The sequence below is a fragment of the Phaeobacter sp. JH20_34 genome (assembly GCF_048056095.1).
Classification (GTDB): domain Bacteria; phylum Pseudomonadota; class Alphaproteobacteria; order Rhodobacterales; family Rhodobacteraceae; genus Phaeobacter; species Phaeobacter bryozoorum.
Genome location: NZ_JAYMWT010000007.1, coordinates 114,973 through 169,168, shown reverse-complemented (window position 1 = coordinate 169,168; position 54,196 = coordinate 114,973). Strand labels below are relative to the sequence as shown.

At 61.5% G+C, this 54,196-nt stretch carries 58 protein-coding genes and 1 riboswitch (1 of these 59 cut by a window edge); of the genes, 19 read left to right on the top strand and 39 right to left on the bottom strand.

The window, feature by feature from the left end; genetic code table 11:
* The 5 genes in view from VWZ81_RS08565 to VWZ81_RS08545 are tightly spaced (each overlapping or abutting the next) and all read right to left on the bottom strand, a layout consistent with a single transcriptional unit that may run on beyond the window.
* On the bottom strand, window positions 1–149 hold the start of the coding sequence (locus tag VWZ81_RS08565; protein WP_416539997.1) for an MFS transporter. The gene continues 1,075 nt to the left of window position 1, outside the view; the window shows 149 of its 1,224 coding nt (coding positions 1–149); it begins with the start codon at window positions 147–149; its stop codon lies off the left edge, out of view.
* Window positions 149–679: a chalcone isomerase family protein gene (locus tag VWZ81_RS08560; RefSeq protein ID WP_416539996.1), complete on the bottom strand. Its 531-nt coding sequence runs from the start codon at window positions 677–679 to the stop codon at window positions 149–151. Before VWZ81_RS08560 ends, VWZ81_RS08565 begins: the two co-directional genes overlap by 1 nt.
* Entirely contained in the window at window positions 672–1,829 is a 1,158-nt protein-coding gene (locus VWZ81_RS08555; protein WP_416542956.1) for a class I SAM-dependent methyltransferase, read from the bottom strand. The genes VWZ81_RS08560 and VWZ81_RS08555 overlap by 8 nt, the downstream gene beginning before the upstream one ends.
* Window positions 1,829–2,581, bottom strand: a complete 753-nt coding sequence (locus VWZ81_RS08550; protein ID WP_416542955.1) for a DUF1365 domain-containing protein — start codon at window positions 2,579–2,581, stop codon at window positions 1,829–1,831. The genes VWZ81_RS08555 and VWZ81_RS08550 overlap by 1 nt, the downstream gene beginning before the upstream one ends.
* On the bottom strand, window positions 2,578–3,867 hold the full coding sequence (locus VWZ81_RS08545; RefSeq protein ID WP_416542954.1) for an NAD(P)/FAD-dependent oxidoreductase: 1,290 nt from the start codon (window positions 3,865–3,867) through the stop codon (window positions 2,578–2,580). Before VWZ81_RS08545 ends, VWZ81_RS08550 begins: the two co-directional genes overlap by 4 nt.
* Window positions 3,868–4,026: 159 nt before the next feature.
* Between VWZ81_RS08545 and VWZ81_RS08540 the strand changes: the two genes are divergently transcribed.
* Window positions 4,027–4,677 (top strand): sigma-70 family RNA polymerase sigma factor, encoded by a 651-nt coding sequence (locus VWZ81_RS08540; RefSeq protein ID WP_340547532.1) that lies wholly within the window; start codon window positions 4,027–4,029, stop codon window positions 4,675–4,677.
* Entirely contained in the window at window positions 4,674–5,309 is a 636-nt protein-coding gene (locus VWZ81_RS08535; RefSeq protein WP_416542953.1) for a ChrR family anti-sigma-E factor, read from the top strand. The genes VWZ81_RS08540 and VWZ81_RS08535 overlap by 4 nt, the downstream gene beginning before the upstream one ends.
* A 107-nt stretch (window positions 5,310–5,416) precedes the next feature.
* Here the strand turns inward: VWZ81_RS08535 and gap are convergent, their stop codons facing one another.
* Complete coding sequence (gene gap / locus VWZ81_RS08530; RefSeq protein WP_340547398.1) at window positions 5,417–6,424, bottom strand: type I glyceraldehyde-3-phosphate dehydrogenase; 1,008 nt, start codon at window positions 6,422–6,424, stop codon at window positions 5,417–5,419.
* 412 nt (window positions 6,425–6,836) lie between these two features.
* Here gap and VWZ81_RS08525 point away from each other — a divergent pair, with 412 nt between their 5' ends.
* Window positions 6,837–7,814: a nitrate- and nitrite sensing domain-containing protein gene (locus tag VWZ81_RS08525; protein WP_416542952.1), complete on the top strand. Its 978-nt coding sequence runs from the start codon at window positions 6,837–6,839 to the stop codon at window positions 7,812–7,814.
* Window positions 7,815–8,857: 1,043 nt separating this feature from the next.
* On the opposite strand, the gene VWZ81_RS08520 is transcribed toward VWZ81_RS08525, so the two are convergent.
* Both VWZ81_RS08520 and VWZ81_RS08515 read right to left on the bottom strand, forming a co-directional pair.
* Window positions 8,858–9,295 (bottom strand): response regulator, encoded by a 438-nt coding sequence (locus VWZ81_RS08520; RefSeq protein WP_416536630.1) that lies wholly within the window; start codon window positions 9,293–9,295, stop codon window positions 8,858–8,860.
* Window positions 9,292–11,163: a sensor histidine kinase gene (locus tag VWZ81_RS08515; RefSeq protein WP_416542951.1), complete on the bottom strand. Its 1,872-nt coding sequence runs from the start codon at window positions 11,161–11,163 to the stop codon at window positions 9,292–9,294. The genes VWZ81_RS08520 and VWZ81_RS08515 overlap by 4 nt, the downstream gene beginning before the upstream one ends.
* Window positions 11,164–11,273: 110 nt before the next feature.
* On the opposite strand from VWZ81_RS08515, the gene VWZ81_RS08510 reads away from it, so the two are divergent.
* The 3 genes from VWZ81_RS08510 to VWZ81_RS08500 all read left to right on the top strand — a co-directional run bounded on the left by VWZ81_RS08510 (window position 11,274) and on the right by VWZ81_RS08500 (window position 13,391).
* Window positions 11,274–12,674, top strand: coding sequence for a sugar ABC transporter substrate-binding protein (locus tag VWZ81_RS08510; protein ID WP_416542950.1), 1,401 nt, complete (start codon window positions 11,274–11,276; stop codon window positions 12,672–12,674).
* Entirely contained in the window at window positions 12,664–12,831 is a 168-nt protein-coding gene (locus VWZ81_RS08505; RefSeq protein WP_416542949.1) for a hypothetical protein, read from the top strand. The genes VWZ81_RS08510 and VWZ81_RS08505 overlap by 11 nt, the downstream gene beginning before the upstream one ends.
* A gap of 62 nt (window positions 12,832–12,893) precedes the next feature.
* On the top strand, window positions 12,894–13,391 hold the full coding sequence (locus tag VWZ81_RS08500) for a sensor histidine kinase (RefSeq protein ID WP_416542948.1): 498 nt from the start codon (window positions 12,894–12,896) through the stop codon (window positions 13,389–13,391).
* A 20-nt stretch (window positions 13,392–13,411) separates the two neighbouring features.
* On the opposite strand, the gene VWZ81_RS08495 is transcribed toward VWZ81_RS08500, so the two are convergent.
* The 3 genes from VWZ81_RS08495 to VWZ81_RS08485 all read right to left on the bottom strand — a co-directional run bounded on the left by VWZ81_RS08495 (window position 13,412) and on the right by VWZ81_RS08485 (window position 15,782).
* Complete coding sequence (locus VWZ81_RS08495) at window positions 13,412–14,104, bottom strand: response regulator (RefSeq protein WP_416536634.1); 693 nt, start codon at window positions 14,102–14,104, stop codon at window positions 13,412–13,414.
* A 329-nt stretch (window positions 14,105–14,433) separates the two neighbouring features.
* A complete protein-coding gene (locus VWZ81_RS08490; RefSeq protein ID WP_416542947.1) occupies window positions 14,434–14,805 on the bottom strand; it encodes a hypothetical protein in 372 nt (123 codons plus the stop codon).
* A 122-nt stretch (window positions 14,806–14,927) separates the two neighbouring features.
* A complete protein-coding gene (locus tag VWZ81_RS08485; RefSeq protein ID WP_416542946.1) occupies window positions 14,928–15,782 on the bottom strand; it encodes a LysR family transcriptional regulator in 855 nt (284 codons plus the stop codon).
* Between the two features lie 112 nt (window positions 15,783–15,894).
* Here VWZ81_RS08485 and VWZ81_RS08480 point away from each other — a divergent pair, with 112 nt between their 5' ends.
* Both VWZ81_RS08480 and VWZ81_RS08475 read left to right on the top strand, forming a co-directional pair.
* On the top strand, window positions 15,895–17,040 hold the full coding sequence (locus VWZ81_RS08480; RefSeq protein ID WP_416539984.1) for a TauD/TfdA family dioxygenase: 1,146 nt from the start codon (window positions 15,895–15,897) through the stop codon (window positions 17,038–17,040).
* Window positions 17,037–17,657 (top strand): HD domain-containing protein, encoded by a 621-nt coding sequence (locus VWZ81_RS08475; RefSeq protein WP_416536638.1) that lies wholly within the window; start codon window positions 17,037–17,039, stop codon window positions 17,655–17,657. The genes VWZ81_RS08480 and VWZ81_RS08475 overlap by 4 nt, the downstream gene beginning before the upstream one ends.
* Before the next feature lie 131 nt (window positions 17,658–17,788).
* On the opposite strand, the gene VWZ81_RS08470 is transcribed toward VWZ81_RS08475, so the two are convergent.
* From VWZ81_RS08470 to VWZ81_RS08440, 7 genes are all read right to left on the bottom strand, one after another.
* Window positions 17,789–18,934 (bottom strand): iron-containing alcohol dehydrogenase, encoded by a 1,146-nt coding sequence (locus tag VWZ81_RS08470; RefSeq protein WP_416542945.1) that lies wholly within the window; start codon window positions 18,932–18,934, stop codon window positions 17,789–17,791.
* A 93-nt stretch (window positions 18,935–19,027) separates the two neighbouring features.
* The gene (locus tag VWZ81_RS08465; RefSeq protein WP_416542944.1) at window positions 19,028–20,410 is read right to left on the bottom strand and encodes an aldehyde dehydrogenase family protein; all 1,383 of its coding nucleotides are present in this window, start codon (window positions 20,408–20,410) and stop codon (window positions 19,028–19,030) included.
* Between the two features lie 80 nt (window positions 20,411–20,490).
* On the bottom strand, window positions 20,491–21,843 hold the full coding sequence (locus VWZ81_RS08460) for a glutamine synthetase family protein (protein ID WP_340547385.1): 1,353 nt from the start codon (window positions 21,841–21,843) through the stop codon (window positions 20,491–20,493).
* 115 nt (window positions 21,844–21,958) lie between these two features.
* Window positions 21,959–22,993 (bottom strand): TRAP transporter substrate-binding protein, encoded by a 1,035-nt coding sequence (locus tag VWZ81_RS08455; protein WP_340547384.1) that lies wholly within the window; start codon window positions 22,991–22,993, stop codon window positions 21,959–21,961.
* A gap of 51 nt (window positions 22,994–23,044) precedes the next feature.
* Window positions 23,045–24,547, bottom strand: coding sequence for a TRAP transporter large permease (locus tag VWZ81_RS08450; protein ID WP_416542943.1), 1,503 nt, complete (start codon window positions 24,545–24,547; stop codon window positions 23,045–23,047).
* Window positions 24,547–25,143 (bottom strand): TRAP transporter small permease subunit, encoded by a 597-nt coding sequence (locus VWZ81_RS08445; protein ID WP_340547382.1) that lies wholly within the window; start codon window positions 25,141–25,143, stop codon window positions 24,547–24,549. The genes VWZ81_RS08450 and VWZ81_RS08445 overlap by 1 nt, the downstream gene beginning before the upstream one ends.
* A complete protein-coding gene (locus tag VWZ81_RS08440; RefSeq protein WP_340547381.1) occupies window positions 25,136–25,945 on the bottom strand; it encodes an N-formylglutamate amidohydrolase in 810 nt (269 codons plus the stop codon). The genes VWZ81_RS08445 and VWZ81_RS08440 overlap by 8 nt, the downstream gene beginning before the upstream one ends.
* Window positions 25,946–26,095: 150 nt before the next feature.
* Between VWZ81_RS08440 and VWZ81_RS08435 the strand changes: the two genes are divergently transcribed.
* Window positions 26,096–26,968, top strand: a complete 873-nt coding sequence (locus tag VWZ81_RS08435; RefSeq protein WP_340547380.1) for a MurR/RpiR family transcriptional regulator — start codon at window positions 26,096–26,098, stop codon at window positions 26,966–26,968.
* Between the two features lie 105 nt (window positions 26,969–27,073).
* Here VWZ81_RS08435 and VWZ81_RS08430 read toward each other — a convergent pair whose 3' ends face one another.
* Window positions 27,074–27,388, bottom strand: a complete 315-nt coding sequence (locus VWZ81_RS08430; RefSeq protein WP_416542942.1) for a hypothetical protein — start codon at window positions 27,386–27,388, stop codon at window positions 27,074–27,076.
* A 119-nt stretch (window positions 27,389–27,507) separates the two neighbouring features.
* Here VWZ81_RS08430 and VWZ81_RS08425 point away from each other — a divergent pair, with 119 nt between their 5' ends.
* Together VWZ81_RS08425 and VWZ81_RS08420 are read left to right on the top strand one after the other, a co-directional pair.
* A complete protein-coding gene (locus VWZ81_RS08425; protein ID WP_340547378.1) occupies window positions 27,508–27,672 on the top strand; it encodes a DUF1328 domain-containing protein in 165 nt (54 codons plus the stop codon).
* Window positions 27,673–27,864: 192 nt separating this feature from the next.
* Window positions 27,865–28,362, top strand: coding sequence for a Dps family protein (locus VWZ81_RS08420; RefSeq protein WP_416542941.1), 498 nt, complete (start codon window positions 27,865–27,867; stop codon window positions 28,360–28,362).
* Window positions 28,363–28,547: 185 nt separating this feature from the next.
* Here the strand turns inward: VWZ81_RS08420 and VWZ81_RS08415 are convergent, their stop codons facing one another.
* Window positions 28,548–29,363 carry a response regulator gene (locus tag VWZ81_RS08415; RefSeq protein ID WP_340547376.1) on the bottom strand — a complete coding sequence of 272 codons (816 nt, stop codon included), beginning with the start codon at window positions 29,361–29,363 and terminating at the stop codon, window positions 28,548–28,550.
* Between the two features lie 96 nt (window positions 29,364–29,459).
* Here VWZ81_RS08415 and VWZ81_RS08410 point away from each other — a divergent pair, with 96 nt between their 5' ends.
* The 4 genes from VWZ81_RS08410 to VWZ81_RS08395 are packed head-to-tail and all read left to right on the top strand — an operon-like array spanning window position 29,460 to window position 33,501.
* Window positions 29,460–29,651: a NepR family anti-sigma factor gene (locus VWZ81_RS08410; RefSeq protein WP_416536718.1), complete on the top strand. Its 192-nt coding sequence runs from the start codon at window positions 29,460–29,462 to the stop codon at window positions 29,649–29,651.
* Window positions 29,651–30,196 (top strand): RNA polymerase sigma factor, encoded by a 546-nt coding sequence (locus tag VWZ81_RS08405; RefSeq protein WP_340547374.1) that lies wholly within the window; start codon window positions 29,651–29,653, stop codon window positions 30,194–30,196. The genes VWZ81_RS08410 and VWZ81_RS08405 overlap by 1 nt, the downstream gene beginning before the upstream one ends.
* A 1-nt stretch (window position 30,197) precedes the next feature.
* Window positions 30,198–31,976, top strand: a complete 1,779-nt coding sequence (locus VWZ81_RS08400) for a sensor histidine kinase (RefSeq protein WP_416542940.1) — start codon at window positions 30,198–30,200, stop codon at window positions 31,974–31,976.
* Window positions 31,951–33,501, top strand: coding sequence for a phospholipase D family protein (locus tag VWZ81_RS08395; RefSeq protein ID WP_416542939.1), 1,551 nt, complete (start codon window positions 31,951–31,953; stop codon window positions 33,499–33,501). Before VWZ81_RS08400 ends, VWZ81_RS08395 begins: the two co-directional genes overlap by 26 nt.
* 62 nt (window positions 33,502–33,563) lie before the next feature.
* Here VWZ81_RS08395 and VWZ81_RS08390 read toward each other — a convergent pair whose 3' ends face one another.
* The 4 genes from VWZ81_RS08390 to VWZ81_RS08375 form a co-directional block, all read right to left on the bottom strand.
* Window positions 33,564–34,586 carry an AI-2E family transporter gene (locus VWZ81_RS08390; protein WP_340547371.1) on the bottom strand — a complete coding sequence of 341 codons (1,023 nt, stop codon included), beginning with the start codon at window positions 34,584–34,586 and terminating at the stop codon, window positions 33,564–33,566.
* A 62-nt stretch (window positions 34,587–34,648) separates the two neighbouring features.
* Window positions 34,649–35,401, bottom strand: coding sequence for a hypothetical protein (locus tag VWZ81_RS08385; RefSeq protein ID WP_416542938.1), 753 nt, complete (start codon window positions 35,399–35,401; stop codon window positions 34,649–34,651).
* Window positions 35,394–35,804, bottom strand: a complete 411-nt coding sequence (locus tag VWZ81_RS08380; protein WP_340547369.1) for a phage holin family protein — start codon at window positions 35,802–35,804, stop codon at window positions 35,394–35,396. Before VWZ81_RS08380 ends, VWZ81_RS08385 begins: the two co-directional genes overlap by 8 nt.
* Entirely contained in the window at window positions 35,804–36,334 is a 531-nt protein-coding gene (locus VWZ81_RS08375; protein ID WP_416542937.1) for a hypothetical protein, read from the bottom strand. The genes VWZ81_RS08380 and VWZ81_RS08375 overlap by 1 nt, the downstream gene beginning before the upstream one ends.
* Before the next feature lie 263 nt (window positions 36,335–36,597).
* Between VWZ81_RS08375 and VWZ81_RS08370 the strand changes: the two genes are divergently transcribed.
* Together VWZ81_RS08370 and VWZ81_RS08365 are read left to right on the top strand one after the other, a co-directional pair.
* A complete protein-coding gene (locus tag VWZ81_RS08370) occupies window positions 36,598–36,795 on the top strand; it encodes a CsbD family protein (RefSeq protein ID WP_340547367.1) in 198 nt (65 codons plus the stop codon).
* A gap of 107 nt (window positions 36,796–36,902) precedes the next feature.
* Complete coding sequence (locus VWZ81_RS08365) at window positions 36,903–37,412, top strand: pyridoxamine 5'-phosphate oxidase family protein (RefSeq protein WP_416539977.1); 510 nt, start codon at window positions 36,903–36,905, stop codon at window positions 37,410–37,412.
* Between the two features lie 91 nt (window positions 37,413–37,503).
* On the opposite strand, the gene VWZ81_RS08360 is transcribed toward VWZ81_RS08365, so the two are convergent.
* The 4 genes from VWZ81_RS08360 to VWZ81_RS08345 all read right to left on the bottom strand — a co-directional run bounded on the left by VWZ81_RS08360 (window position 37,504) and on the right by VWZ81_RS08345 (window position 39,877).
* Entirely contained in the window at window positions 37,504–37,689 is a 186-nt protein-coding gene (locus VWZ81_RS08360) for a PLD nuclease N-terminal domain-containing protein (RefSeq protein WP_340547365.1), read from the bottom strand.
* A 33-nt stretch (window positions 37,690–37,722) separates the two neighbouring features.
* A complete protein-coding gene (locus tag VWZ81_RS08355) occupies window positions 37,723–37,986 on the bottom strand; it encodes a Rho termination factor (RefSeq protein WP_416542936.1) in 264 nt (87 codons plus the stop codon).
* Window positions 37,987–38,084: 98 nt separating this feature from the next.
* Window positions 38,085–39,539: a mechanosensitive ion channel family protein gene (locus tag VWZ81_RS08350; RefSeq protein ID WP_416542935.1), complete on the bottom strand. Its 1,455-nt coding sequence runs from the start codon at window positions 39,537–39,539 to the stop codon at window positions 38,085–38,087.
* A 212-nt stretch (window positions 39,540–39,751) separates the two neighbouring features.
* Complete coding sequence (locus tag VWZ81_RS08345; RefSeq protein WP_072505423.1) at window positions 39,752–39,877, bottom strand: entericidin A/B family lipoprotein; 126 nt, start codon at window positions 39,875–39,877, stop codon at window positions 39,752–39,754.
* Between the two features lie 415 nt (window positions 39,878–40,292).
* Here VWZ81_RS08345 and VWZ81_RS08340 point away from each other — a divergent pair, with 415 nt between their 5' ends.
* Window positions 40,293–40,874 (top strand): exopolysaccharide biosynthesis protein, encoded by a 582-nt coding sequence (locus VWZ81_RS08340; RefSeq protein WP_416536654.1) that lies wholly within the window; start codon window positions 40,293–40,295, stop codon window positions 40,872–40,874.
* A gap of 6 nt (window positions 40,875–40,880) precedes the next feature.
* On the opposite strand, the gene VWZ81_RS08335 is transcribed toward VWZ81_RS08340, so the two are convergent.
* Genes VWZ81_RS08335 through VWZ81_RS08315 form a run of 5 tightly spaced genes read right to left on the bottom strand, consistent with a single transcriptional unit; the run spans window position 40,881 to window position 46,768 of the window.
* A complete protein-coding gene (locus VWZ81_RS08335; RefSeq protein WP_416543033.1) occupies window positions 40,881–42,161 on the bottom strand; it encodes an amidohydrolase family protein in 1,281 nt (426 codons plus the stop codon).
* Complete coding sequence (locus VWZ81_RS08330; protein WP_416537482.1) at window positions 42,161–43,105, bottom strand: ABC transporter permease; 945 nt, start codon at window positions 43,103–43,105, stop codon at window positions 42,161–42,163. Before VWZ81_RS08330 ends, VWZ81_RS08335 begins: the two co-directional genes overlap by 1 nt.
* Before the next feature lies 1 nt (window position 43,106).
* Window positions 43,107–44,156, bottom strand: coding sequence for an ABC transporter permease (locus VWZ81_RS08325; RefSeq protein ID WP_340547359.1), 1,050 nt, complete (start codon window positions 44,154–44,156; stop codon window positions 43,107–43,109).
* Window positions 44,146–45,726: an ABC transporter ATP-binding protein gene (locus VWZ81_RS08320; protein WP_416542934.1), complete on the bottom strand. Its 1,581-nt coding sequence runs from the start codon at window positions 45,724–45,726 to the stop codon at window positions 44,146–44,148. Before VWZ81_RS08320 ends, VWZ81_RS08325 begins: the two co-directional genes overlap by 11 nt.
* Window positions 45,727–45,736: 10 nt before the next feature.
* Window positions 45,737–46,768 (bottom strand): BMP family protein, encoded by a 1,032-nt coding sequence (locus VWZ81_RS08315; RefSeq protein ID WP_340547357.1) that lies wholly within the window; start codon window positions 46,766–46,768, stop codon window positions 45,737–45,739.
* A 293-nt stretch (window positions 46,769–47,061) separates the two neighbouring features.
* Here VWZ81_RS08315 and VWZ81_RS08310 point away from each other — a divergent pair, with 293 nt between their 5' ends.
* Window positions 47,062–47,409: a RidA family protein gene (locus VWZ81_RS08310; RefSeq protein ID WP_340547356.1), complete on the top strand. Its 348-nt coding sequence runs from the start codon at window positions 47,062–47,064 to the stop codon at window positions 47,407–47,409.
* A gap of 60 nt (window positions 47,410–47,469) precedes the next feature.
* Here the strand turns inward: VWZ81_RS08310 and VWZ81_RS08305 are convergent, their stop codons facing one another.
* From VWZ81_RS08305 to paaZ, 6 genes are all read right to left on the bottom strand, one after another.
* Window positions 47,470–48,549, bottom strand: a complete 1,080-nt coding sequence (locus VWZ81_RS08305; protein WP_416536660.1) for a FecCD family ABC transporter permease — start codon at window positions 48,547–48,549, stop codon at window positions 47,470–47,472.
* Window position 48,550: 1 nt separating this feature from the next.
* Window positions 48,551–49,531 (bottom strand): ABC transporter substrate-binding protein, encoded by a 981-nt coding sequence (locus VWZ81_RS08300; RefSeq protein ID WP_416536661.1) that lies wholly within the window; start codon window positions 49,529–49,531, stop codon window positions 48,551–48,553.
* 15 nt (window positions 49,532–49,546) lie between these two features.
* On the bottom strand, window positions 49,547–50,332 hold the full coding sequence (locus tag VWZ81_RS08295; protein WP_340547353.1) for an ABC transporter ATP-binding protein: 786 nt from the start codon (window positions 50,330–50,332) through the stop codon (window positions 49,547–49,549).
* Window positions 50,329–50,772, bottom strand: a complete 444-nt coding sequence (locus tag VWZ81_RS08290) for a DUF1636 domain-containing protein (RefSeq protein WP_340547352.1) — start codon at window positions 50,770–50,772, stop codon at window positions 50,329–50,331. Before VWZ81_RS08290 ends, VWZ81_RS08295 begins: the two co-directional genes overlap by 4 nt.
* A 103-nt stretch (window positions 50,773–50,875) precedes the next feature.
* Window positions 50,876–51,090: riboswitch (cobalamin riboswitch) on the bottom strand.
* 80 nt (window positions 51,091–51,170) lie between these two features.
* Entirely contained in the window at window positions 51,171–51,992 is an 822-nt protein-coding gene (locus tag VWZ81_RS08285; protein ID WP_340547351.1) for a PaaX family transcriptional regulator C-terminal domain-containing protein, read from the bottom strand.
* Between the two features lie 66 nt (window positions 51,993–52,058).
* Window positions 52,059–54,089 (bottom strand): phenylacetic acid degradation bifunctional protein PaaZ, encoded by a 2,031-nt coding sequence (paaZ, locus tag VWZ81_RS08280; RefSeq protein ID WP_416542933.1) that lies wholly within the window; start codon window positions 54,087–54,089, stop codon window positions 52,059–52,061.
* Window positions 54,090–54,196: the final 107 nt, after the last annotated feature.

Here is a 54,196-nt window from a genome sequence, read left to right as displayed (position 1 = left end):
TCCAGCACCCGTATCGCCGCCAGCACCGCTGCGAGGGTTGCCAGGCTCAGTCCCAGTTCCGCCGTCGCAAAGCGCGGCAGATGGATATAGAGCGGCAGACCGGCGGCGGCCAGCATCAGCGCAAATAGGGAGATACGGGTGGCTTGCATCAGTTGCCCCGCAGCTCGCTGGACAAACGCGCAGCGCGGCTGTTGGGCGACAGCCAGATATTCAGAAACCGCTTGCGGGCGTCTGCATGGCGCAGATCGCAGGTCTGTTTTCCGTTCAGATAGAGCGCCACCTGATCAGGCGCGCGGGTTGTTGCCACGAAGCTGTCGCCCGGTCTCACATCGCGAAAACAGCGATCCAGCTTGCCGACCAGCTGATCGTGATCGGCGCGCCTGCCTTCCAGCCGCAGCAGTTCCGCGACCGTGGCCTGCATCAGCTGGGATCTGCTGAAACCGCGCCGATAGCTGAGCTTGAGCGCCATCGGGTTCTGCCAGTCAAAGCGGGTCTGCCCTTCGGTGTAAAGGCTGGCATCATAGAGCGGCAGGCCAAACCAGCGGAAGGTGACCTCTCCCAGTTTGGTCGGGGAGCTGAGGCCGGTATTTGCCGTTGCAGCGCTGGCGAGACCCACTCCGAGACTGACGGCAAATGCGGCGATGGCGGAGCGTAGGCGGTTTTGGCGGATCTCAGGCATGGGCCAGCTCCACCTGAACCACGTCCGTCTGGCCGACCTCGAAGGAGGCGGCGCAGGTTTCCAGATAGTAGCGCCAGTTGCGCAGGAAGGCCTCGCCATAGCCCAGAGAGTGGATTTTGGGGGTCATCGCGACAAGGCGCGCCGCCCATTCCCGGCAGGTGCGCGCGTAATCCTGGCCAAAGGCGAAATTATCCGTAACCTTCAGACCAGCGGTGCGCGCCTGATGTGAGATCACCGCATCAGAGAGCAACATGCCGCCCGGAAAAGTATACTGGCGGATATAGTCCGAGGACTGCCGATAGATGTCGAAATAGCTGTCCTGAACGGTGATCGCCTGCACCACGGCGCGGCCGTCATCGGCCAGACGGTCTTTCAGCGTGGCGAAATAGCTGGGCCAATAGCGTTCGCCCACGGCCTCAACCATTTCGATGGAAACGATATTGTCGAATTTTCCCTCCGATTTGCGATAATCGCAAAGGCGGATATCGGCGCGCCCATCGAGCCTCGCGTCGGCATAACCAAACTGACTGGGGGAGATGGTCAGCCCGGTAACATGGCGCCCCTGTTCGGCGGCGCGGTCGGCAAATCCGCCCCAGCCGCAGCCAACCTCCAGGACGCGATCACCGGCGGTGAGGCGGCTCAGCACCCGGTCGTATTTGCGGGTCTGCGCACGCGAGAGGTCGTTGTCACCCGGCGCAAAGAGGGCCGAGGAATAGGTCATGCTTTCGTCCAGCCACAGCTGGTAGAATTCATTGCCGACGTCGTAATGGGCCTTGATGTTCCGCGCCGCGCCCTTGATCGAATTGGCGCGCAGCATCCGGTCCACGACCCGGAACTTCAGACTGGCCCAGAAACTCGGGTAGGCGTAATCGGTGAGATGATCGAGGTTGAGCAGCGCCACCTTGATGACGTCTTCGATGCTGGGCGTCTCCCAAAGTCCGGCGACATAGGCCTCGCCGAGGCCGATATCGCCGCGGGCGGCCATGGCGGTTATGGCGCTCCAGTCACGCAGATGGATTTCGGCGCGTGGTTCACCGGTGCCGAAATCATGGGTGTCGCCCTCTGGGGTCAGCAGGCGCAGACTGCCCTTGCGGATGCGCGCGCAGCTGTCGAGAAAGTCGTGTTTTACGCGTTTGGTAAGGAAAATCATCAGCTGACCTCATGTTCCGGTGGGGTAGGGCGGGGGCGATAGCTGGCGCCCTTGAGTTTCAATTTCAGCGCCTGCCAGTAAATCAGCGCGACCGTGCGCAGCGTGCCGGCCGGGCGGCGCAGGCTGGAGCATATGAGTGCGGCGTTGCTTAGCGGCTGGCGCGGGCCGGTCAGCGTGGCGACCACCCCTTCGCCATCGTTCTTGTGGTCGATCCGGATGGCGATCCGCCGGGGGCCGATGTCGAAGTTGAACCAGTAGTCCCCGGCAATGTCCTGAAATGGAGAGACGTGAAAGATCTTCTTGGCCTGAAGCTTGTCGGAGGGGGCGATCGCGGTGAAGCCGGGTTTGTGACAGACATAGCTGTGCCGTTCGCCAAAGGTATTGCTGACCTCGGCGATGACCGCATGTAGCGCCTTGCCGCGAAAGGCCAGCCAGAAGCTGACCGGGTTGAAAATATGGCCCAGATAGCTCGGTTGAGTGAGCAGCCGAATGGTGATCCCCTCCAGATCCAGCCCGGCGTCGGCGAACACGTTCTGCGCCCATGGCAGGCCGATCCCCTGTTTTGGTGCGCCACCATGGTTGCGATCATGGACCGCAGCCAGATTGAAGCGATTGCGCGAAAACAGCAGCGGGCCGCTCTCGGAGCGCGGGTCAATCAGCACATAGTCCACGCCGTAGCGAAAGCTGTTGGAGATGGCGCCATATCGGGCATGGGTGGTCTGTCCGGCGATATGCTCGGGCCACAGGGTCATCCGATCACCCGTTCCCGCGCGCTGATGCCACGTGCGACGCGCACCGCGCTGGCAAAACCGTCTTCGTGAAACCCATGCCGCAGATAGGCACCGGCAAACCAGGTGTTGTTATGCCCCTGGATATCGGCAATCCGGCTTTGTGCGCGCAGCGCGGCGGTGTCAAACACCGGATGGCGGAAAGTTTTTTGATCGTAGATCAGATCCGACCGCACATCCTTTACCGGGTTCAGCGAAACGAACAGAGGATCGTTTTCGTCGATATTCTGGAGCCGGTTCATCCAGTAGGTGACGCCGATGGCGGCCCGGTTGTCGCGGGTGTCAGCCTTGTAGACCCAGGACGACCAGCAGGCACGGCGGCGCGGCATCTGGTCGGTGTCGTGGTGCAGGATCATCTCGTTATCCTGATAGCGCATGACCCCCAGCGTTGCCTGCTCTGCCGCTGTCGGCTGCGCCAGCAAGCGCAGGCTGTCATCGGAATGGCAGGCCATCACCACCTGATCAAAGTTTTCGGAGGTGCCATCGGGGAGGTGGATGCGTACCCCCTCGGATGTCCGTTCGACGCTGCGCACCGGGGTGCCCGGACGCAATTGGCAGCCCATCTGGTCCAATCGGGCGGTCAGACGTCGGACATATTCGATGCTGCCGCCTTTGACCGTCCACCATTGATGCTGTCCAGAAGCGCTGAGCAATGCGTGATTGCGAAAGAAGCGGACCAGCGACTGCGCCGGAAAACCGCGAATTTCATCCGGCGGCGTCGACCAGATCGCGCCACAGATGGGCATCAGGTAATAGCGCTGGAACCAGTCGCCGAGCTTCAGATCATTGACCAGTTCGCCGATGGTGACGCTGTCACTCTTGGCGACCTCTTCGGCGTTGGCGTTAAAGCGCAGGATATCACGTACCATGCGGAAAAAGGCGGGCCGCGCGATGTTGCGACGCTGCCCGAGCAGCGCCCCAAGATCTCGCAGACCGTATTCGACGCGGCCATCCCCGATGCTGGCACCGAAACTCATGTCGCTTTTGACCACGGGCACATCCAGATCGCGGAACATCGACGTCAGATGCGGATAGTTCACGTAGTTGAAGACGATGAAGCCGGTATCCACGGGCTGGTCGCCATTACGACCGGCGACGACGGTCCGCGCGTGCCCACCCAGTCGCGGCGCGGCTTCATAAAGCGTGACGTTGTGGCTTTTTGCGAGCAGCCAGGCGGTGGCAAGCCCGGAGATGCCACCACCGACAACGGCGATACGCTGGCGAGCGGATGATAATGCGTCGAAGGACATGCTGTCTCCATCTGTGATTTCAACTTGTTACGGGCCGCTCGCCCGGGCGGATCAAAAAAGATGATGATTAAGATGACGGGCCTTTCCGGACGAATGGAAAAAACTGAAATTAATTGCGCTCAGAGTGATCCAGCACCGTGAAAGATGCGTAATCCGTACATGTTGACCATGCTGAGCCATCCAACTCTTGCAGCGCCTGCGCCGCCCGTTACGGTAGACCGTGACACAAGTGTAATGCGCGAAAGGAAAAAAGTGGAACGGGAAAGCCTGTCGGATCAGACAGTCTGGATGCTGGCCGTGCGCGACAACCGCTGCAAGGTGGCGTTTGGTCGTCTGTTCGACTATTTCGCGCCGCGTCTGAAGGGGGTGATCTGCCGATCCGGCATGCCACCCAGCCAGGCCGAAGAGGTCGTTCAGGAGGTGATGCTGACCGTATGGCGAAAGGCGGCCATGTTCGATCCTGAACGTGCTCAGGTCTCGGCGTGGATCTACCAGATCGCCCGCAACAGGCAGATCGACGTGATCCGCAAGGAACGGCGGCCAATACCGGAGGAGCTGAAGCTTCCCGAGGAAACACAAGAAGATGCAGCCCAGATTCTGGCGCTGGATCAGGAAACAACAAAGCTGCGCGCAGCCCTGGCCCGGTTGAAACCGGCACAGCGAGAGATGGTCGAAAAGGCCTATCTGGGCGAGCTGACCCATGCGGACATCCGGGAACAGACCGGATTGCCCCTGGGGACAATCAAATCCCGCATCCGCCTCGGACTTGAGCGGTTGCGTCATGAGTTGAAGGAACAAGGACTATCATGACCGGCGTACGCCATCATATCCCTGACCCGTTGCTGGTGGCCTATGCCTCCGGCAATTTGCCCTATGCCTACTCTCTGGTTATGGCGACCCATCTGTCGATGTGTGACGACTGCCGCGCCCGGTTGAATGCACATCAGGCGGTCGGCGGGTCGGTACTGGAAACCTGTGGAACCCGGGATGTCTCGGATGATCTGCGGGAGCGCGTGTTTGCCGAGTTGGATTCACCCTTTGAGGACGCACCGAAGTTCAACCGCTCCGGCATCTTTCCGGCGCCGGTGATGCAGGCGCTGGGTGGGCTGCCGCCAAAGTGGAAGTCGCTCGGCATGGGGGTGCGTCAGTCAATCCTCAGCCATGACGAGGAGGGCAGCGTGCGGCTGCTCTATATTCCTGCGGGACAGGCGGTCCCTGACCATGGCCACAACGGGCTGGAGCTGACGCTGGTTTTACAGGGCGCGTTTCGCGATGAAACCGGGCGCTTTGGTGTCGGGGATCTGGAAGTTGCGGACGATCACCTGGAACATACGCCGATTGCCGAGGACGGTGAGACCTGCATCTGCCTTGCCGCGACTGATGCTGCACTGCGGTTCCGGTCCTTTGTCCCGCGCCTGCTGCAACCGATTTTCCGCATCTAGCGGCACAAGGGCCTTCCCGCAAGGGGTGGGCAAGGCCTGAGAGTTCAACGCAAAAAGGGCTGCCAGTGGCAGCCCTTTCCTGTTCTGTCAGCGCATCTTCGGCGTGCTTAGCCGTTCATCACCTTGCCCATGTGGCGGCCGGTGTCGACCATCCGGTTGGAGAAGCCCCATTCGTTGTCATACCAGCTGACAACGCGGACCAGCCCCTCGGCGGTAACCGCGGTCTGTGGTGCCGCAAAACAGGAGGAATGCGGGTCGTGGTTGAAGTCGATGGAGACCAGCGGGTCCGTCTCATAGGACAGGATCCCTGCCAGATCGCCCGCCGCGGCAGCCTTCATCGCCTCGTTGATTGTCTCAACAGTGGCAGGTTTTTCAGGAATGAAGCTGAGATCAACCACCGAAACATTCGGGGTCGGCACGCGGATTGCTGAACCCTCCAGGCGGCCTTTCAGATGCGGCAGGACCTCCGAGATCGCGCGGGCTGCGCCTGTTGAGGTCGGGATCATCGACAGCGCCGCAGCACGGGCGCGGTAAAGATCCTTGTGGCTGGTGTCATGGGTCGGCTGATCACCGGTATAGGCATGGATCGTGGTCATATACCCGGTCTTAATGCCGAATGTATCGTCCAGAACCTTTGCCACCGGGGCCAGACAATTGGTGGTGCAGGAGGCGTTGGAGACAATGACGTCGTCCTTGGTCAGATCCTTGTGATTGACCCCGAACACCACGGTGCGATCGACCTCCTTGCCGGGGGCGGAGATCAGGACACGTTTGGAGCCGTTTTGCAGATGCTTGGCAGCAGTCTCGCGGCTGGTGAACAGGCCGGTGCATTCATAGGCGATATCAACGTCCTGCCAGGGCAGATCCTCGGGATTACGGATCGCCGTCAGGCGGATGCTGTGATTGCCGACAGTCATCGTATCGCCGTCGACGGTCACCTCGTTCCGCAGGCGGCCATGGACACTGTCGTATTTCAACAGATGCGCCAGGGTTTCCGCAGGCGACAGATCGTTGATCGCCACAACCGAGATATCGTCGGCGTTGCTCTCCAGCAAGGCGCGCAAAACGCCACGGCCAATTCGTCCAAATCCATTGATCGCAATTTTCAAGGTCATCTGTGCAACTCCGATGGTGATAGGGGTTCAGCCTTCGACGGGCGCGCCCGGTGGCCTGACAATTGCCGCATCGTTATCGCTAACAGTTGCAAAAATCAAGCCCGTTCGCCGGTCAGCGGATTGGCGCGTAATGCCGCTGCCCGAAGCATCAGTGTAGCACATCAGCGCAGGAGGGGATGCGTTTACACGGCAAGCCAGAAAGGGGGCCTGCGCAGGTGCCGCTGTGCGCGATCTGTCTGCGCCTCTCACGCCGCTGCTGCCGGTCCTGAACGACAGCCGATCCGGCGGGGCTGGAAGCCGCGGCTCTAGACCCTGCGCTGAGGAAACTGAAATGATACACGTTTTGGTAGCATATGGTAAACGATTTATCCCTATAATTGTTCCAACGGTGTCTCATCCGATTGGGGAAATCATGCCGCTCAGGCTTGCCATATTGCTGGTTGTTGCGCCGCTTTTCCTGCTGGCAGGGTATCTCGCTGCGAGCGCGCTTGTGGCGCAGCGCGCTCGCCACCTCCTTGCGGAATACGCCGCGCAGACCGCGCAGGAGGAAAGCGCGATCAGCGATATGATCCATGAGCTGCAGCGCGAGCGCGGGTATTCCGTCGGATATGTCTCCTCAGATGGGCGGGTTTTTCCAGATGCGTTGATACGTCAGCGCGGCCAGACTGATGCGGTGGTCGCCTCGGCACTTTCGCGCATCACCCTGATGGCCGACGATCATAGCCTGGCCTTTGATCGCGTTGTTCACGGGGTGGAACGGCTGGCGGAACTGCGCCAGCATGTCGATGGCTTCGGCTTTGATAGGCCGGTCATGGTTTCGGATGTCGCTGGGCCCTACACGGAACTCATCAGCACCATCATGGCTCTTACCCGACAAAGCGTCGGGCTGGACAGTTCCACCGAATACCAAGCGCTGCGACAGGCGCGTTTCCTGATCGGCGAAGCCAAGGAAAAGGCCGGACTTGAGCGGGCAACTGGCGCTGCGGTCATCGAAACGGGAAATTCTTCTGCGCTGCGGGAGCATTTTGCCGCCCTCGGCGGCGCGCAGATCATCCTGTTGACCGAAGCAGCGGTCGTCAAGGGAAGTGGAAGCTGGCTGCCATCGCTGCAAAGGACGGACCAATATCTCACCTTAAGCGACCTGCGTGATACCATCAGGTCAGCAAAAGCGGCCTCCGGGCCGGCGGCTCTCAACAGCGAGCGCTGGGTTGCGGCGTCGACGGAATGGATCGACTTTCTGCGCAGGGAAGAGACGAATGTCACCGCTGAAATCATCTCGCTGGCCAACCAGCTTGAAGCGGAAAGCACGACCGAGCTGGTGGGGCTCATTTGGCTCACCATCTTTGCAGGGATTGCGGGGACGCTGTTTGTTGTGCTGACGCTGAAATGATGCCCGCGTCTGGGCAGGCGTGGTTCTGGGGCGTCCCGGATGGCCGGTCATGCCCTTGGCGCCGTCCATGGCGCGCACGCGGGGTTTTGCTGGCCCATGGCGGGGAGGCAAATGTAGGGTTGGGCTGGGTCACGTCACCCCAGTTAAGAGGGTGATCCTGCTGGAAAAGAGGGCTGACCAGACTGGTTCTGCGCTGAACTTGCTGCGCGGGACCTGATGGTTGGTGCGAACTGGGGCAAACCGTCGAAGACTGATATCCCGCGCCAGCTGGCGCGGGTCGGTTACACCGGAATGATTGCATTGGAATAGGTTGAGTGATTGGTTGAGTGGCTGACAGTGATGTAGGGGCTGCGGTCCGCAGACTTGTGCGACAACCGTGGGGCGGGCAACCGGCTGCACGCGCAGAGCAGCGCTGTTGACCGGCGCGCAGGTTGGTTCAGAGTTGACCGGAAGACCACGCAGGCGTTGGGGCTGAGGGTGCAGCGGGCGATCCCGCTCTGCCATGCGGCCAATCTGTATGGTCGCAATCTAGAACGATTGCAGGTTTGAGCACAGGGCCCGACCCGTTTTCCAATCTTGCGCGTCTTTCGAATGCGCGCGTTCCAACATGGGATGTGTCGCGCAGATTTGAGCGTCTCTGGATCGGAAAATCTTCCCGATCACCGATGTCAGGCCGCAAGCTGTCGATCCGTGGTCAGAATTCGGACTGGAATGCGCGGCCTCCGAATGGACTGAGCCCGCATCCCGGAGACCATTCAGGTGCATCTGGTCCAGCGACAGCTTGGTATTGCCATATGCTTTGAGGGGCGGGGGCCACCACGGGGGCATCGGGGCTAGATATCGCCATGAAGAAACAGCGCCACCGCCAGAGTAGCTACGCCATTAGCGTTCAGTCGCGCCGGGGCATCGACCATACGAATGCTGCCATCGATGGCGCCGGGAATATCAGTCTTCTCCCGCCGTTGCGTTCATGGACCGTACAGACTGTAAGGGCCCGCCTTTTCGGCAAGCTGGCGCCAACAGCATTGATCCGCTGACCGGCGTCATCTCAGCTTGTTTTCAAGCGACACAATCTCGACATAGGCGCCCAGCATTTCAACGGCCGATTTGACGGCGTCATAGGCGTTTTCTTTCACGATATAGCCTGCGATTTTGTGCTCATAAGCGACCGCGATATCGGAAGGCGCATCGGAGGTTGTCAGAACAAAGATCACGGAATTTGCCAGTTCCTTGTCTTCCCGGACCTCTGACAGGAATTCCAGACCACCCATGCGCGGCATATTCAGATCAAGCAGGATGATATAGGGGCGCTCCAGCGCGGCAGCGTTCACACCGCGCAACAGGTCCAGCGCTTCCTGCCCGTCGCCCACGACCTCTACCGGGTTCACGAGACGCAGCTTTTTCAAGGCGCGTTTGATGGCCATGACAGCCACTTCATCGTCATCGACAATCAGGAATGTAACGGATTCTTTATTGGTCATGCGGCCAATCCTTGGGTGTCATTCAGCGGTTTCTTTGATTTGGAGTTGAGCGGGATCCGGACCGTGAACACGGTGCCGCGCGCCACCTCCGGATTGGAAACTACAGAAACGCTGCCACCCAGTGATCTGGCAAGTTTTTGCACAAGAGCCAGACCCAGGCCGGACCCTTCGACTTCATCACGGGATTTCAGCGTTTGAAACAGCACGAAAATCTGCTCCTGGTATTGTTTCGGGATGCCCGGACCGTCGTCGGCAACGGTTATTTCCACGTAGTTCGGGTAGAGTTCGCTGCTGATGCGGATGGTGCCCGATGATCTGTCGTGATGCTTGCTGGCATTGCTGACAAGATTGATCAGGATGGTTTTCAACGGTGTCAGATATGCACCGAAGGGACCGCAATCCTGCTCGACCTTGATTTCGAATTCCGGGTTGGAATTGAAGTAGAGCCGCAGCTCATCTGCAAAATGCGTCAGGCTGAATGCGCCGTGTTCGCCCTCGATCTGTCCTGCACGTGCATAATCCAGCAGCGCCGACAGATGGCTGGATAGTCTGTCCGTGCGATTGCGGATCAATCCGATATTCTTTTGCGCATCAGCCGGCATCTCATCGGCAAAGTCTTCTTCGGTCCATTCAATCAGATTTGAAATCGCCCGCAATGGCGCACGCAGGTCATGTGCGGCCACATAGGCAAATCTCTCCAGCTCCTCGTTCGAGCGCTTCAGCGCAGCGGCGGTGAGGCGTGATTTCTCGACAGCCTTTGCGATCTCCGAGATTTCGTCCGAGCCGCTGGTGTTGATCGGGTCGTCGAGCTCGCCGCGGGACATGCGCTGGATATGGCGGGTCAGGCGATGGATGCGCGAGATCATGCGAACCTCGATCATGAACCACAAGAGCGCCAGAGAAATCAACAGCATACACATGTTGAAAGCGACATCGACAAAGCGAATGCGTTCCACGATGCGCGTGGTTTCTGCCGCGCTTTGTCGAAACTCCATCGCCGCACGCTGCGTGTTCGACCTGCTCCAGGTGCCAATGCGGTTCAGGACGGCTTCAGCCTCTTTGTAAAGACGATCCTGTTGCGCTTCGCTGATCTGTAACTGCGACAATCCTTCGACGACGCCATCCGGGCCAAGCATTATCTTGCGATAGTCGACCAGCACACCGGCAATCTCGTGACGCGCATCGATGTTTTTGAGCCGGGCAAGGCGGGAGGCAAGAGTATTGATCTGGGCGACGAGGCGCTGACTTTCCGCGCTGTGTTTTTCGCCGGTATCAATGGAGAAATCCTTGGTCAGGATGGCAAGCGATGCAACGCTGCCAGAGATCTCCCCAAGGGTTTTGGCGGTGTCGATTGCCCAGGAATACGACTGGCTCGAACTCCCGGTGTCACGCTGTTGATTGCCGAACTCGATCTGCGCGACAATGATGGATTTCTCCAGGGCCAGGATCTTGGAGGCCGCCTGTGAGATAAGCACCTCCAGCCGGTCATACTGGGCGACGAGGTCTTGCCGACCTTTGACAACCTTTTGGAAGACATCGGCATCTGCAGGGGACGGACCGTTGGTGACTGTATCTGTCTGATCGCTGAAATTGTCGCGAAAGAGCTGTGCAAGCGTGTCGAGCCGCTGTCCGAGCGCCTTTAGCCCATCCGGTTCGTCGACGAGCCGGATCCTCGCCAATGTCACCTCCAGCCCATGTTGCAGGTCGCCAAGATCGGCGATCCTGTCCAGCAGGGGGATGGTGCGGTCCGACAGGTTTTCTGTCTTGCGCTCAATACGGCTAAGGTCGTTCCACTCCGCATACATCGCGACACAGATCGACGCGAGGCAGATGACGACACAGGATCTTAGGCGTGCGGTTAGCGACACTGCGGGTCCCTTTTGCTGTTTGCGAGACTCAACATAAGGTTGAGAGGTTTACCAGCCGTTAACTGGGCGACGATAGGTTTGACGACATATAGCCAACCGCGAGGATCCCCATGTTCACAAGACGCGCCTTTACCACGCATGCGCTGGCGTTGGGGGTGGGCGGTGGCCTGCTGCCTGCAGCCGGACGTGCTGCAACTGATCCCCAGTCTCCCAACCTGTTGCGTATTCTGACCCCTCATGGGGCAGAGGCGAATCTGGCCCCGGTTGCCAAGAGTTTCGAAGCGTTATGTGGCTGCCGGGCGGAATTGGTCGTTGTCGGTGTGGGAGAGATTAATGCGGTGTTGACGCTGGAGGCAATGCTCAATGACGTCGGTGTCGATGTGGCGCTGCCTGCAACGTTTGGAATCCCCGATCTTGTCGAGGCGGAGGCGATCCTGCCCCTGGACGGGCTGGCGCAGCAATATGCGCCGCAGGATCTGACCGACGCGATGATGTATACCAGCGGTGATGTTTTCGATGACCGGCTCTGGGGGTATCAAACCGACGGTGACGTGTTCTTAATGTTTTATAACAAAAGGTTTATGGAGAACCCTGAGTTAAGACAGAAATATGCGGATCAGACCGGGACAGATCTGACAACACCGGTGACGTGGGAAGAGCTGGACCGCCAGATGGCGTTCTTTCACGACCCGGATGCCGGACGCTATGGCGGCTGCCTGTTCCGCGCTGCCGACAAGGTGGCCTGGGAATGGTGGGCCCGGTTCCACGCCAAGGGGGCCTGGCCGTTTTCACCCACGATGGAGCCGCAGATTGCCGGTGCCCAGGGCGTCGCCGCATTGGAAGAGATGATCGCCTCGAGCGCCCATCTGGTTGGGGCCGACCTGGGCCTCTTTGCCAATTGGGCACGGTACCGCGAGGGTGACATCTACGCCAATATCGGTTGGGGGGGGACACAGAAAAGCCTCTATGCGCCGGACTCGGCGATGCGCGATAATCTGGTCAACGCCTCGCTGCCCGGTGGGCGCATCAATGGGGCGTTGGTGCCCATGTCGTATTTCAACTGGGGGTGGAGTTACGTCGTCGCCAAAAATTCTAGGCAGCCCGAGCTCGCATATCAGTTTTGCGTGAATGCCGTTTCGCAGAAAGTCGGCGCCGAGGCGATCGCGCAGACGGGTGGTTTTTTTGACCCTTTCCGGACCGATCAATATCAGGATCCCGCAATCGTCGATGCCTATGGCGCACAGTTCCTGAGGGTGCATGAACAGGCAATGCGCTCGTCTATGCCCGATCTCTATCTGGCGCGGCGGGGGGAGTATTTCGACGCCTTGTCCTATTGGCTTCAGCTTGCGCTGGCGGGTGACGCCACGCCGGAGGTCGCGCTCAACAATGTGGCCCAGTCCTGGCGTGCGACAACGGATCGTGCGGGTGCCACGTTGCAGGCGCGCCGCTGGATGGCCCTGCGTGACACCTATCCTGCCGAACTTCGAAAGGCGCTCCGCGATGAAACATGATACCCCCGACCAGGCGGCTGGCCAGACCACGCGCGATCAGGCGATGATGGAAGTGGTCTACAAAATCGTGCATGATCTGCGGGGGTCGGTGAGGGCGCTTGCCGAACTGCCGAACTGCCGAACTGGATTGGGGAGGATCTGGAGGACGCAGGCCTGACCCTGCCGGAAGCCCCGGCGCAATCCCTTGATCTGATGCGGCAGCACGCCGAAAAGCTCAACATGATGCTTGACCAGCTGTCGCGATATTCCAAGACCGGATACCGGGAGACGGAGAACGTGTCGGTTCAAGCTTGCCTTGATCGTGCGATTGCGGCGCTGAATCTGCCAGATGGCCTGCGGGTGCGGGCGCGGTTCGATCCGCCTGAGATTGACATGAACCCCGATGCCCTGATGTCGATGTTCCTGATCCTGCTGGGAAATGCGGCCGGTCATAACCCGGAGCCGGTGCGCATTGCCGTGGTTGGCCGCTGCCACGACGGCATGTGGGAGATGCTGGTGCGAGACGATGGTGTCGGAATTCCAGCAGGCAAGCTGGAACGGATTTTTGATCCGATGAGCAAATTCTCGATCGCCGACACCGGAGGGGCAGGCATGGGGTTGGCGATCCTGCGGCGCCTTGCCGATAGCTATGGCGGTCTTGTAGACGCGTTGCCGCCCCGGACCAATCGGCACGGGGCGACTATTCGGGTGCGTCTGAAGCAACCTCACCGTGGCTGAGCCGCGGTGAGGTGATCCACCTAGTGGCGAACTTCGTTGAAACTATTGCTGTAGTGTTCGATCTCGTCGAAGAACCGCCAGATGTTCAGGCAATGGGTTTCGATCTCATCCAGCGCCTCAGGGGAGGGGGTCAGGCCCTGATTGTGGCAGCCGCGAATAAAGGAGATCTGACGGTACATGCGCCGCAGTTTGGGTTGCAGCTCGCTGATGCAGCCTTCAGCCATGCCACGGATCACATTACGGGTTGCTTCCTGCACCTCGGCTTTCATGGCCGGGTTGGAGAAGGTTTCAGCGATGGAATTGTAGATCACACCATGAAGTTTTTCAGCCGTCAGATTGCCCTTGCCGATGTAGTCGACACAGCCGGCGCGGATCGAACTGACAACCGCTTCTGTATCTTCACGACCGGAGATCATGACCACCGGGACCTCCGCGGTCTCCAGTTGCTGTTTGACCACGGCGACGGCATCCAGCCCCGAGGCGTCGCGCAGCTGATGGTCAATCAGGCAGAGGTCGACGATATTCTCGTCCAGTGCTCTTTCAAAGTCCTTGATATCCGAACAGGTGATCACATTCACAGATCTGTCCGCTTGGGCAATCAGCCTTCGCATCCGTGTTCTGTCAAATTCACTGTCATCCAGCACCAGGACACATAGGTTGCCGGAGGGCAGTGTCGCGTGGTTGGTTTGTGTCGTAACCTCAGTACCATTCATGATAACGCCCTTTCCAAAGACTGGTCCGAGACTGTCATTTTGCCGCTAACAAATGATTAATATGCCCGCCTAGTGTCGTTAAGACTTTAACCAGACAGCTATGAGTTGAGCGCGCGCCTGCCCTGAATGCGGCCGATTCATGAGCTGTTAAGGGTGTTTTTGGTGGTTTCCTATGAGGAACAGGCTCAATGCCCACAAGATGTCGGGCAATCAACAGAAGATATTTTATCTATGAAATACTATTGGCCAACTGTCTGACCTCGTCTCAGGTTGGGCCGCCATCTCGCGGCCCATACCGATACTTGCGTGGTTATCGTGCCTGACAGGTGTCAGATCATCAGGCCGATGAGACCGGACAGGGTGGCGGGGACAAACAGGAACCCCTGGGGAATATCCTTGTAGCGCTGGCCGTTCAGAACCGGCAAGGCCAGCCCCCAGAGGGCATATGAGGCGGCCAGAGCGGTGGCGATGATCGCGGCGACGACTGGCCCGTTCAGCAGCGCAGGCCATAAAAAGAGCGCAGCCACCGCAGCGAGGTTAATGCTCACCAGGTGCCAACAGTAGTAGTTTACATATCGTACCTCGGCAGACAGCTCGCGCGCGTTCAGCAGGGGGCGTGCAACGCTCTTACCGCCGGCGAAGATGTGCAACAGCGTGTTCGCGACCATCAGGCCGCCGGCTGCCAGTAACCACATGTTCATGGGCGTCAATGCTCCTAATTGGGTTTGCATGAATGGATACAGCTATGCACCGGCCCCCATGAATGGCCCATAAGACAGATTGCCATCGCGACAATTCGCGTGGTCCAATCGTTTGCCGCGGCTCACTGCATGATGCGTGTCAGCTCGCTCCATTGCGTGTGGGTTACCGCGTCTTTTCCGGCGATCATCCAATAGGTAGCATGGTGTTTCAGCCGGTTCCGATCAAGGCGAACCAGCCGCCCCTCGGCCAGGGGCACGCGGCACAGGGGAAGCGACCCTAGCAGAACGCCGGCCCCGGCCTGTGCCGCGCCAAGTGCCGACAGGAATGTGTCAAAACGCAGATGCGGTACTGGCGTTGTCCCGCCGCCGTGGCGGGCAACCCAATCGGGCCAGCCCGGGCGTGGACCGGAACAGGCAATGCGGGGCCAGTCGGTCCAGTCCTGCGCAGCCTTGATCAGAGCGGGCGCCGCCATCGGCGCGATTTCCTCGGAATAGAGCGGCAGCTTATAGGGGTGGGGCCAGTCCCCGGCGCCGTAGCGAATGCGCAGCACATCATCCTCGGGCGCGTCATGGGAGCCCAGCACCATGGTCTGGATCGCAAGCTGACCACCCGAAATCTCGCTCAGGGCTGCCAGCCTTGGCGTGAGCCACAGATCAATGACCGACTGGCTGGCGGAGATCGTCAGCTGGCGCCGCCCGGTGCCGAACAGCGCCTCTGAGCTGTCGCGCATCGTGTCCAGCGCCGACTGGATATGGGGCAGCCAGGCCTCGCCCTCTACAGTCAGGGAAATGGCACGAGGGTGACGGTGGAACAGCGCCACCCCCAGCCGTTTCTCCAGCTGGGCGATGCGCTGCGAGATGGCGGATTGGGTGATCCCAGTTTCGTCTGCGGCTGCGGTAAAGCTGCCGCAGCGCGCCGCCGCTTCAAAGGCGCGGATCCATTCCAGCGGGGGCAGGGTTGAGCGCTGTTTTTGCATTAGCTGACCTTGGCCTAAGTGCAGAAATTCCTAATTTGAGGTTATCCAGGACCGGTGGCAACATACAGGCAAAAGTCATCTTCCGCATTGCGGACCCTTTCTTGAGGACATCATGCCGTCAGTTACCGTTGCCCCAGCGGGCGATTATCTCACCTTGTCTCTCGGGACGTCTGAACTGCGGTTCCACGCGATCTGGCTGCGCGACAATGCGGGCGATCCCGAGACCCGCGCGACGGCCAATGGTCAGCGTCTGATCGCCCTGCGCGATATTCCGGCCGACACGGCAATTGCGGAGGCGACGCTTGATGGCGGCCACCTCCGGGTGCGGTTCGTCCCGGAAGAGAAGACCGTGGATTACGATCTGTCCTGGCTTGGGGATCATGCCTATGACCGGGCGCGTCAGGACGCGCGCGGCTGGCTCGCGGAGGGGGTCGAGCCCTGGGACGCGGGGTTGATGGCGGCCGTGCCCACCGGGGATTTTGCCGCGCTGCAAGCCGGTGGTGCGGCGTTGGGCGATTGGCTTGGCGCGGTGACACGCTACGGGTTTGGCAAAATCGTCAACGGTCCGGTTGAGGACGGTGCACTGTTCCGGGTTGTGGATCTTTTTGGTCATGTCCGGGAGACCAACTATGGGCGTCACTTTGAGGTCCGTACCGAGGTGAATCCGACCAATCTGGCCTTTACCGGGCTTGGCTTGCAGGCCCATACCGACAACCCCTATCGCGATCCCGTGCCGACGATCCAGGTGCTCTACTGTCTCGAAAGCTCGGCTGCCGGCGGCGAGAACATGGTGGTTGACGGCTTTGCCGCGGCGCTGCGGCTCAAGGCCGAAAACGAAGCCTATTTCAACGTTCTGGCCGAGCATTGCGCGCGCTTTGAATATGCTGGCGAAGCAGCGGTCTGCCTGACCTCGCGCCGTCCGATGATCGAGCTGGCGCCGGATGGCGAGCTGATTGCTGTGCGTTTCAACAATCGCTCCCTTGCGGCGGTTCAGGATGTCCCCTTCGACAAAATGGCGCTCTATTATGCGGCCTATCGCCGGTTCGGCGAGATTATCGACGACACGGCAATGGAGGTGACCTTTCGCCTGAACCCCGGTGAGGCATTTGTGGTCGACAACACCCGTGTCCTTCATGCGCGCAAGGGCTATTCCGGCGAAGGAACGCGGTGGTTACAGGGCTGCTATGCCGACAAGGACGGGCTACGCTCTGCCTATGAGGCCCGGCGGCGTCAGGCCCTGGGGGAGGCGGCGGAATGACCAGCCGCAAACCGCAGCCAGCGCCGCATCGCCCGCCTGAGACACTCGACCGCGACACAATCGTTGCGTTCCTCGGCTCCATCTTCGATCGCCGCGGCGGTGAGGAATATCTGGGCGAGCCGGTGACCATGGGAGAGCATATGCTGCAGGGTGCCACAATCGCCGAAGAGAATGGCCAGCCGGAGGAAATCATCGTCGGCGCCCTCCTGCATGATATCGGTCATTTCACATCGGAGTTTGGCACCTATCACCCCGATGATACCGAAGACCGCCACCATGAGGACGCCGGGGCCGAGGTGCTGGAGCGCTTCTTTCCCAGCGTGATCACCGATTGCTGTCGCTACCACGTTGCTGCGAAACGCTATCTCTGTGCGACCAAGCCCGAGTATTTTAAACGCCTTTCGCCTGCCTCGGTCCATACGCTGGAGCTGCAGGGGGGACCGATGACCGCGCAGGAAGTGGTGGAGTTCGAGGCCAATCCGAACCTCAAGGAGATCATCGCGGTGCGCTATCTGGACGAAGCGGGTAAGCGTGAGGGGATGAAGACGCCCGATTTCTGGCACTTTGCCCCGATGGTGCAGCGCATGGTCGATCGACACTGCGGCGCGGCGAAATAGGGACAGACCCGGATCATTGCGAATAGAAATGCGGCCCCTCTCAAGCCAGAGAGGGGCCGCAATCACGACACCTGAGCCAGACGTCAGACAGCTCGGTCCGGGCTCAGTATTCTGTGGCCCTCAACCGGAGATCACATCGCGTCCTTGAACAGCTGCGTAAGATTGGCTTCATCCAGAACGACAGGGTTGCCGCCGCAGGAGGGGTCGATCAGGGCGCCTCGGACCAGCTCGGGGATGGCGTCTTCGGTGACGCCGAGGTCCGCGAGGCCACGTGGGATACCGAGACTGTCGTTCAGTTCCTGCACATAGGCGCAGAAACCGTCAAAGCCGCAGTCGATGCCCAGATAGGCAGCTGCGGTGTTGAACCGCTCGCGAATTTCCGGCGCGTTGAAGGCCAGAACCGCAGGCATGCAGACCGCATTGGTGGTGCCGTGGTGGGTGTTGAACACTGCGCCGATCGGATGGCTCATGGCGTGGATCGCGCCGAGGCCTTTCTGGAAGGCGGTGGCCCCCATGGCCGCAGCCGACATCATCTGCGCGCGCGCCTCAATGTCGGTGCCATCGGCATAGGCGCGCGGCAGGTAATCCTTTACCAGGCGCATGCCTTCCAGCGCGATACCCTGCGACATTGGGTGGTAATGCGGGCTGGAGAACGCCTCGACGCAATGGGCAAAGGCATCCAGCCCGGTGCCTGCGGTGATGAACTTCGGCATGCCCACGGTCAGCTCGGGATCACAGATCACCACGGTCGGCAGCACCTTGGGGTGGAAGATGATCTTTTTCTGATGGGTCACACTGTCGGTGATCACAGAGGCGCGGCCGACCTCGGAGCCGGTGCCTGCGGTGGTCGGCACGGCGATGATTGGCGCGATTGCATTGGCATCGGCGCGGGTCCACCAGTCGCCGATGTCTTCAAAATCCCAAACCGGTCGGGTCTGGCCGCACATGAAGGCGACCATCTTGCCCAGATCGAGGCCAGAGCCGCCGCCAAAAGCGATAACCCCGTCATGGCCGCCCGCCTTGTAGGCGGCAACACCGGCTTCGAGGTTCTTCTCGTTCGGGTTCGGGTCAACCTCGCAGAACATCGCCCGGCCAAGGCCCGCGGCCTCCAGGATGTCGAGGGTGGCTTGGGTGACAGGCAGTTCGGCCAGGCCTTTGTCGGTGACCAGCAGAGGTTTCTTCATGCCGACAGCAGCGCAGGCGTCCGCCAGTTCCTTGATCCGGCCTGCGCCGAATTTGATTGCGGTCGGGTAAGACCAGTTTCCAACAAGAGTCATAGGTGTGTTCCTGTGATGAAGCCGGGGAGGGGGCGCTGCCCCCGCTTGCCCTGCGGCAAGCCCCCCGGAGTATTTTTGGAAAGATGACGGGGCTCAGCCCGTGACTTTTTTCAGGTGATAGGATTTCGGGCGGGTGAGGTTATGGAAGCCGATGATCGACAGCCCCCCACCGCGGCCGGTGTTCTTGCAGCCGGTCCAGCACAGGCCTGGATCCAGATAATCGGCGCGGTTCATAAACACGGTGCCGGTTTCGATCTGATCGCCAACACGCGCGGCGCGCTCGACATCACGGGTCCATAGCGACGCGGTGAGGCCAAATTCGCTGTCATTCATCAGCGCAATCGCCTCTTCGTCAGAGGTGACTTTCATGATGCCCACGACAGGGCCAAAGCTCTCGTCGCGCATCACCCGCATGTCATGTGTCACATTTGTCAGGATCTGCGGTGTGAGATAGGCACCGCCGTCATCCTCGGCGAAGGGCGCGATATGGGCGACAGCACCCGCCGCTACCGCCTCGGCGATCTGGTCGCGCACCTCCTGTGCAAAGCGCACATTGGCCATCGGGCCAATGGTGGTTTCTGCCTCCAGCGGATTGCCCAGCTTGTAGCCTTTCACGATGGCCACTGCCTTCTCGACAAAGGCGTCGTAAAGGCTCTCATGGACATAGATCCGCTCGATGCCGCAGCAGCACTGGCCTGCGTTGAACATGGCGCCGTCAATCAGCGTGTCCACCGCCGCATCAAGATCGGCGTCTTCCATCACATAACCCGGATCCTTGCCGCCCAGCTCGGTGCCGACGCCGGTAAAGGTGCCGGCCGCTGCGCGCTCCATCGCCTGGCCGCCACCGACGGAGCCTGTGAAGTTCACGAAGTCAAAGGCCTTTGAGGCAATTAGCGAGGATGTGGTGTCATGGTCGAGGAATACATTCTGGAACACATCTGCCGGAACGCCCGCCGACTGGAAGGCCTGCGCCATGCGCTCGCCCACCAGAAGCGTCTGGGTGGCATGTTTCAGCACCACGGTATTGCCCGCAATCAGCGCAGGCGCCACGGTGTTGATTGCGGTCATATAGGGGTAGTTCCAGGGCGCGACCACCAACACAACCCCATGGGGCACGCGCTTGATGTAGCGTTTGAAGGTGGCGTCCTCGCCAACCTCGATATCCGCAAGCGACTCTGCTGCAATCGCGGCCATGTGGCTGGCACGTTCGTTGAAGCCGCCAAACTCGCCGCCATAGCGCACCGGGCGCCCCATCATGTGGGCCAGCTCCGGCACGATCTCGTCATTCATGGCCCCCACGGCGGCGACGCCGGCCATCACCAGGTCAATCCGCTCCTGCAGGGGGCGGGCGGCCCAGGCCGCCTGGGCCACACGTGCTGCCTTGGCACGCTCTGCTGCGGCCTCTGGTGACAGCGTCTCGCGCTCGGCATAGACTGATCCGTCGATCGGTGAGATACATTTCAGGGTCTGGCCCATGGTCTTCCTCATGTGGTTTGACGGGGGCCACGCCCCCATCGTCATCTTTCTAAAAATACTCTCGCCGAAGGCTGCGCGTCTCAGACGCGCTCAAACCCGCGGGCAATCTCGTAGTCGGTCACGATCCGCTCGAAATCCTCGATCTCAACTTCCGCCGCACGGACATAGTGGTCAACCACCGCATCGCCCATGGTGGCCCGCAACATGGCCGAGCTTTTGAGTGCCGCCGCCGCCTCACGCAGCGTGCCGGGGATCATGCCGGTGTCGCCCTGATAGACATCGCCCTTGGTGGGGGCCTGCAGCTCAAGCCCTTCCTCGATGCCTGCAATACCCGCCGCCAGCATGCCGGCGATCGCGAGATAGGGGTTCATGTCCGAGCCGGGTATCCGGCATTCCACGCGGATTGCCTTGCTGCCGACACCGCAGAGGCGATAGCCTGCGGTGCGGTTGTCCACCGACCAGATGATACGGGTCGGGGCAAAGGTGCCCTTCATGAAGCGTTTGTAGCTGTTGATATAGGGCGCCATGAAGGCGGTGTAATCCGGCGCGTATTTCAGCAGACCCGCCATGTAGGCCTTCATCAGCGATGACATGCCCAGCGCGTCGCTCTCGTCATAGAAGGCAGGTTTGCCGTCCTGCCACAGCGACTGGTGGACATGGGAGGAGGAGCCGACCTTCTCGTGATGCCATTTCGGCAGGAAGGTAACGGCATGGCCCTGCTGCTGGGCGATCTCTTTCACCGCATGTTTGGCAATGGTGTGATATTCAGCCGTATCCATCGCGGCGGCATATTTGATGTTCAGCTCTTCCTGACCGGTCTCGGCCTCGCCCTTGGAATTCTCGATCGGCAGCCCTGCATCCCACAGGTGGTTGCGGATCGGGCGCAGGATATGTTCCTCACGCGAGGTCTGCAGGATGCTGTAGTCCTCATTGTAGCCCGAGATCGGCTGCAGATCGCGGAAACCGGATTTGCGGATTTCGTCAAAGCTCTTCTCGAACAGGAAGAATTCCAGCTCGGTGGCGCACATCGCGTCAAAACCCATCTCTTTGAGACGGTTCACCTGACGTTTCAGGATGGCGCGGGGAGAATGGGGGACTTCCTCATGGCTGTGGTGATCCAGCACATCACAGAGCACCATCACCGTGCCAGCCAGCCAGGGCACCGGGCGCAGCGTGGCCAGATCCGGCTTCATGACATAATCGCCATAGCCGTTTTCCCAGCTGGTCGAGGCATAGCCTTCCGGCGTCGCCATCGCCAGATCGGTGGCGAGGAGATAGTTGCAGCAATGGGTCTCTTCCCAGGCGCCGTTCACAAAATGCTTGGCGTGAAAGCGTTTGCCCATCAGCCGACCCTGCATGTCCACAAGGCACACAAGAACTGTATCAACGGTGCCGTCGGCAACCTGGTCTTTGAGCGTATCGAAGGAGAGCATGAGCAGCCCTTTGTGTTCTGAGGCCACAACTTTCTGACTAGAAAAGTTGAGCAAATTCCTTGGGAAGGAATTTGGCCCACCGCACGCGGGCCAAATTCGGTTTTCTGTGGCAGCCTTAGCCGTAGCGATAGGGGCGGCCGGCCTTCTGCATGTCGGCGTTGTACTTCTTGATGATCTCGACAACGCGCGCTTTGGTCGGGCTTTCGGCGGCGATTTCGTCCCAGAATTTGACGGCGGCGTCTTCGACCTGCTGCCATTCGTTGTCCGGAATCGTGGTCAGTTTCATCTTGTCGCCGTTCACGCGCAAGGAGGCTTCGCCACCCCAGTACCACCACTGGCGATAATAATGCGACTGATCACAGCAGACACGGAACAGGGTCTGCAGATCCTCGGGCAGCTCGTTCCAGCGGCCCTGGTTGGCAAAGAAGGAGCCAGCCCAGGCGCCGGAGATGTTGTTGGTCAGGAAGTAGTTGGTCACATCCGCCCAGCCGACGGTGTAATCCTCGGTGATGCCGGACCAGGCGATGCCGTCCAGCTCGCCAGTCTGCATGGCAACTTCGATGTCTTCCCACGGCAGGGTGACCGGCACCACGCCGAACTGGCTCAGGAAACGGCCGGCGGTCGGGAAGGTGAAGACGCGTTTCCCATTGAGGTCGGCCAGCGAGTTGATCGGATCCTTGGTGGCGAAATGGCAGGGGTCCCAGGCGCCTGCCGAGATATGCTTGACGCCGACCTTGGAGTATTCCTCGTCCCAGATCTCGTTCAGACCATATTGGTTGAACAGCACAGGCACATCGAGCGAGTAGCGCGAGGCGAAGGGGAAATAGCCGCCAAAGACAGTGACTTCGGTGGGCGAGGCCATCGAGTCGTCATCCGACTGCACCGCGTCGATCGTGCCGCGCTGCATGGCGCGGAACAGCTCGCCGGTGGGGACCAGCTGGTCGGCATAGTAGAGCTCGATCTGCATGCGGTCGCCTGCGATCTTGTTGAACATGTCGATGGCGGGTTTCACCACATGCTCGGCCAGTGCCGCACCGGCATAGGTCTGCATACGCCAGGTGATTTTCGACTGGGCCAGCGCAGGTGTGGCCAGCGGTGCGGCCAGGGCGCCGACACCGGCGGTCTGTATAAACTTACGTCTTGTCGTCATGTCTCTTCTCCATGTTGAATGTCCGGCCCCCTTGCGGAGCTCTTCTGAGGGTTATTTTCCGTAAACATAGTCCGGCAGCCACAGGGCAATCTGCGGGAACATCATCACCAGGGCGAGTGCGACCACCATGACAGCGGCAAAGGGGATGATTGAGACGTAGATGTCTTTCAGCCCGATTTCCGGTGGCGCCATCGCCCGCATCAGGAACAGGTTGTAGCCAAAGGGCGGCGTCATATAGGCGATCTGGGTGGTGATGGTATAAAGCACACCGTACCAGATCAGATCGAACCCCAGCGCCCCCACAAGCGGCACATAAAGCGGCGCCACGATCACCAGCATCGCGGTGTCATCAAGGAACGTGCCCATCACGATAAAGCTCAGCTGCATCAGGATCAGGATCATCCACGGGCTGAGACCCAGCTGCGTGGTGAACAGATCCTCGATCGCCTTCACCGCGCCCAGACCATCAAAAATTGCGCCAAAGCCAAGCGCGGCGAGGATGATCCACATGAACATGCAGGAAATCCCCAGGGTGGAGCGCACCGAAGTTTCAAACACCTCCTTGTTCATCCGACCTTTGAGAATGGCCGCGACAAAGGCGGTCATCGCACCAATGGCGGAGCTTTCCACCAGCGAGGTCCAGCCATTCACAAAGGGCACCATCATCGCGGCAAAGATCGCCAAGGGCAGCACGCCGGAGAACAGCAGGCGGTATTTTTCCTTCATGAAGACATCATGATAGAAGATCGGAATGCCTCTGGTGACAAAGGCCAGAACGGCACCGGCAAGAGCCACGCCCATTGCGGGTTTTGCCTCGATGATGCCCATCTTGACCACCAGCGGCACCAGCACCAGAAGGGCCAGAACGATGTAGTTCAGGCGCAGCGGATGATCGCTGATGCGCTCATATTCGGCGAGATCCTCGGGGCTCATGGCGGGGCCGAGTTCGGGCTGCATCCGGGCGCGCAGATAGATGTAGATGATGAACATGGCCGCCATCAGCAGACCCGGAACAACACCGGCGAGCCAGAGCTGACCAACCGGCTGGCGCGCGATCATCGCATAGAGCACCAGCACGACGGAGGGCGGCACCAGAATGCCGAGGGAGGATCCGGCCTGAATGGTGCCGGTGACCAGCGTCTTGTCATAGCCACGGCGCAAAAGCTCGGGCAGGGCGATGGTGGCGCCGATGGCCATACCAGCCACTGACAGACCGTTCATCGCCGAGATCAGGACCATCAGACCAATGGTACCAATCGCCAGCCCGCCTTTGACCGGTCCCATCCACACGTGAAACATCCGGTAGAGATCATCTGCGATCTTCGATTCCGACAGCACGTACCCCATGAAGATGAACATTGGCAGCGTGAGCAGAGGATACCATTTCATCAGCTTCATGGCCGCGGAGAAGGGGATTTCACTGCCGCCAGTGCCCCAGAGCAGCAGACCGGCCACAGCGCCGACGAAACCGATTGCGCCAAACACACGCTGACCGGTCATCAGCATCAGCATCATGCCGGCAAACATCATAATGGCGATGAGTTCATAGGACATTAGAAGTCGTCTCCGCGAAGGCGTCCGAGATCACGGAACAATTCAGCAAGGCATTGCAGCAGCATCAGAAAGACGCCGAAACAGAGGATGGTTTTGATCGGCCACATGAAGGGGCGCCACGCGGTGGAACTGCGTTCCAGATAGCCGAGTTTGGCGCTGGCGGCATCGACGCCTTCGCTCACAAGGATTGTCAGCAGCTCTCCGAAGAACTGAAACGGCTCAAGCCCGAAATACCCCAGCGAATAGGCGGTGGAGCTGACGGCGCCATAAAACAGGATCCCCAGGTAGAACATCAGGAACAGCACGGTGACAGCATCGACCATGGCCTTGGTCTTGAGCGACCATGCGCCATAGAACAGATCCATCCGTACATTGCTGCCCATCTGGATCGAGTAGGGACCACCCAGAATATAGTAGGCGACCATGACAAACTGCGCGGTCTCCAGCGTCCAGAGTGACGGGTTGAAAAAGGTCTTTGAGACCGAGGACCAGAGAAGCACCCCAACCAGCACAAAGATCAGATACATGGCGAAACGGCCAATCACGCGGTTCATCGCGTCGATGGCGCGTACATAGCTCTTGATGGCACTAGGCATTGGCTGCCTCCTTACTGGTCAGCGCGCTCAGGGCCGGGCGCAGCAGACACAGCAATTCGTCTGTCATGGCGGCTTCCTGTTCCGGGGTCTGCAACAGATCGTTACGCACTTCGATCATCACATTGGCCAAACCATTGTTCTGACCATGCAGCACCAGCGAATGTGTGACACCGTCCTGCGGGCCATAAGGCGCGTTGCGCTCGATCTGGCGGTCGGGCAGGGCCGGGGCGGCCTCCAGCATCGCATCGGCCAAGCGGCTGTCCGCATCGTGCAGGATGCCGATTTCGACGCTGCGCGGGGTGCCGTAAAAGATCGGGGTAAAGCTATGGACCGTCACCAGCATCGTCTCGCGGCCTGCGGCCCTGCGATCAGCGATCACCTGCGCCACGGCCGCGCAGAAGGGGGTGTAGACGCTGTCGACCCGTTCGGCCCGCGCCGCCGCATCCAGATCACGGTTGCCGGGGACTTCGATCAGTTCCGATTTCGCGGGCATGGCACTGGCAGCTTCGGGCGGGCGGTTGCAGTCATAGACCAGCCGCGACACCCGGCTTGCGACCAGCGGCGCGTCCAGAGCCACCGATAGACCCTTGGCCACCGCCAATGCGCCGGGATCCCAGGCGGCATGGCTGGCGCGGTCATCCTCCGACAGGCCAAGCCCCTCATACCGCGCCGGAATGTGGTTGCTGGCATGTTCGCACAGCACCAGCACATCGCCGGTGCCCGCTGCATTCCAGATCTCTACTGCCTCGTTGGGCAGTTCCGGTGCGGCGGCAGATGGAGCGTTGGAATCGCTCAGTGACATTGGGCACTCCCTGATTTTGGAAAAATGTTTTCACGTACGACTTTTTGTGTCAATATATTTTCAGCATCAGTTTGATCCCCTCGTGTCGGGGATGGCCCTGTCTTTGGGGCAGTGCATAAATTGTAGGCAAACCAGAGGGATAGCCGGACAGTGACAAAACCGCCCGCCACCGTGCGCGAACTCATCCGGGAGCAATATGCAACCCTGACCCAGGCAGAGCGCAAATTCGCAAATGCCCTGCTGGCCAATTATCCGGCGGCTGGTCTGGCCTCTATCACCATTGTTGCCGCCAATGCCGATGTGTCGACACCCACCGTGGCGCGCATGGTGCAGAAGCTTGGTTTCAAAGGATATCCGCAGTTCCATCAGGCCCTGCTGAAAGAGCTGGAGGCAAAGGGATCCGGCCCGACCCAGCGCCGGGCCAACTGGGCGTCGGAGGCGCCGGAGGGGCATCTTCTGAACAGATTTGCACAGGCGGTGACCGACAACCTCAGCCAGACCTTTTCCAACGTCGATTCAGAGCAGTTCGATGCGGCGGTCCGGCAGCTGGCCGATACTGAGGGTCGGCTCTATGTGGTTGGCGGGCGCATCACCCGTGCGCTTGCGGATTATGCCTTCACGCATTTTCAGGCCATTCGCCAGCGGGTCACACATATGACCTCCTCCTCGGCGACCTGGCCGCATTACGTGTTGGATATGGTGGAAGGCGACACGCTGCTGATGTTCGACGTCCGCCGCTATGAGACCAACCTGCAACGGCTGGCCGAACTGGCCTCGGAACGGGGGGTGCGGGTGATCTTGATCACCGACCAATGGTCCAGCCCCATCGGATCTGTGGCGGCGCATACCTTCAATTGCTGGGTGGAAATCCCCTCGGCCTGGGACTCAAACATCTCAACCATGATGCTGCTGGAGGCGATGATCTCGGCCGCACAGGAGGAGCGCTGGGACGAGACGCGCGCGCGCTACGAGAAACTCGATACAATTTTCGACACCACGCGGCTGTTTCGCAAATTCACCTGAATCCCCTCGCAGCCGTGGTTGTTCATAGTCAGAGAAACGTGTCCAACAGATAAAAAAAAGGGAGGCCGCTAGCCTCCCTTTTTTGTATCTCGGAATTTAAGTGTTTCAGTAGCGGTTGCGGACCGCAAGGCCGATCAGCACGCCCAGCCCCAGCGCGCCAGCTACGGCAAGCGCCGGATTCTTCTTCACGAATTCCTCACTCTGGGAGGCAAGCTCATTGACGGTCTGGGACGCGGTTTTTGCACCCTCGGTCGCCATCTCACGGACCGCCTGAGCATTGCGTACCGCCATATTCTCCAGCTGTTCGCCAACCTCTTTGGCTTTTGCCGCAATCGGCTGGGACGCCTCTGTGAGAGTGTCCTGCTTGCGTCGCGCAGCGGTCGATTTCTTCGGTTCAGTCTGTGTCTGAGTTGCAGCCATGATGAAGTCTCCTTTCCACCACTCAACGTGCGCCGAGCCGCGAAAGTTCCATGGAACCATCGCCGCGCGGTCTGAGTTGGGACGGTATCACAGCACGACATGATATGAAGGAGAGGACCATGCTCTACTGGGCTTTGCTATTCTTTGTTGTCGCAGTCATCGCTGGCCTCTTCGGCTTTGGCGGTGTGGCGTCTGCCTCTGCCGGGATCGCGCAGATTTTGTTCTTCGTGTTCCTTGTACTCTTTGCCATCGCCATGGTGGTTCGGGTGGTAAAGGGCAGATAGCGTGGAGACGACAATGCGAAAGCGATAAGGGGCGGATGCTGTGGCGTCCGCCCATTTTCGTTGCCCATCTGTCCCCGGCGCCTGCGCGCCCGACATCCGTGAGAAGGTCTGACACCGGCGAGAAATATGGGAACCTCTGTCAGGAGCACACGTTGGGGTGGCGAGACCGACACAGACAAAGGAGATGATGAGATGAGCGAAGCGCTTTCAGTTGTGCCCAGCCGTGATGACGTTAGCACCGGTGTCCGTGACACCTCGGTGATCGCCAGCGGGCTGGCCGATGTGCTGGCCGATACCTATCGCCTCGTGTTCAAGACGCATGCCTATCACTGGAACGCCGAAGGGCCGGCCTTCTACTCGGTCCATAAGCTGACCGAAGAGCAGTATGAGAATATGTTTGCAGCGACCGACGAGCTGGCGGAACGGATCCGCGCGCTGGGGCATCTGGCGCCGTCGAGCCTTGCCGATATCGTCAGCCGTTCAAAGCTTGAAGACAAAACCGGCTCGCTGACGGCTGCGGATATGGTTGAGGATCTCGCTCAATGTCATGAACGCGTCGCGCACCGCCTTCATGCGCTGGCCGAGCTGGCGGGCGATCGCAAGGATATCGTTACCGAGGATCTGGCGACGGCGCGCTCCGCCTTTCACGAGCAGGCCGCCTGGATGCTGCGCGCCATCGCCAAGGGCTGAGGCCTGACGAAAGCTTAGGCACCGCCTGACAGGGTGATCCGGCACGAGAGACGCGCGCGGCGGTGATCCCGGCGCGGCGGCGATCTCAAGCGAAAGAGCGGAAAACATCCGCAACTGCCGTCCAGACACAAAAATAGCCGCCTGATCACAGGCGGCTATTTGATCAAAACAGGTTTGCGCCTGGTTCAGGCCTTCAACGTCTCGGTCGAGGAGAAGAACATCGCCTGGCTGACCGCCGAGCGAACCTGATCCTCGGTATAGGGCTTCGAGATCAGGAAGGCAGGTTCCGGCCCTTCGCCGGTCAGCAGCCTTTCGGGGAAGGCAGTGATAAAGATCACGGGGCAGTCGAAATGATTTTCAAGGATCTTGTTCACCGCATCAATGCCGCTGGAGTTATCCGCAAGCTGGATATCCGACAGGATCAGATCCGGTGTCTCTTCCCTTGCGAGTTTCAGCGCGGCATCTTCAGTCCGGGCAATGCCGGTCACCCGATGTCCCATTTCGCTGACGATCCCTTCAAGATCCATCGAAATGATCGCCTCATCCTCGATGATCATGATGCGACCCGATGTGGATTTCGACATCTCCTGATAGGCGATCTTCACCAGCTCACTTGCTTCATCGGCGCCGATTTCCATGATCTGCGCCACCTCTGCGGTGCTGAAATCCTCAATCGTGTGAAGCAGAAGCGCCTCGCGGGTATTCGGGGTAAGCGCACGCAGATGCTTCTGCGCCTGGGTCTCCAGCCCGCTGTCGGGCATATCCAGCTCAACCGGGGCACCGCTGGAACTCCAGATAACATGGAAAGCGCGGAACAAAGCCACCTTTGCTTTCAGCTCAGCCTCATAGCGGTCCGGCTCGGCCAGGATCGCCTCCAGAGTTGCAAGGGCATAGGTGTCACCGCTGGTCTGGCTACCTGTCAGCGCCCGCGCATAACGGCGCAGGAACGGCAGGTTAGACCCGATCTGATTAGCAAGAATTTCTCCTGTCGGGGCGGTCATTTGATATGTCCCTTTTTTTCTGAATACATATGGAACCATACGTCTGGTCACTGCGTTTGGTTCCAGAGTGTGCGTAAAAAAATATAGTTGGATCGTATGGAAAAGCACAAGGCAACAGAAAAACGCGGCGACGCGATCGAGCGAGAGATCGACAGCAACCTGAAAAAGGCGTTTGATACGCTTGCGTCGGAGCCCATCCCCGACCGGTTCGCAAATCTTCTCGACCAGCTGAAAGCCAAGGGCGCAGCGCCGATCAAAAGCGCAAATCGTGATGAGGATGACTCCTGATGGGCGATCCCAGAGACGAGCTGGTGGACCACCTTGGTGCCATGCGTGCGTTCGCCATCAGTCTGACCCGGAATACGGCCATGGCCGATGATCTGGTGCAGGATACCTTGGTGAAAGCCTGGACCAATATCGACAAATTCGAGGAAGGCTCCAATATGCGGGCCTGGCTCTTTACGATCCTGCGCAACACGTATTACTCTCTACGCCGTAAACGCCGCCGCGAGGTGGAGGACGGCGATGGCGTCCTGTCCGAGCAGCTTTCGCAGAAACCTGATCATGACGGGCGCCTGAACATGCGCGATTTCAACAAAGCTTTCGAACAGCTGAACGATGAACAGCGCGAGGCGCTGATCCTGGTTGGCGCCGGCGGGTTCTCTTATGAGGAGGCCGCAGAAACCTGCGGCGTCAAGGTCGGCACGATCAAGAGCCGGGTGAACAGAGGCCGGGCGCGGTTGGCCGAGCTGATGAATCTGAGCGAAAACGAGCCGCTGGAGCTAACCGACACCGTAACTGCAGGCATCGTGTCGCAGCAAAGCGTGGCCTGATATGAAACTGGGGCGGGCACTGGCTGGCGGGCTGTTTTTTCGGCTCGCCGCTCTCATGACCTTGGCATTGCTGCCATTGGGCATGATTGCCATCTATCAGACCTACACGGTGATAGATGAGGCCGCGCGCCTGTCCCGGATGGCCATTCTTGCCCGCACCGAACGGGCCGCCATGGGAGAGCGGGAGCTGTTGCAACGCACCAGCGGCGCCGCTGACGCCCTGGCGGCGGCCACCCTGCCGCTGCGCAATCAGCCCGCAGCCTGCAATCTCGCCCTGGCCACCTTTGTCAAAGCGCAGCCGACCTATTCCTTTGCAGGCCTTGTCACGCCCGAGGGGCAGCCGGTCTGCAGTTCCAAGGATGTGGGCGGCGCGATCGCCGAAACAGCATTTTTTGCAAAAGCGGTCGCGCGCGGCGCGCTGACCTATGGGGTGGGGCGCAGCCTTGATGGAAATGGGGATTTCGAACTCTCATTGACAACGCCGGTTCGCGAAGGTGGCGAAATCGTCGGCTATCTGACCCTCGCCATTCCGAAAAGATTGACCAGCGCGTTTTTCACCGAGAGCTGGCAGCTGGAAGGCATCCGTTTTGCCACAATTGATCGGGACGGCGATATCCTGTCCTCTTCGGAGCCGCTGCCTCAGGCCGGGTTGATGCTGCCTCAGACACCCGCGCAGTCGGATCTGATCAGGCGGTCTGGCGACACGTTCTTTGCAATGTCAAAATCCCAGGAAGAACGGTTCTTCGCGGTGAGCGACATCGTTCCGGGCCAAGTCGCCGTTGTGGGAAGCTGGCCAGCTGCACAGGCGCAGATGGCAACAGGCATGGGCGGCTGGGCCTTCACCCTGGCCTTTCCGGTGTTGATGTGGCTCGCAGGCATGGTCGTCGGCGTATTTGGCCTGCATCGTCTGGTTATCCGCCATCTCAGTGACCTGCGCGCAGCTATGCGGCGCTATGCGCTAGGCGAGCGGAAACAGGCCCAGCTGGATCTGCTGAACCCGCCGCGCGAATTTGCCGAGGCCCAGCAGTCCTTCAACCGCATGGTGATGATCCTCAGCAAGGCCGAAGAACGCCGGGAGATCGACCTGCGCGAGAAAACCGTGCTCCTGCGCGAGGTGCATCACCGGGTAAAGAACAACCTCCAGCTCATCGCCTCGATCATGAACATGCAGGCAAGATCGGCGCGCTCGGACGAGGCGCGCAACGTGCTTGCCCAGCTTCAGCGCCGGGTGCGTGGGCTGGCGGCGATTCACCGGTCCCTGAACACCAATCCAGATGTCACCACCGTGGACGCGGCCGAGCTTATTACGGCTCTGGCCAAGGAGATTGCCTCCCTGTCGCATGGGCGCGACGGCGCTGTCGCCATCGAGACAGATCTGGCCTCGGTCCAGCTTAATCAGGACGATGCGGTGAATCTGTCGATGCTGGTGGCCGAAACGCTGACCAATGCTGTCAGATTTGCGGGTGTAGACGGCGACGGGCGACGCGTTGTTGGTGTCTCCTTTGCAGAACAGCAGGGCGGCTACTGCCGTCTTACCATCCGCAACGCGCTGGACCCGCAGAACGGGGCCGAAAGCGAAGAGCGCCAGTTCACCAGCGGGCTCGGCGCCCGGCTCATCAAGGCCTTCGTCGCACAGCTCGAGGGTGAGGCCAAGACGACGGAAACAGAAACAGAATTTACCTATGAGGTCGTCTTTCCGCATAGCGACGACACGGCGGCACAGGGGCTTGCGGAAAAAAGGGGTGCGAACGACAATGCCGACCTGCGAAACACAGGATGACGCGGCGACGGATCCAGAGGTCTTTGAGGTTCTGGTGACCGCTGCCGAGGCATGGCCTGCGTTTGAGCGGGCGGTGCTCAGCGCCAAAACAGAGGTGCGTGCCAGTTTCCGTATTTTCGACTTCTCTACCGCATTGCTGAGCGACGAGGCGCGCGCCATCGGCGAGACATGGGCGGATCTGGTCGAACATGTGGTTGCCCGAGGTGTCCATTTTCATCTGGTTGTCAGCGATTTCGACCCGGTGATGGGCCAGGAGCTGCATCAGAAAACCAAACGCACCGTGGCGCAGGCGCAGGAAATCGCCGTGCGCCTCGCGCGCCGCGCGACCGATGATCCGGTCGGTGACCTTCATGTCGAGGGCGCGCTGCATCCGGCGCGGGCAGGTCTGTTGCCACGGGTGGCGTTTGGCCCATTCATCAAGATGAAGAAGAACAAGATCTCGGACCGCAGGCCAACCGGACCAGCAGGCGCCACCGGGTTCCCCGGTCGTGGCCTGTCCGATACCCCCGACGATGGTCTTCTTCCCGAAGTGCGCCCGGTCACCCACCATCAGAAGCTGGCGGTGATTGACGAAACCCTACTCTATGTCGGCGGGCTGGATCTCAACGAGCGCCGCCGCGATACGCTGGAGCATGATGAGCCGTCACAGCAGACCTGGGCAGATGTCCAGGTGCTGGTCAGCGGCCCCGAGGCCCGCGAGGCCGCGCAGCATTTGCGGCATTTTCAACGCTATGTCGCGGGCAAGGAAAACCCGCCCGAAGGCAAATTGATCCGCCGGACGATTTCCGCGCCGCGTCGTTTCGGATTCTGGGCGCTGTCCCCCCGCACGGTATTGCGCGAGATCGAAGAGGATTATCTCGCCGCCTTCGAACGCGCCGAACATCTGATCTATCTCGAAACCCAGTTTCTGCGCTCCAGCGTACTGGCAGACGGGCTTGCCGCTGCCGCCAGACGCAACCCGGACCTCTCTCTTATTCTGGTGCTGCCCGCGCTGCCCGATGATGTGGCTTTTGAGGGCAACCGGGATCTGGATGCGCGCTATGGTATGGCCTTGCAGGGGCAGGCGCTGGACACATTGCAAGCAGCTTTTGGCAGCCGCGCGACCATCGCCAGCCCGGTACAGCCGATCCTGGCCGATCGCGAAGCGCCCTCGGTGCTGGCAGGCTCACCTGTGATCTATGTCCACAGCAAGGTGCTGATCGTTGACGATAGTTTTGCGATGGTCGGGTCTGCGAACATGAACGGGCGGTCGATGCGCTGGGACACTGAGGTGGCGCTGCGCATCACCCGCAAGGACCGCGTGGCCGAAACCTGGCGCGCGATGTGCAACCACTGGTGGGATCAGGGCCAGATGCCGGATGAGGCGCGCAGGCTGGAGACAGCGTCGGACTGGTGGCGCGCAGAGGTCGCACGCAATGGCCTGCGCCTGCCGGAGTCGCGCAACGGCTTTCTGGTGCCCCATGATCCGGACAAAATGGCCGATCTTCAGCAGCCCCTTCCGGGCGCGACCGAGGATGTGGTCTGACCCGACGGGATGACAGGGCCTGATGGCGCGCAGGCGGCAGCCCGGCGGCCCGGTGGTCTGGCTCAACTTGGCTGGGTATCGGGGCCTTGTGACCGGCGTGCCTCTGAGGAGGCGCGCAGCAACTGACCGGCCCACAGCAACGTCGGCAGCGCCACGATCGCGCCCACCGGACCCCAGATCCACAGGCCAAAGACAATCGCGAGAAACACCACCAGCGGGCTCAGATGCAGCTGATGACCGACAAAAGCCGGGGTGACAAACTGCGCCTCGATAAGGTTCAGCCCAAGGAACAATGCCGGCGGCAGCAGCGCCGCCGCACCGCCAAGCTGTGTCATCCCGACGAATGTCAGGCCGGTGATCATCATCAACGGGCCGAGATACAGGATGAAGTTCAGCAGCATGGCCGCCAGCCCCCAGATCAGCGCGCTGTCGATGCCGATCACGGCAAGGCCGATTGCGGTGGCGACACCAAGCCCTGCGTTGACGATCGTCACAGCAGCGAAGTAGCGCGCCACCTCATGTTCCGCGCGGTAGAGCCGTTTGCCCAATGCCCCCGCAGCAGCATAAATATCCGTACGTGTCAGCACGAAGAAGAACAGCGTGCCGATGAAGATAAACACCTGCGCACCAAAGTTGGGCGCCACCCAGAGCGCATCCATCAGCGTCGGAAACCCGCTGGCCACATCCGCCTCGGCGCCGCGTGTGCCGACGGTTTGTTCAATCTCCTGGCTGATGGCTTCGATGCCGCGCAGAAGGCCGGACATCATGTAGACCCAGCTTTTGATTTCACGTTTAATTTTGGGGAGATCTTCAACAACGCCCGAGATCAGAGGCTCCAGCGACAGGAACAGCAGCACGATGATGGCGCAGGAGAATAGCAGAAGGCTGCTCGCTACGATCACGCGGGCCACGCCAATGCCCTGTAGCCGGTCGGCAATGGGTGAGACGACAATCCCCACCACCACGGCAAATATGATGGGCGCAAGGATCGGTTTGGATACATAGAGTGCAAGGCCGAGGGCAAGTGCCGTCAGAATGAGCAGCATCATGCGCGCCGCACGGTCGGACAGCATCGAATTGAGCATGGCGAATGGCCTTGTCTGAGAGAAAACCCTCCGGCCCGGTCGGGCCAGAGGGGAGGGCAGCGTCAGTTCAGAGAGGCTTCCAGCGCCTCGCGGCCTTGGCTGAGCTGGTCGTGCAGCGCGGCCTCGCCTTTGTTGGCCAGCTTGCGTAACTCCTGTTGCAGGGTGTCGCGCGCCTCAGCCATCAGGGCGTCGCGTTTGGCGCCCAGCAGTTCATCTTCTTGCCGGGTTTGCGGCAGAAGGGCCGCGACAATCGCACCAAGGCCAAAGGCGAGACCGCCGGCAACCAGTGGCTGCGCTGCGATGCCATCCTGCGACGCGCGGCTGAGCTTTGCGGCTCTGCGTTCCAGTTCTTCCTGGATCTGGATCGCGGAAAGACGTGCCTTTCGCACCTGCTTGCGCGCTTTGGGAGGCAGTTTGTCCAGCCCGTGGTCCAGCGCCGCACGCAGACGCCTGGCGCTGGGGCTTTTGCGCTGGCCCGCATCGGGGCTGGGCACGTGAGCCATCTCAGCGCTGGTCGACGCGGTCACCGGTCCCGCCGGTTGCGCCTGTCCCTCCGGATCACGTCGCTTGCCGGCTCCCGACATCAGCAGCGCGATGCCGGTGCCGACGAGCGCCAGCGCGGCCGGGTTGGCACGCGCGGTTGACCACAGCTGCTGCGAAATCTCACCGCCATATTGCGATGCGGTTGCAGAAACTTCCGTCGCGATGCGCTCCGGCGACAGGCTCGCCGCCAATGTGTCGAGGGATTTGGACAGCGCCACGCGGTCACGGGCGATTTCGGTCTCAAGCTCGGTCAGATCGGTATCATCAGACATGGCGTGTGGTCTCCTTCAAGGTCTTGAGGTCGCGTTGCACGTTCCGCAGGCTGCGATCCGGCATAAGGGCTGAGGGTGACAGGCGGTTGACGCCCAGCATAACCAGCCCCACGGCAAGGGCGATCAACGGCCCGCCGACGATCAGCGCGGCGGTCCCGACGCTAAGGCCCATAGCGGTGATCGCGGCGACAAGCGCGGCTGCAAGGACATGCAGCCCCACAATGGCCAGCACGGCACCCACCGCGATCATCGCGATGGCAACACCGGCGCGCGACAGGTTGCGCGACAGTTCTGCCCGCGCCAGTCGCAACTCGTCCTGAACCAGCTGCGACATCTGTTTGAGCACGGTCACCAGCAGTCCCGGCGCCTGTGACGGGCTGGCAGAGGTGTTCTGATCTTCCATCACGAAGCCCTCCGCGTAGGACTCTGCGTCATGCCGCCACGGCTGTAGTCACTGTCGCTGGCCGGGGAGCCGTCACCGGTCTCATAGGCGGCCCATGGGTCGCCTGTTGCGTCATCGGCGACGGCGCGATCCGACGTGGCATCCGGCGCTGTCGACTTCAGGAACCGGGTTGCGGCAAAGCCGAGAAGCGCAGCCCCCCCCAGAAACAGCATCGGGTTCTTGCGGGCAAAAGTGCCGGTATCGCGCAGTACTTTTTCCAGATCGGCTGTCCGGATGGTATCCGCAACCTGCTCCAGCCCCTGAGCCAGCTGCTGGGCGGCCTGAGCCTGAAGCGAGCCTTGCGGCAGCTCGGAAGCAGCGGCATCAGCAGCACGCGCAGCGGCGGCGGCCTCACCTGCGGCTTTGCTCTGGGCCTGTTGCGCGCGTGCTCTGGCCTCGCTGCGCAGCGTCTCCTGCGCCTGTTCCGCGAGTTCCGTCGCATGTGTCTTGGCGCGCTCGATGTGGCGTGAAGTCGTGTCTTGATCGGTCATGTGCCTCTCCCGTTCTGTTTGGATGGCTTGTGATCCCAACGCGGCCTGCGACGGTTGGTTCCCGAACTCTCTGGACTTCTGTCTGTTCCACCTCGCGGTGCCCAACGCGCGATCATGAACGCCGACATGGCAGCGCCCTCTGGGACGCGGACTCCAGAGCAGTCTTCGCGATCGGCGATAGCGCACCCGCTGAGATTTCGGGGAACCAAGCCGATACCGGCACGTTGACTAGGCGACGATACCCAAATGACAGGAGCCAAGACATGAACGAGCAACAGATCAAAGGGAACTGGGCAACCCTGAAGGGCAAATTCCATGAGGCCTATGGCGATTTGACAGATGATGATGTCGAGAAGGCCAAGGGCGACCGCGAACAGCTGCTTGGCCTGTTGCAAACAAAATATGGCAAGGCCCGCGAAGAAGCTGAGCGCGAGTTGGATAAGTTCTTCGCCTCGGTCTGACCCCTCCATCTGATGTCCTGTGGTTTGGCTGCCGGACAGGCGGCCGCAAACTGCGCGGGGTGACACTCCGACCCCGCCTATCGAATTGAGACGAAAGGAATTTTGACATGGCACGACAGACTGAAACCCAGCAGGAGGCGATTTCTCAACTGTGGCACCAGCTGGAGAAACGCCGCACTTCGATGCTGGCTGTGCGTGACAGCGACCAGCATCCGCAGCCGATGACGCATTTCGCGGATGCAGAGAATGGCGCGATCTGGTTCATTAGCTCCTCCGACAGCGATCTGGTCCGGGCAATCGGCCTTGGTGCCGACGCCCAGTTGACCCTTGTCTCCGACGGTCAGGATTATCACGCAAGCGTGCGCGGACCGCTGGAGGTCACCAATGACCCCGATAAGCTCGACGAGTTGTGGAGCTTTGCCGTCGGCGCTTGGTTTGAAAAGGGCCGTGACGACCCAAAGGTGACATTGCTCAAGATGACCCCGCGTGAAGCAGCGGTCTGGGCCTCGCAGGGCAATGCCGTTCTGGTCGGCCTGAAGCTGCTGCGCGCCAGCCTGAGCGAGACCGAGGGCCACCCGGATGTCGGCGTGCACCACGTGCTTCAGCTCAATACCTGATCGTCAGCACGTCGCGCGATCACGAAAAATGGCGCTGTCCCGTGTTGGGGCAGCGCCATTTTTTAACGTTTCAGGCTTCGGTCAGATGTGTTTATGCCTTCCGCGCGCGGGGGCCGAAGAGCAGCCAGCAGATGAAGCCAAGGATCGGCAGGATCAGCACGAAAACAACCCAGATGACTTTCTTTCCGGTGCCTGCGTTGGACCCGACAATCGACACGATTGCCCAGATGGATAGCAGCAGGACGATCAGCCCGCCGATGCCAGCATATTCTACCATATATAATCTCTCCTTGTCGGGGTATGGGCGCGGTCAGGCGCTGCGCAGCGCCTCGATCAGCGCGTCCTTGTTCATAGTCGAGCGCCCGTCGATATCCAGCTCGCGGGCGCGGTCCATCAGCTCGTCTTTGGTCCAATCCTCATATGGGGGCGCCTTACCGCCCTTTTCAGATGGGGACATGTCATCATTTGCCTGCGCGTTGGCTATGGCGGCAGCCTTCGACTTGCCATAGCCCTTGTCGCGCAGGGCCTTATAGGTGTCTTCCTTCTTGATGGATGCGCTGTGGTCGTCGGCCATGGGGTGCTCCTCTTTTCCAAGCGCAACGCAGAACCTGAATAATTTGTTCCGCCCTCCCATATTGCCGCATTGCCATCTGGTCGTGGCGATTGGCGTCATCACTCCGCGTTCTGCCCGTCGCTCAGCAGGTCGCCGCCACCATCGGGGGCGTTGCGTTCGCGGGCGGCGGCCTCCTCATTGGCGTCCTCGACACGGGCTGGATCCGACGCTGCCGGCAGGGGGGTCTCGGCCGGGGCGGCGGCAGGTTTAGGTGCCGGGACCTTCTGCGATTGCTGCTGGGCCACGGGTAGCAGGCTCGCGGCGTCCCGAGCATCAACACGCAGGCGGTAGATCGGCTCCGGCAGGCCAAACCCATTGCTTTCCAGCGCGGTCTTGGCAATCCGAATGGCCTCGCCACGGGCTTTTTGAAAACTGCTCTGGGTCTGATCGACCCAGCCGGTGAAGGTCAGGATCACATTTGAATCGCCAACCTCCTTGACCCAGGCACCAACCGATGGATCCCGCAGGACAAAGGGCAGCGATTGCAGGGCATCAACCGCCGTCGACAGGGCCGCGGCCAGATCGGCGTCGGCATCAACACCCAGTTCAAACTCGAACCGCCGGTTGGCATCGCGGGTGTAGTTGACGATCCGGCCCTTGAAGACGGTCGCATTGGGGATGCGGATATGGTTGCCTTCGGGTGAGATCAGGATGGTCGCGCGTGAGGTCAGCCGGGCAACGGTCCCCATATCGCCTGCAATCTCGACAAAATCATTCGGCCGAAACGGTTGCCGCAGGCTGAGCAGAATAGAGGCGATGAAATTCTCCACCGTGTCGCGCACCGCAAAACCAACCGCCAGACCAGCAACACCAGCGGCCCCCAATACGGCCCCCAGCAGCGCTGTTGCGTTGAGGATATCCAGCGCCACCACCAGCCCAAGGACGATAAAGGCAATGCGCGCCACACCGCTATAGACCTCCGCGATAAAGGAGTTTGGCGCCAGACGCTTCCAGATCCGCAGCCGCGTCGTCAGCAGCCAGCCAAAGGCGGAAATCATCACGAAAACCAGCATCGCGACAAAGAAAATCGGTGCATTGGCAATGATATTTCGGGTCCGCTCCTTCAGCCGGGAAAAGGCCGAGTCGAGCCGCTCATCAAGCCGCCCATTGATCGCGGTCCGGTTTTCGATCGCCACGACACCGTCAATGCGTTCGACCATCGTGGTCAGCTGGGTCTGGCGCGGATTGTCCAGAACCTCGCCCGACAGGGTCACAACGCCACTTGACACAGAGACCCTCACCTTGTCGAAGCCGTCGATCTCTCCCAGCAGCTGGACAATCCTGCGGCGGATCTGGGCGTCCGGGGCAGCTTTGCTATCGAGCTGGATTGCGCTGTCGGTCTGCACCGGATCGCTGGTTGCCTGAGCGGCGCCGGGATGCGGCAGCAACAGGCAGAATGTCAGCGCCATGACACTCAGATGCAGCGCAAGCCGGGATTGACGGAATGCCCGGGCCAGGGGCCGGGCGGCGGCGCCGACGGGATGGGGGGAGCAGCGGGCAGGGCGGTGGGGCATTGGCATCCTCGGTCTGGAACGCATCGGAAAGGGGCGCGTGGCCCGCTGGTTGTAATACCCGTCAGGCCATTGATCGCGCTGCAATGGTTCTTCGAGTTACGGGGAACGTCAACCGCCGACCGCCATCAGCACCGCAATATCCGGATGCGCGCGGGATCGGACAGAAAAACCCCGCCAGAACTGGTCTGACGGGGCATGAATCGGGCGGCGCTTTACTGTGCTTCCTGAGATTCCTCGGTGATCGCGTCGCCAAGGTCGGAGACGTCACGGCCAAAGCCCTCGGTTGTTTCGCAGGCAGCCAGACCGGCCAAGGCAAGAGCGGCAATAATCAGTCGCATGTCAAATTCCTTTTGTTTCGCGGCGCGAACGCCGGTGTCAGATCCAAGTATCAGTCCCGAAAAATCGGGGCCGGTGTCGCACCGGCGGAGTATGGGGCGCGGGCAAAGCCCAGTCGCGGCCCCGGGTGGCCCCGATCTGGCGGGGCCTGCCCCGTCTCGTCACGGGGTTGCGCTGGGCTAACGCCTCTGCTGCCGGATCGGTTCCCGCCGAAGCTGCTGGCAGTCAAAGAAAAACACCTGACCTGCCTCGGGGGCGAGCGGTGTTGTCGTGCGCATTGTCCGGCGCTCGCTGGAACCGCAGGCGCGTCGAAACGTTTGCTCTCCAGAGACACAGAACAGACACGGAACCCGAGGCGTGACAGGTCGGACAGAGCGCCGAAGCGCGCACCGCAGGCCAGACAGGAGGCAGATCACAATGACAGCGCAGGACCATCCCGTCGGCGAGATAATCGAGGCGACGACCGAATTGCTGGAAGAGGACAGCATCAGCGTTGCCGAGGTTGTCGAGGATCTTGGCCATTCCTCGATGGCGGCGACCCTGTTGCTGCCCGCGATGGCGGTGGTGTCGCCGCTCAGTGGCGTGCCGCTGTTCTCGACTGTCTGCGGGCTGCTGATCTTTCTCATCGCCGGGCAAATGGCGCTTGGCCGGGATCATCTGTGGCTGCCGGATTGGCTCCGCCGACAGCGGATCTCCTCGGAGCGGGCGCGCAGGGTGCTGGGGCCTATGCGCCGGATGGCCCGATTTCTCGATCGCCATACCGAGGCGCGGGTGAAGATCCTGCTGCGCCAGCCCTTTGTCACAGTGCCGCGTATCCTGTGCGCCCTTTCTGGGCTGGCGATGCCGTTTCTTGAACTGGTGCCCTTCAGCTCTTCCACTCTGGGGGCGGTGGTCAGCAGCCTTGCCGTCGCGATGCTGACCCGCGACGGGCTGGTAATGCTGGTGGCGCTGGCGCTGCTGGCGGTAGCGGGCGTCGGCCTGCCTTACCTGCTGCTATGACGGGGATCAGCCCGGCAGGGTGTGGCGGCGCCGGACCTGTGCAGGGCGACCGGGCAGCGACAGCGCAGCATCGCCGCGCGCGCTGCGGCTGATCACCTTGCCCTTTGCCACCACTGCCAGACGGGCAGGCCGCAGGCGCAGTGCCTCGGTCGGGGTGGCCGCATCCAGCACCACCAACGAGGCGCGATCGCCTTTCTTCAGCCCATAGCCGTCCAGTCCCATGATCGCGGCATTGTTCTCGGTCACCATGGTGAAACACTGCGCCATCTCGTCCGGGTGGGTCATCTGCGCCACATGCATCCCCATGAAAGCCACGTCCAGCATGTCGGCGGTGCCAAGGCTATACCAGGGATCCAGTACGCAATCCTGCCCCCAGCCCACCGTTACGCCATGGGCCAGCAATTCCTTCACGCGGGTCAGGCCGCGCCGCTTGGGAAAGCTGTCGTGGCGACCTTGCAAGACGATATTGATCAGTGGATTGGGGATGGCGGCAATCCCGGCTTCGGCAATTAGCGGCAACAGCTTGGAGACGTAGTAGTTGTCCATCGAGTGCATGGAGGTGAGATGGCTGCCGGCCACGCGCCCCTGCAAGCCGTGGCGCAGCGTCTCCTGCGCGAGTGTCTCGATGTGTCGCGACAGCGGATCATCGGTTTCGTCACAATGGATGTCGACCTGCAATCCACGATCCGCCGCGATCTTGCATAGATCGCCCAGAGACTCCGCACCATCCTGCATACTGCGTTCGAAATGCGGAATGCCGCCCACCACATCGACGCCCATATCCAGCGCGCGGATCAGGTTATCGCGACCATTTGGCGCCCGGTACAACCCATCCTGCGGAAAGGCGACCAATTGCAGGTCGATGTACTCCTTGACCGCCTCGCGGACCTCCAGCATCGCGGTCACGCCCCGCAGGTGGTCGGGCGTGGTATCGACATGGGTGCGGATCGCCAGCAGTCCCATGCTGGCCGCCCAGTCGCAATAGGTCAGGGCGCGGCTGACCATATCCTCGACACTGGCCTCCTCGCGCAGCTCTCCCCAAAGGCTGATCCCCTCCAGGAGCGTGCCAGAGGCATTGACCCGCGGCAGCCCGTAGGAGAGCGTCGCATCCATGTGGAAATGCGGATCGACAAAGGGGGGCGTGACCAGATCGCCGCTGGCCTCGATGGTTTCTCTGGCCGCCGCGTCAATGGACGGCGCCACCTCGGTGATGATGTCACCGGTGATGCCGATATCCGCGACCGAGCCATCGGGCAGCGTGCCGCCCTTGATCAACAGATCCAACATCATCTTTCTCCCTTGTTGAATGGCACCATCAATGCGGCAGGCACCTCGGCGCGGCGCGACATCACGATCAACGCCAGTATCGACAGAATATAGGGCATCATCAGGAACAGCTGGTAGGGCACCACCGCGCCGATCCCGGTCTGTTGCAGGCGGATCTGCAAGGCATCAAAGGCGGCAAAGAGGATGGCGCCCAACACTGCCTTGCCCGGTCGCCACGCGCCAAAGACCACCAGCGCAATGCAGATCCAGCCGCGCCCGTTCACCATATCGAAAAAGAAACTGTCAAAGGCCGAAAGCGTCAGGAACGCGCCTCCCACGGCCATCAGGCCGCTGCCCACCACCACCGCCCCCATGCGGATCGCGGTCACTGACAGCCCCTGTGCGGCCACTGCCGATGGGTTCTCACCCGCCGCGCGCACCGCCAGCCCCAGCGGCGTTCGGTAGAGCACATAGGCACAGAGCGCCGCCAGCACAAAGGCGGCATAGGTCAGCGGTGTCTGGGAAAACAGGGCCGGGCCGACCAGCGGCAGATCCGACAGCAGCGGGATTTCATAGGGCTGAAACGCCTCGATCTTGGGGGGCGAGGACACCTCCGGCAGCACCACGCGGTAGGTGTAGAAGGTCAGCGAAGTCGCCAGCAGTGTCAGCCCGATGCCCACCACATGCTGCGACAGCCCGAAAGGCACGCTGAGCGTCGCATGCAGCAGGCCAAAGGTCATGCCGGTCAGCAGTGCCACACCAACCCCGCCCCAAAGGGGCAGCCCGGCCCAGACCGCGATCCAGCCGGAGAAGGCACCCGCGACCATGATCCCCTCGATCCCGAGATTGAGCACGCCGGCCCGTTCGCAGATCAGCTCCCCCAGCGTGGCAAAGATCAGCGGCGAGGCGATGCGGATCGCAGCGGCCCAGAAGCTGGCGGAAAGCAGGATTTCGAGAATGTCCATCTCAGTCCCTCCGCAGCCGGAATTTGCTGAGCAGGATCGCCAGCACCATCAGCAGCAGAGCCGAGGCCAGCATGATATCAGCCAGATAGCTGGGAACACCTGCGGCGCGGCTCATACTGTCCGCTCCGACAAAGATCGCGGCGACAAACAGCGCTGCAAAAACCACGCCAATCGGATGCAGCAGCGCCAGCATGGCCACAACGATGCCCGTGTAGCCAAAACCGGGGCTGAGATCGAGCGTCAGCGCCCCCTTTAGGCCGGCCACCTCTGAATAGCCCGCCAGCCCGGCCAGCCCGCCGGACAACAGCGCGGTTTTCAGGATCACCTTTGTGACCGGAATGCCCGCAAATCGCGCGGCTTCGGCGTTCTGGCCAACTGCGCGCATCTCATAGCCCAGCGTGGTGCGGGTGTTGATCACCCAGATCACCAGCGCTGAAATCAGCGCCAGCGCAAACCCCCAGTGCAGCCGCAGCCCGTCCACCACCCGGGGCAGCCGCGCGTCGGCGCTTAGCCGGGGTGATTTTGGCCAACCCATGCCCATCGGATCCTTCAGCGGCCCTTCCAGCAGGTAGGAGACGAACAACAGGAATATGAAGTTGAACAGCAGCGTGGTGACCACCTCATCCACCCCCAGCCGCGTTTTAAGCAGCGCAGGCCCCAGCAGCAGCACCGCCCCCGCGATCAGAGCCGCCGCACCAAGCAGGGGCAGCAACAGCGGTGCAGGCAGGTTCAGCGCGCCGGTGCCCAGAACAACGGTGATCACAGCCCCAGCATAGAGCTGCGCCTCGGCTCCGATATTCCAGAGCTTGGCACGAAAGGCGACAGCAACCGCCAGACCGGTGAAAATCAGCGGGGTTGCGCGGTTCAATGTCTCAAGCAGCGCAAATTTCGACCCGAATGCCCCGCTCAGGATCAGGCCAAAGATCGACAGCGGTTCCCCCCCGGCGACCTGTGCAAGCGCGGCAGCAATGACAAATGTCGCCAGCAGTGCAAGGGCAGGCGGCAGCAGCCGCCGCTGCCAGCTTGGCGCGGCAATCGGTTCAAGCCGCATGGCCATCCTCCGTCTGTGGGGCATCCGACCGATCGTCAAACCCATGACCGGCCATCCAGGCGCCCAGTTCCTCGGGCTGTTTGCTGCCACGGGCAAAACCGGGGCTCAGACGCCCTTCGCTGATCACATGGATCACATCGGAAAGCTGCATGATTTCGTCCAGATCCTCGGAAATCAGCAGAACCGCCGCCCCGCGCGCGCAGGCTTTGGCCAATTGTTCATGCACATAGGTGACCGCGCCGATATCCAGCCCGCGCACCGGCTGGTTGGCCAGAATGATCTGCGGGGCCTGTTCCAGCACACGGCCAAGGATCAGCTTTTGCATATTGCCGCCCGACAGCAGCCGGATGCGCGTGTCGGGGCCGGGACAGCGCACGTCATAGCCTGCGATCACCGTCTTGGCGAAGTCACGCGCGGCCCGCCAGTCGAGCCAGCCACGGCGGCTGAAGCGGGTCGCATAGGTTTCAAGGATCGCGTTTTCGGTCAGGTCAAAATCGGCAATCGTGCCGGTCTTGTGCCGGTCTTCGGGGATGCGGGCGATCCCGCTGTTGATCGCCTCACGCGGGGACCAGCCTGCCGGGGCGGCGCCGTTCAGGGTCAGGCTGCCGGACTGCGGCGTGATCAGCCCCGAGACCAGATCAGAAAGCGCGGCCTGACCATTGCCGGACACCCCGGCCAATCCGGTGATCTGACCCGCCGCCAGTTCCAGTGACACGCGCTGCAATCCGGGTGTTGCCCCGATGCTGGGGGTGGAGACCTCATGCAGCTGCAACAGGGCAGGGCCGGGGGCGTTGGCTGTGAAATCCGCCGGCGTCACTTCTGCCCCCACCATCAGCGCCGCCAGTTCGTCACGGCTGGTCTCGGCGGTACGCCGCTCGGCCACCAGCCGGCCATGGCGCAGCACCAGCACGCGGTCGGAGATTGCCATCACCTCATGCAGCTTATGCGAGATGAAGATCACCGACAGACCACGGGCGATGGCTTCGCGCAGCGTGGCAAACAGCGCATCGGTCTCCTGCGGTGTCAGAACCGCTGTGGGCTCGTCCAGAATAAGGATCCGGGCATCGCGGTACAGCGCCTTCAGGATTTCCACCCGCTGGCGTTCGCCGACGGTGAGCCGCGAGACCTTGGCGTTGGGATCGACTTTCAGATGAAACTGCTCCGCCAGCGCGCGGATACGGGCCTTTGCCGGTCCTGCCCGCAGGCCCAGACCCAGCAGCGGCTCCACGCCAAGGGTGATATTCTCCCAGACCGTCAGATTATCCGCCAGCGTGAAATGCTGATGTACCATGCCGACGCCTCCATCCAGCGCGGCGCGCGGTGCACCGGGGGGCAGCGCCGTGCCGAACAGTTCCACGCCGCCAGCGTCCGCCGTGTATTGTCCGAACAGAATATTCATCAGCGTGGTCTTGCCCGCGCCATTCTCTCCCAGCAGGGCGATCACCTCGCCTGCAAACAGGTCAAAGCTCACGTCATCATTTGCGGTGACGTTGCCAAAATGCTTGGTGATGTGCTGCAGGCGCAGCACCGGGCCACTGCCCGATGCCTGCGCCGTCTGGTCCGGCGTCATGCGCAGCTGCTCAGGAGGAGCCGGGCTCGGTGTCGTTGATCTCCACCACAAAAGAGCCATCCTTGATCGCTGCGCTGCGGCTGGCGATCAGATCCAGTGCCTCCTGCGGGATCTTGCCCTCAAAGGTGCCAAAAGGCGCCAGCGAGGCTCCGCCCTCCTTCATGAAGGAATAGATGCCATAGTCGGCAGCGGTGAAACTGCCGTCCCGCACCTTGGCGATGGCTGCATCCAGGGTCGGCTCAAAATGCCACAGCGCCGAGGCCGCCACCGTGTCAGGATAGTCGCTCTGGGTGTCGATCACATTGCCGATGGCCAGCACGCCCTTCTCCTTGGCCGCGTCGGAGACGCCAAAGCGTTCCGCATAGAGCATATCGGCACCGTTCTCGATCATGGCGAATGCGGTTTCCTTGGCCTTGGGCGGATCGAACCAGCTGCCGATGAACGAGACCTGGAATTTGATATCGGGGTTCATCTCCCGCGCGCCCGCCATAAAGGCGTGCATCAGGCGGTTCACCTCAGGAATGGGAAAACCGCCGACCATGCCGATATTGCCGCTCTCCGACATGGCCCCGGCCACGATCCCCGACAGGTAGGAGGCATCCTGAATGTAGTTGTCGAAGACCGCCAGATTGGGCAGCGCCGGATCCTCCTTGAAGGAAGAGCCCATCAGGAAGGCCACATCGGGATAATCTGCCGCCACCTCGCGGGCCTCCGCCTCAACGCCGAAGATCTCACCGATGATCAGCTTGTGCCCCTGTTCGGCATATTCGCGCATCACGCGCGGATAATCGGTGTTCGAGGTGTTTTCGGAAAACGTATAGGTGATGTCGCCACGGTTCTCTGCGGCGAGGGCGGCAACATGGATCCGGCTGACCCATTGCTGTTCGACGGGCACGGTGTAGATGCCTGCAACCTTGATCGGCTCGGCCGCTGTGGCCCGAAGCGGCAGCGAGGCGGCAAGCCCGACGGTCAGCGCCCCGGCGGCACAGCTGAGCAGAAAGTGGCGGCGCGACATCCGCGCGCTGGTCTTGGTCTGTGTCATGTCATTTCCCCCTGTCGATGGCCCTGCGTTGGTGCAGGCTCTTTGGAACGTCGCCGGTCATGCCCGCGTGGTGTCGACGCTAGGGGGCTGGTCGTGACCCCGGCAATACGCGCCCTGTGTTCCGCAGGGGAAACTATAGGGGCGCGCTTCTCTTTTGGGCAAGGATGAATTCAGATATCGAAATTTGTGCGGTATTTGAACCGCTTGCCCTGCGCATTGCCTTGCTTTCGATGGGGCGGTATCCATGGTGCGGACCCGCCCTGTCGGCGCGGCCGACACCGAACGAGGATCACATGACACAGATTGAACGCAGCCACACCGGCCCCCGCATGAGCCAGATCGTCAAACATGGCGATACCATCTATCTGGCCGGTCAGGTCGGCACCGCCGGGGCCAGCGTCGCGCAGCAGACGCAGGATTGCCTCGACAATATCGACCGGCTGCTGGCAGAGGCAGGCAGCGACAAAACACGTATCCTGCAATGCACCATCTGGCTGTCTGACATGGCTGATTTTGCTGCGATGAACGAGGTGTGGGACGCCTGGGTGCCCGAGGGGCATACCCCGGCGCGGGCCTGCGGCGAGGCAAAGCTGGCGCGCCCCGAGTTTCTGGTGGAGATGATCGTCGTTGCCGCGGCCTGAGGCCGATAATTGCAAAAGGCCCCCGTCAGCGATGGGGGCCTTCTTTGGGATCGGGCGACCTTAGCGCCGCCGCAGCAGCCAGATAAAGAAGACGCCGCCGACCAGCCCGGTGACCAGCCCGATCGGCATGTCCTCTGGCGCCATCAGGGTGCGGGCGGCGATATCGGCAGAGACCAGAAACAGCCCGCCGAATAGTGCCGAGACCGGCAGCACCCGGCGGTGATCGCCGCCAACGATCAGCCGTGCCACATGCGGGACGATCAGCCCGACAAAGCCGATCATTCCGGAAAAGGCCACCATCACCCCGGTGACCAGCGCGCCGACGCAAAAGGTCATCAACCGGAACCGCGCCACCGGTATGCCCAGGGTTGTTGCCGTTTCGTCACCGACGGTCATCGCATTGAGATCGCCAGAGCGGGACCAGAGCCACCCCCCGCAGAGCAGCAGCACCACCAGCGGATAGGCCAGGTGGCTCCACTGCGCGAGGCCAAGCCCGCCCAGCATCCAGAACACCACGGTATGGGTGGCGCGCGGATCTCCAAGGAAAATCAGAATATTGGCGCCTGCCATGATGACAAAGGAGACCGCCACGCCAACCAGAACCAGCCGGTCAGCTGTTGTCGCCTCGGCAAAGCGGGAGACCGCAAGGACCAGCGCGGTTGCGCCCAATGCGCCGACAAAGGCCAGCAAGGGCACTGTGAGAAGCCCGAGAAACAACCCGGTGTGCAGCAGCGCCAGAATGGCACCAAACGCACCGCCGGCCGAAATGCCCAGCAGATGCGGATCTGCCAGCGGGTTGCGGGTCACCGCCTGAAGGCTGGCACCCACCATGGCCAGACCGGCCCCGACCATCATCGCAAGCAGCGCGCGGGGAAACCGGATATCCCAGACGATGGCCGCCTGCCCCTTGGTCCAGCCTGCGGCGAAATCGGCGCCCGATCCGCCGCCCAGCTTGTCGGCGATGATCCCCCAGACGGAGGTCAGCGGGATGCCGACCGCGCCCACGGAGACCGCAATCGACAGGGTCAGGGCCGTCAGCACGGCCCCGCCCAGGATCCAGGCCAGCCGCCCGCGCAGGCGCCGCCGGGCACGCGCGCTCAGGCGCGGCTCAGATGCGTGATGTGCGTCGGCTGTGGACATATCAGTTGCTTACCGCATCCGCGCGGGCGGCGTCAAAACCGGTGGCCAGTGTCTTGATCGCGCGGATATTGCGCGGACCCGGTGTGGCTTCGACATATTCCAGCGTCACGAAACGGTCGTTCTTCACCGCGTCGATCTCGGCAAAGGCCGGGTTGCCCCGCATGAAGGCGCGTTTTTCCTCGGCGGTGACCGAGCCGTAGTTGACGATGACAATCACTTCGGGGTTGCGCTCGACCACGGCTTCCCAGGTGACGGTGGCCCAGCTTTTCTCCAGATCATCCATCACATTGCTGCCGCCCGCGGCCTCGATCAGCGCGGTGGGCATGGCGTATTTCCCGGCGGTAAAGGGCGAATCCTCGCCGCTGTCATAGACAAAGACCCGCAGCGGCTCACCCGTCTCGGGGCGGTCCTTGGCAAAGGCGGCAAGCTCGTCCTTATAGCCGGCCACCAGCGCCTCGGCGGTGTCCTCGACCGCAAAGATCCGGCCCAGATTCAGCAGGTCATTATACATGTCATCCATGCTGACCTTGGCTTTTTCGCCGATGTGAATGCAGCTCTCGGTCAGCTCATAGACCTTGATGTCAAACGGCGCGAGTGTCTCGGGTGTGACCTCTCCGCCCACTTTCATGCCGTAGTTCCAGCCGGCAAAGTAGAAATCCGCACCGGCGCCGATCAGCACTTCCTTGGAGGGGTATTTGGCCGATAGTTCCGGCAGCTCCGCCACGCCTGCGCGCATGACCGGATCCAGCGTTTTCCAGCCGGAAATACCGGTGTAGCCGACCATGCGGTCAGCCAGACCCAGTGCCAGCATCATTTCGGTGAGATTGACGTCGTTGGAGACCGCGCGTTTTGGCGGTGCCGCAAAACTGACACTGCGGTTGCAGCTCTGCACGGTGGTCTCGGCCTGCGCCGCCGGGGCCAGGGAGGCACCAAGTAGGGTGGCGGCAAGCAGCGGCATCACAGTGGAAAGGCGGGCAAACATGATCAGGTGGTGTCCTTATGAAACAGGGAGATGAAAGGTAAGGTGATCCTGCCCGGAGGGGGCAAGTGTCTCGCGCCTCGCAGCGACGTTGAAGACCTCGCTAACGGTATCTTCGCTCAGAACGTCGCGCGGTGCGCCAAAGGCCAGCGTGCGGCCCTGCGCCATCAGCAGGATGTCGTCGCAGACCCCGGCTGCTATGTTCAGATCATGCAGGCTGGTGATGATGGTCACGTCGAGATCCCGGATCAGCTCCAGCACATCAAGCTGATGGCGAATGTCCAGATGGTTGGTGGGTTCGTCCAGCACCAGCAGGGCCGGCTCCTGCGCCAGCGCACGCGCCACCATGACCCGCTGACGTTCGCCGCCCGACAGGGTGCCAAAGGCACGATCAGCCATTTCGCCCAGTTCCAGACGATGGAGCATCCGGTCGACAATCGCCGCATCGCGGGCGCCCGGCGTGGCAAAACCGGACCGGTAGGGCGCGCGCCCCAGCGCGACAATCTCGGCCACGGTCAGGGCAAAATCTGTGGGTTGCTCCTGCAAGACAGCGGCAACGCGCTGCGCTGCGGCCTTGGGCGGAAGGGCCCAGATGTCGCTGTCGCCGACCTCAACCCTGCCGCTGCGCGGCTGGTTGAACCGGTAGATCACCCGCAGCAGGCTGGATTTGCCGGCCCCATTCGGCCCCACCACGCCCAGCACCCGGCCCGCGTCCAGATGAAAACTGGTCGGATGCAGGATCAGCGGAGCCATGCGGCCCGGCCCCCAGCTGACATCGGTCACGGTTACGGCAGCTGCGGTCATTCGGCAGGCTCCACCTGTTGCAGCGCCGCAGGGGCGTCTATGGCGGGCGCCGGGATCGCAGCGGCCGGGGCGGCCGGAACCAGGGCCGGGATGCGCGACAATGTACAACGGCGCAGTTTTCCGGGGCGGTCAACCGAACTGCACCAGCCGTCAGCCAGCATCTGGTAGAGATCGGTGAAACTCAGGATATCGGCGAGATCCTCCTCGGGGCTTAGATCGCCAAAGACATAGCTTGCCTTGCCATCCGCCTGAAATCCGACGGTACAGGGATGGCTGCATCCGGCCATACAGGCCACGCCGGCAACCTCGATCGCGGCACTGCCACGCCGGTCGAGTTCACGGCGCAGGGCCGCAATCAGCTCCGGCCCCGGACGGCTGCCCGGGGTCGCGCCCTTGCAGGATGTGCACACCAGAATACGGTGCCGTGCTGTCCCGTCCATAGCGCCCTCCGCGCAATCCGGTCAGGTGAAGAGGGGGAAGGGGATCAGCAATGCCTCAGCGCCACGCAAAATCGTCCTGCCCGCCGGAACACCCCGCCCGGTCAATAGGTTTCCAGTCGATGGCAGGTCTCCTGACTTGCGGGTTGCTGCGGGCCTCGGCCTTCCCGGCGCCAGCGCCAGTGGTCAATCGAGGTCGCTCACCGCTCACAGTTGCGGGGGCAGTCGCGGATTCGGCGCCTGATGGCTACACCACACCGCGTTCCCTTTTCATCCCGTGACCGCTTTTGGGTCTTGGGAACCATCTCCGGTTTTGGGTAGATTTCTCGCCGGGGTTTGTAAAGGGGAAACCGTCTGCCAATGCGTGTGCCGCTAGGGCGGCGGTGGCGCAAATGCGCGCCTCAGGGCTCTTCGGGCTGAAGCAGTTCACCACCGGCGCCAAGCCGGGGGCGCGGCAGGTGCTGCAACAGGGTTGCCACCCGCTGGCGGCAATGCTCCCCGGTCCAGTCCGCGGGGTGAAACCGGGGCGGCAAGTCGGGGTGGCGCAGCACCACACGCCGCCAGCGGTGCACGATCAGGGTCCGCAGCGTGGCAATCTGCGCCGGATCAAGCGCGCCTGCCTCGGTCATCTTTGGCGGTGTCAGACCGCTCAACGTGGTGTCGAGCCGGGCGCAGGCCTGTCTCAGGTCATCGGGAAACAGCCGGTCCCGCAGCCAATCGGGCACGGTCAATTCCGGCTGTTCCACCACAAGGAAATTGTCCCGACCCTGCGGCAGCGGACCGTGACCCAGCAGGGTCGAACGGTTGATCGCGACATAATTGGGCTGCTGCACCAGCGCATCCAGTGCGCTGTTCTGCCCATCCGCAGCCACCAGCAGGTGCCAGTCGGCGGGGGGCACGGTGGTTGGCGCATAGATGCGCGGGGTGACGGCGGCGGACTGGCTGCGCCCCATCGGCGTCAGGAAATGGACCGACGCCCGGCCCGAGCGTGTGCTGTCGATCCAGCCATCCTTGCGCAGCCGGTGCAGCGCCACGCGGATCGCCTCGGGCTTGATGCCCATCGGCGTGATGATCCGGGTGAGGGCGCTGCCGCCGATCTGATCCCCCTCGCGCTGCGCCAGATCGCCAAACAGCGAGACAATAATCGACCACACCCGCTGGTTCTGCGGATCGCTGAGGGCGGTTACGGCGGTGTCGAACCAGAGGGTCTGCGTGTCGGTCATATAGAATAGATAAATCGCCCGGGCCGGTTAGGCCAGACCGGGCGAGTGTTTCACTGCAAACACCTGTCAGAAGGCATTCATCGTCAGCAGCTCATATTCGGCGGCAATCTCGTCGTCCTGATTGGTCAGGGTGACATGCCAGCGCACTTCGCCGTAGTCCTCGTTGCGGGGAGTTTTTTTCTTCACCGTCAGGCGCACCCTGATGCTGTCACCTGCCGAAACCGGCTTCATGAAGCGCAGGGAGTCGAGGCCGGTGTTGGCCAGAACTGGGCCTTCGTCCGGCTGCACGAACATGCCCGCCGCAAACGACAACAGCAGGTAGCCATGCGCCACGCGGCCCGGAAAAAACGGGTTCCGCTTGGCGGCGTCGTCGTCCATGTGCGCATAGAAGGTGTCGCCGGTGAAATGGGCGAAGGTTTCGATATCCTCCAGCGTCACGGTGCGCGGTGCGGTGTGCAGGGTCTCGCCAATCGCCAGCTCGCCGAATTTACGGGTGAACGGATGTGCCGGGCCTTTGATCTCGGTGCCGCCGGGGACCCATGTCTTGCCAATCGCAGACAGGATATCGGGCGAGCCCTGAATGGCGGTGCGCTGCATGTAATGTTTGACGCCGCGCACGCCGCCCAGCTCCTCGCCACCGCCGGCACGGCCCGGGCCGCCATGCACCATGTGGGGCAGGGGGGAACCATGGCCGGTCGATTCCTTCATCGAGTCGCGGTTGTTGAAATAAAGCCGCCCGTGGTAGGCGCCAGCCCCCAGCGCGACCTCGCGGGCCACCTCAGTATCATGGGTGATGACCGAGGCGACCAGCGAGCCTTCACCGCGATTGGCGAGAGCAATCGCATGGCTCAGATCGCGGTAGCCCATGATGGTGGAGACGGGGCCGAAGGCCTCGGTGTCGTGCACCCGCTGGGCATGGTCCGGGTCGGCGCAGTGGAACAGCATCGGTGGCACAAAGGCGCCGTTGTCGGCGTCTGCACCATCGACGGTGAAGTTCTCGGGATCACCGAAGACACGCTCAGCTTCCTGGCCGATGATCGCCGCCTTTTCCAGCACGTCACGCTTTTGGCTGTTGGAGACCAGCGCGCCCATGCGGGTGGTTTCCAGACGCGGGTCGCCGATCTGGGTTTTGGCCAGGCGGGCAGAGAGCGCCTCGATCACCGCGTCCACCTGCGCCTGCGGCGCGATGATGCGGCGGATGGCGGTGCATTTCTGACCTGCCTTGGTGGTCATCTCACGGCTGACCTCCTTTACGAACAGGTCAAACTCCGGCGTGCCGGGCTGCGCGTCGGCGCCAAGGATCGACGCGTTGAGGCTGTCCTGTTCGGCCACGAAACGGACCGAGTTTTCCAGGATCACCGGGTTCGCCCGCAGCTTCAGCGCGGTCTGCGCCGAGCCGGTGAAACTGACCACATCCTGCATGGTCAGATGGTCCAGCATGTCGCCGAGGCCGCCGGACACCAGCTGTAGTGCCCCGTCGGGCAGGAGGCCCGAGTCCAGCATCAGCCGCACCGCCAGCTCGGTGACATAGCAGGTGGCGGTCGCCGGTTTCACGATGGCCGGAACCCCCGCGAGCAGGGTCGGCGCCAGCTTCTCCAGCATCCCCCAGACCGGGAAGTTGAAGGCGTTGATATGCACTGCAACCCCTTGCAAAGGCGTGCAGATATGCTGACCGAGGAAGGTGCCGTTGCGGGAGAGCTGCTCCACATCGCCGTCCAGATAAACATGCCCGTCCGGCATTTCGCGGCGCCCCTTGGAGGCGAAGACGAACATGGTGCCGATGCCGCCGTCGATGTCGATCATGTGGTCGGACTGGGTGGCACCGGTGTTGAACGACAGATCGTAAAGCGCCTGCTTGTGCTGGTTCAGGTGGCCTGCCAGCGCCTTCAGCATCCGGGCGCGGTCGTGGAATGTCAGCTTGCGTAAAGAGGGACCGCCCACCATGCGGGCATGGTCGAGCATTGCCTGCACATCCAGCGCATCATTGCCGGCCTGGGCGAGAGGTGCGCCGGTAATGGCGCTGGCGATGTTGCGCGCGCCAACCCCCGGTGCAACCCATTGGCCGGCAACAAAGCTGGAAACATCAAGAAGGCTCATGAGCGCGATCCTTTGCATCTGAACCAATGTGGTTCGGTCTGAGGTGAGAAGCTCCAAATATATTGACCAACCGGTCGGTTTATGCAAGGTCTTTGTTAACACATGTA

Coding starts and splice junctions, on each gene's coding strand:
- VWZ81_RS08560 (WP_416539996.1), bottom strand. CDS start 679: ATGCCTGAGATCCGCCAAAACCGCCTACGCTCCGCCATCGCCGCATTT.
- VWZ81_RS08555 (WP_416542956.1), bottom strand. CDS start 1,829: ATGATTTTCCTTACCAAACGCGTAAAACACGACTTTCTCGACAGCTGC.
- VWZ81_RS08550 (WP_416542955.1), bottom strand. CDS start 2,581: ATGACCCTGTGGCCCGAGCATATCGCCGGACAGACCACCCATGCCCGA.
- VWZ81_RS08545 (WP_416542954.1), bottom strand. CDS start 3,867: ATGTCCTTCGACGCATTATCATCCGCTCGCCAGCGTATCGCCGTTGTC.
- VWZ81_RS08540 (WP_340547532.1), top strand. CDS start 4,027: ATGTTGACCATGCTGAGCCATCCAACTCTTGCAGCGCCTGCGCCGCCC.
- VWZ81_RS08535 (WP_416542953.1), top strand. CDS start 4,674: ATGACCGGCGTACGCCATCATATCCCTGACCCGTTGCTGGTGGCCTAT.
- gap (WP_340547398.1), bottom strand. CDS start 6,424: ATGACCTTGAAAATTGCGATCAATGGATTTGGACGAATTGGCCGTGGC.
- VWZ81_RS08525 (WP_416542952.1), top strand. CDS start 6,837: ATGCCGCTCAGGCTTGCCATATTGCTGGTTGTTGCGCCGCTTTTCCTG.
- VWZ81_RS08520 (WP_416536630.1), bottom strand. CDS start 9,295: ATGACCAATAAAGAATCCGTTACATTCCTGATTGTCGATGACGATGAA.
- VWZ81_RS08510 (WP_416542950.1), top strand. CDS start 11,274: ATGTTCACAAGACGCGCCTTTACCACGCATGCGCTGGCGTTGGGGGTG.
- VWZ81_RS08505 (WP_416542949.1), top strand. CDS start 12,664: ATGAAACATGATACCCCCGACCAGGCGGCTGGCCAGACCACGCGCGAT.
- VWZ81_RS08500 (WP_416542948.1), top strand. CDS start 12,894: ATGATGCTTGACCAGCTGTCGCGATATTCCAAGACCGGATACCGGGAG.
- VWZ81_RS08495 (WP_416536634.1), bottom strand. CDS start 14,104: ATGAATGGTACTGAGGTTACGACACAAACCAACCACGCGACACTGCCC.
- VWZ81_RS08490 (WP_416542947.1), bottom strand. CDS start 14,805: ATGAACATGTGGTTACTGGCAGCCGGCGGCCTGATGGTCGCGAACACG.
- VWZ81_RS08485 (WP_416542946.1), bottom strand. CDS start 15,782: ATGCAAAAACAGCGCTCAACCCTGCCCCCGCTGGAATGGATCCGCGCC.
- VWZ81_RS08480 (WP_416539984.1), top strand. CDS start 15,895: ATGCCGTCAGTTACCGTTGCCCCAGCGGGCGATTATCTCACCTTGTCT.
- VWZ81_RS08475 (WP_416536638.1), top strand. CDS start 17,037: ATGACCAGCCGCAAACCGCAGCCAGCGCCGCATCGCCCGCCTGAGACA.
- VWZ81_RS08470 (WP_416542945.1), bottom strand. CDS start 18,934: ATGACTCTTGTTGGAAACTGGTCTTACCCGACCGCAATCAAATTCGGC.
- VWZ81_RS08465 (WP_416542944.1), bottom strand. CDS start 20,410: ATGGGCCAGACCCTGAAATGTATCTCACCGATCGACGGATCAGTCTAT.
- VWZ81_RS08460 (WP_340547385.1), bottom strand. CDS start 21,843: ATGCTCTCCTTCGATACGCTCAAAGACCAGGTTGCCGACGGCACCGTT.
- VWZ81_RS08455 (WP_340547384.1), bottom strand. CDS start 22,993: ATGACGACAAGACGTAAGTTTATACAGACCGCCGGTGTCGGCGCCCTG.
- VWZ81_RS08450 (WP_416542943.1), bottom strand. CDS start 24,547: ATGTCCTATGAACTCATCGCCATTATGATGTTTGCCGGCATGATGCTG.
- VWZ81_RS08445 (WP_340547382.1), bottom strand. CDS start 25,143: ATGCCTAGTGCCATCAAGAGCTATGTACGCGCCATCGACGCGATGAAC.
- VWZ81_RS08440 (WP_340547381.1), bottom strand. CDS start 25,945: ATGTCACTGAGCGATTCCAACGCTCCATCTGCCGCCGCACCGGAACTG.
- VWZ81_RS08430 (WP_416542942.1), bottom strand. CDS start 27,388: ATGGCTGCAACTCAGACACAGACTGAACCGAAGAAATCGACCGCTGCG.
- VWZ81_RS08425 (WP_340547378.1), top strand. CDS start 27,508: ATGCTCTACTGGGCTTTGCTATTCTTTGTTGTCGCAGTCATCGCTGGC.
- VWZ81_RS08420 (WP_416542941.1), top strand. CDS start 27,865: ATGAGCGAAGCGCTTTCAGTTGTGCCCAGCCGTGATGACGTTAGCACC.
- VWZ81_RS08415 (WP_340547376.1), bottom strand. CDS start 29,363: ATGACCGCCCCGACAGGAGAAATTCTTGCTAATCAGATCGGGTCTAAC.
- VWZ81_RS08410 (WP_416536718.1), top strand. CDS start 29,460: ATGGAAAAGCACAAGGCAACAGAAAAACGCGGCGACGCGATCGAGCGA.
- VWZ81_RS08405 (WP_340547374.1), top strand. CDS start 29,651: ATGGGCGATCCCAGAGACGAGCTGGTGGACCACCTTGGTGCCATGCGT.
- VWZ81_RS08400 (WP_416542940.1), top strand. CDS start 30,198: ATGAAACTGGGGCGGGCACTGGCTGGCGGGCTGTTTTTTCGGCTCGCC.
- VWZ81_RS08395 (WP_416542939.1), top strand. CDS start 31,951: ATGCCGACCTGCGAAACACAGGATGACGCGGCGACGGATCCAGAGGTC.
- VWZ81_RS08390 (WP_340547371.1), bottom strand. CDS start 34,586: ATGCTCAATTCGATGCTGTCCGACCGTGCGGCGCGCATGATGCTGCTC.
- VWZ81_RS08385 (WP_416542938.1), bottom strand. CDS start 35,401: ATGTCTGATGATACCGATCTGACCGAGCTTGAGACCGAAATCGCCCGT.
- VWZ81_RS08380 (WP_340547369.1), bottom strand. CDS start 35,804: ATGGAAGATCAGAACACCTCTGCCAGCCCGTCACAGGCGCCGGGACTG.
- VWZ81_RS08375 (WP_416542937.1), bottom strand. CDS start 36,334: ATGACCGATCAAGACACGACTTCACGCCACATCGAGCGCGCCAAGACA.
- VWZ81_RS08370 (WP_340547367.1), top strand. CDS start 36,598: ATGAACGAGCAACAGATCAAAGGGAACTGGGCAACCCTGAAGGGCAAA.
- VWZ81_RS08365 (WP_416539977.1), top strand. CDS start 36,903: ATGGCACGACAGACTGAAACCCAGCAGGAGGCGATTTCTCAACTGTGG.
- VWZ81_RS08360 (WP_340547365.1), bottom strand. CDS start 37,689: ATGGTAGAATATGCTGGCATCGGCGGGCTGATCGTCCTGCTGCTATCC.
- VWZ81_RS08355 (WP_416542936.1), bottom strand. CDS start 37,986: ATGGCCGACGACCACAGCGCATCCATCAAGAAGGAAGACACCTATAAG.
- VWZ81_RS08350 (WP_416542935.1), bottom strand. CDS start 39,539: ATGCCCCACCGCCCTGCCCGCTGCTCCCCCCATCCCGTCGGCGCCGCC.
- VWZ81_RS08345 (WP_072505423.1), bottom strand. CDS start 39,877: ATGCGACTGATTATTGCCGCTCTTGCCTTGGCCGGTCTGGCTGCCTGC.
- VWZ81_RS08340 (WP_416536654.1), top strand. CDS start 40,293: ATGACAGCGCAGGACCATCCCGTCGGCGAGATAATCGAGGCGACGACC.
- VWZ81_RS08335 (WP_416543033.1), bottom strand. CDS start 42,161: ATGTTGGATCTGTTGATCAAGGGCGGCACGCTGCCCGATGGCTCGGTC.
- VWZ81_RS08330 (WP_416537482.1), bottom strand. CDS start 43,105: ATGGACATTCTCGAAATCCTGCTTTCCGCCAGCTTCTGGGCCGCTGCG.
- VWZ81_RS08325 (WP_340547359.1), bottom strand. CDS start 44,156: ATGCGGCTTGAACCGATTGCCGCGCCAAGCTGGCAGCGGCGGCTGCTG.
- VWZ81_RS08320 (WP_416542934.1), bottom strand. CDS start 45,726: ATGACGCCGGACCAGACGGCGCAGGCATCGGGCAGTGGCCCGGTGCTG.
- VWZ81_RS08315 (WP_340547357.1), bottom strand. CDS start 46,768: ATGACACAGACCAAGACCAGCGCGCGGATGTCGCGCCGCCACTTTCTG.
- VWZ81_RS08310 (WP_340547356.1), top strand. CDS start 47,062: ATGACACAGATTGAACGCAGCCACACCGGCCCCCGCATGAGCCAGATC.
- VWZ81_RS08305 (WP_416536660.1), bottom strand. CDS start 48,549: ATGTCCACAGCCGACGCACATCACGCATCTGAGCCGCGCCTGAGCGCG.
- VWZ81_RS08300 (WP_416536661.1), bottom strand. CDS start 49,531: ATGTTTGCCCGCCTTTCCACTGTGATGCCGCTGCTTGCCGCCACCCTA.
- VWZ81_RS08295 (WP_340547353.1), bottom strand. CDS start 50,332: ATGACCGCAGCTGCCGTAACCGTGACCGATGTCAGCTGGGGGCCGGGC.
- VWZ81_RS08290 (WP_340547352.1), bottom strand. CDS start 50,772: ATGGACGGGACAGCACGGCACCGTATTCTGGTGTGCACATCCTGCAAG.
- VWZ81_RS08285 (WP_340547351.1), bottom strand. CDS start 51,992: ATGACCGACACGCAGACCCTCTGGTTCGACACCGCCGTAACCGCCCTC.
- paaZ (WP_416542933.1), bottom strand. CDS start 54,089: ATGAGCCTTCTTGATGTTTCCAGCTTTGTTGCCGGCCAATGGGTTGCA.